General features: G+C 45.6%; 66 protein-coding genes and 1 tRNA gene (1 of these 67 only partly in view). 35 read left to right on the plus strand and 32 right to left on the minus strand.

Annotated features, from left to right (window positions below):
- Positions 1–262: 262 nt before the first annotated feature.
- Positions 263–454, minus strand: a complete 192-nt coding sequence (locus tag B7L70_RS00975) for a hypothetical protein (protein ID WP_081226040.1) — start codon at positions 452–454, stop codon at positions 263–265.
- A 116-nt stretch (positions 455–570) separates the two neighbouring features.
- Here B7L70_RS00975 and B7L70_RS00980 point away from each other — a divergent pair, with 116 nt between their 5' ends.
- Both B7L70_RS00980 and B7L70_RS00985 read left to right on the plus strand, forming a co-directional pair.
- Positions 571–1,194 carry an HAD family hydrolase gene (locus B7L70_RS00980; RefSeq protein ID WP_081226041.1) on the plus strand — a complete coding sequence of 208 codons (624 nt, stop codon included), beginning with the start codon at positions 571–573 and terminating at the stop codon, positions 1,192–1,194.
- A 60-nt stretch (positions 1,195–1,254) separates the two neighbouring features.
- Complete coding sequence (locus B7L70_RS00985; protein ID WP_081226042.1) at positions 1,255–2,067, plus strand: hypothetical protein; 813 nt, start codon at positions 1,255–1,257, stop codon at positions 2,065–2,067.
- Here B7L70_RS00985 and B7L70_RS00990 read toward each other — a convergent pair.
- From B7L70_RS00990 to B7L70_RS01005, 4 genes are read right to left on the minus strand one after another with little or no spacing between them, the layout of a single operon-like run.
- Positions 2,064–2,744: a PHP domain-containing protein gene (locus B7L70_RS00990; protein WP_081226043.1), complete on the minus strand. Its 681-nt coding sequence runs from the start codon at positions 2,742–2,744 to the stop codon at positions 2,064–2,066. The genes B7L70_RS00985 and B7L70_RS00990 overlap by 4 nt on opposite strands.
- Positions 2,722–3,393, minus strand: coding sequence for a TIGR00296 family protein (locus tag B7L70_RS00995; protein WP_081226044.1), 672 nt, complete (start codon positions 3,391–3,393; stop codon positions 2,722–2,724). The genes B7L70_RS00990 and B7L70_RS00995 overlap by 23 nt, the downstream gene beginning before the upstream one ends.
- Entirely contained in the window at positions 3,371–3,604 is a 234-nt protein-coding gene (locus B7L70_RS01000; RefSeq protein WP_081226045.1) for a hypothetical protein, read from the minus strand. Before B7L70_RS01000 ends, B7L70_RS00995 begins: the two co-directional genes overlap by 23 nt.
- A 49-nt stretch (positions 3,605–3,653) precedes the next feature.
- Positions 3,654–4,220: an ATP:cob(I)alamin adenosyltransferase gene (locus B7L70_RS01005; RefSeq protein ID WP_081226046.1), complete on the minus strand. Its 567-nt coding sequence runs from the start codon at positions 4,218–4,220 to the stop codon at positions 3,654–3,656.
- 98 nt (positions 4,221–4,318) lie between these two features.
- Here B7L70_RS01005 and B7L70_RS01010 point away from each other — a divergent pair, with 98 nt between their 5' ends.
- The 6 genes from B7L70_RS01010 (at position 4,319) to B7L70_RS01035 (ending at position 9,817) form a co-directional block, all read left to right on the plus strand.
- Entirely contained in the window at positions 4,319–4,546 is a 228-nt protein-coding gene (locus B7L70_RS01010) for a hypothetical protein (protein WP_238376024.1), read from the plus strand.
- A gap of 126 nt (positions 4,547–4,672) precedes the next feature.
- Complete coding sequence (locus B7L70_RS01015; protein WP_238376025.1) at positions 4,673–5,083, plus strand: PaREP1 family protein; 411 nt, start codon at positions 4,673–4,675, stop codon at positions 5,081–5,083.
- Between the two features lie 75 nt (positions 5,084–5,158).
- Positions 5,159–6,961: an FAD-dependent oxidoreductase gene (locus B7L70_RS01020; protein WP_081226049.1), complete on the plus strand. Its 1,803-nt coding sequence runs from the start codon at positions 5,159–5,161 to the stop codon at positions 6,959–6,961.
- Positions 6,961–8,130, plus strand: a complete 1,170-nt coding sequence (locus tag B7L70_RS01025) for an FAD-binding oxidoreductase (protein ID WP_081226050.1) — start codon at positions 6,961–6,963, stop codon at positions 8,128–8,130. The genes B7L70_RS01020 and B7L70_RS01025 overlap by 1 nt, the downstream gene beginning before the upstream one ends.
- 84 nt (positions 8,131–8,214) lie before the next feature.
- A complete protein-coding gene (locus B7L70_RS01030) occupies positions 8,215–8,646 on the plus strand; it encodes an Hsp20/alpha crystallin family protein (protein ID WP_081226051.1) in 432 nt (143 codons plus the stop codon).
- A 112-nt stretch (positions 8,647–8,758) separates the two neighbouring features.
- Positions 8,759–9,817 carry a phosphate uptake regulator PhoU gene (locus B7L70_RS01035; RefSeq protein WP_081226052.1) on the plus strand — a complete coding sequence of 353 codons (1,059 nt, stop codon included), beginning with the start codon at positions 8,759–8,761 and terminating at the stop codon, positions 9,815–9,817.
- Here the strand turns inward: B7L70_RS01035 and B7L70_RS01040 are convergent.
- Complete coding sequence (locus tag B7L70_RS01040) at positions 9,807–10,406, minus strand: methyltransferase (protein WP_081226053.1); 600 nt, start codon at positions 10,404–10,406, stop codon at positions 9,807–9,809. The two genes, B7L70_RS01035 and B7L70_RS01040, sit on opposite strands and share 11 nt — an antisense overlap.
- A gap of 4 nt (positions 10,407–10,410) precedes the next feature.
- Complete coding sequence (locus B7L70_RS01045) at positions 10,411–11,223, minus strand: helix-turn-helix domain-containing protein (RefSeq protein ID WP_081226054.1); 813 nt, start codon at positions 11,221–11,223, stop codon at positions 10,411–10,413.
- A gap of 54 nt (positions 11,224–11,277) precedes the next feature.
- Between B7L70_RS01045 and B7L70_RS01050 the strand changes: the two genes are divergently transcribed.
- Positions 11,278–12,147: a hypothetical protein gene (locus B7L70_RS01050; protein WP_081226055.1), complete on the plus strand. Its 870-nt coding sequence runs from the start codon at positions 11,278–11,280 to the stop codon at positions 12,145–12,147.
- On the opposite strand, the gene B7L70_RS01055 is transcribed toward B7L70_RS01050, so the two are convergent.
- Entirely contained in the window at positions 12,148–12,498 is a 351-nt protein-coding gene (locus B7L70_RS01055) for a 30S ribosomal protein S25e (RefSeq protein ID WP_081226056.1), read from the minus strand.
- A gap of 157 nt (positions 12,499–12,655) precedes the next feature.
- Here B7L70_RS01055 and B7L70_RS01060 point away from each other — a divergent pair, with 157 nt between their 5' ends.
- The 6 genes from B7L70_RS01060 (at position 12,656) to B7L70_RS01085 (ending at position 16,942) form a co-directional block, all read left to right on the plus strand.
- A complete protein-coding gene (locus B7L70_RS01060) occupies positions 12,656–13,234 on the plus strand; it encodes a TATA-box-binding protein (RefSeq protein ID WP_081226057.1) in 579 nt (192 codons plus the stop codon).
- Between the two features lie 2 nt (positions 13,235–13,236).
- Positions 13,237–13,935: a hypothetical protein gene (locus B7L70_RS01065; RefSeq protein WP_081226058.1), complete on the plus strand. Its 699-nt coding sequence runs from the start codon at positions 13,237–13,239 to the stop codon at positions 13,933–13,935.
- Positions 13,936–14,355 carry a Holliday junction resolvase Hjc gene (hjc, locus tag B7L70_RS01070; RefSeq protein WP_081226059.1) on the plus strand — a complete coding sequence of 140 codons (420 nt, stop codon included), beginning with the start codon at positions 13,936–13,938 and terminating at the stop codon, positions 14,353–14,355.
- Positions 14,356–14,482: 127 nt separating this feature from the next.
- Positions 14,483–14,764, plus strand: coding sequence for a hypothetical protein (locus tag B7L70_RS01075; protein WP_081226060.1), 282 nt, complete (start codon positions 14,483–14,485; stop codon positions 14,762–14,764).
- A gap of 56 nt (positions 14,765–14,820) precedes the next feature.
- Complete coding sequence (locus B7L70_RS01080) at positions 14,821–15,510, plus strand: metal-dependent hydrolase (protein WP_081226061.1); 690 nt, start codon at positions 14,821–14,823, stop codon at positions 15,508–15,510.
- Positions 15,511–15,565: 55 nt separating this feature from the next.
- On the plus strand, positions 15,566–16,942 hold the full coding sequence (locus B7L70_RS01085; RefSeq protein ID WP_081226062.1) for a digeranylgeranylglycerophospholipid reductase: 1,377 nt from the start codon (positions 15,566–15,568) through the stop codon (positions 16,940–16,942).
- Here the strand turns inward: B7L70_RS01085 and B7L70_RS01090 are convergent.
- From B7L70_RS01090 to rrp41, 5 genes are all read right to left on the minus strand, one after another.
- Entirely contained in the window at positions 16,928–18,028 is a 1,101-nt protein-coding gene (locus B7L70_RS01090) for an S-methyl-5-thioribose-1-phosphate isomerase (RefSeq protein ID WP_081226063.1), read from the minus strand. The genes B7L70_RS01085 and B7L70_RS01090 overlap by 15 nt on opposite strands.
- A gap of 163 nt (positions 18,029–18,191) precedes the next feature.
- Entirely contained in the window at positions 18,192–19,655 is a 1,464-nt protein-coding gene (locus B7L70_RS01095) for a carboxypeptidase M32 (RefSeq protein WP_081226064.1), read from the minus strand.
- A 43-nt stretch (positions 19,656–19,698) separates the two neighbouring features.
- Positions 19,699–20,361, minus strand: a complete 663-nt coding sequence (locus tag B7L70_RS01100) for a YraN family protein (protein WP_081226065.1) — start codon at positions 20,359–20,361, stop codon at positions 19,699–19,701.
- 106 nt (positions 20,362–20,467) lie between these two features.
- On the minus strand, positions 20,468–21,319 hold the full coding sequence (gene rrp42 / locus B7L70_RS01105; RefSeq protein ID WP_081226119.1) for an exosome complex protein Rrp42: 852 nt from the start codon (positions 21,317–21,319) through the stop codon (positions 20,468–20,470).
- Positions 21,320–21,412: 93 nt separating this feature from the next.
- Positions 21,413–22,144, minus strand: coding sequence for an exosome complex exonuclease Rrp41 (gene rrp41, locus B7L70_RS01110; RefSeq protein WP_081226066.1), 732 nt, complete (start codon positions 22,142–22,144; stop codon positions 21,413–21,415).
- 61 nt (positions 22,145–22,205) lie between these two features.
- Between rrp41 and B7L70_RS01115 the strand changes: the two genes are divergently transcribed.
- The gene (locus B7L70_RS01115) at positions 22,206–22,673 is read left to right on the plus strand and encodes a GNAT family N-acetyltransferase (protein WP_081226067.1); all 468 of its coding nucleotides are present in this window, start codon (positions 22,206–22,208) and stop codon (positions 22,671–22,673) included.
- Between the two features lie 102 nt (positions 22,674–22,775).
- Positions 22,776–23,321 (plus strand): hypothetical protein, encoded by a 546-nt coding sequence (locus B7L70_RS01120; protein ID WP_081226068.1) that lies wholly within the window; start codon positions 22,776–22,778, stop codon positions 23,319–23,321.
- A gap of 178 nt (positions 23,322–23,499) precedes the next feature.
- On the opposite strand, the gene B7L70_RS01125 is transcribed toward B7L70_RS01120, so the two are convergent.
- Positions 23,500–24,585: a hypothetical protein gene (locus tag B7L70_RS01125; RefSeq protein WP_081226069.1), complete on the minus strand. Its 1,086-nt coding sequence runs from the start codon at positions 24,583–24,585 to the stop codon at positions 23,500–23,502.
- Between the two features lie 140 nt (positions 24,586–24,725).
- On the opposite strand from B7L70_RS01125, the gene B7L70_RS01130 reads away from it, so the two are divergent.
- Positions 24,726–25,910, plus strand: a complete 1,185-nt coding sequence (locus B7L70_RS01130; RefSeq protein ID WP_081226070.1) for a glycosyltransferase — start codon at positions 24,726–24,728, stop codon at positions 25,908–25,910.
- A gap of 70 nt (positions 25,911–25,980) precedes the next feature.
- Here the strand turns inward: B7L70_RS01130 and B7L70_RS01135 are convergent, their stop codons facing one another.
- Both B7L70_RS01135 and B7L70_RS01140 read right to left on the minus strand, forming a co-directional pair.
- The gene (locus tag B7L70_RS01135; RefSeq protein WP_081226071.1) at positions 25,981–27,060 is read right to left on the minus strand and encodes an AAA family ATPase; all 1,080 of its coding nucleotides are present in this window, start codon (positions 27,058–27,060) and stop codon (positions 25,981–25,983) included.
- A complete protein-coding gene (locus tag B7L70_RS01140) occupies positions 27,026–27,298 on the minus strand; it encodes a hypothetical protein (protein ID WP_081226072.1) in 273 nt (90 codons plus the stop codon). Before B7L70_RS01140 ends, B7L70_RS01135 begins: the two co-directional genes overlap by 35 nt.
- Positions 27,299–27,388: 90 nt before the next feature.
- On the opposite strand from B7L70_RS01140, the gene B7L70_RS01145 reads away from it, so the two are divergent.
- The 3 genes from B7L70_RS01145 (at position 27,389) to B7L70_RS01155 (ending at position 29,926) form a co-directional block, all read left to right on the plus strand.
- Positions 27,389–27,889 (plus strand): HIT domain-containing protein, encoded by a 501-nt coding sequence (locus B7L70_RS01145; protein WP_081226073.1) that lies wholly within the window; start codon positions 27,389–27,391, stop codon positions 27,887–27,889.
- 14 nt (positions 27,890–27,903) lie between these two features.
- Positions 27,904–28,803, plus strand: coding sequence for a hypothetical protein (locus tag B7L70_RS01150; protein WP_081226074.1), 900 nt, complete (start codon positions 27,904–27,906; stop codon positions 28,801–28,803).
- A 64-nt stretch (positions 28,804–28,867) separates the two neighbouring features.
- On the plus strand, positions 28,868–29,926 hold the full coding sequence (locus tag B7L70_RS01155) for an acetoin utilization protein AcuC (protein ID WP_081226075.1): 1,059 nt from the start codon (positions 28,868–28,870) through the stop codon (positions 29,924–29,926).
- Positions 29,927–30,055: 129 nt separating this feature from the next.
- On the opposite strand, the gene B7L70_RS01160 is transcribed toward B7L70_RS01155, so the two are convergent.
- Together B7L70_RS01160 and B7L70_RS01165 are read right to left on the minus strand one after the other, a co-directional pair.
- Complete coding sequence (locus B7L70_RS01160; protein WP_081226120.1) at positions 30,056–30,196, minus strand: DNA-directed RNA polymerase subunit P; 141 nt, start codon at positions 30,194–30,196, stop codon at positions 30,056–30,058.
- 130 nt (positions 30,197–30,326) lie between these two features.
- Positions 30,327–30,848 carry a nicotinamide-nucleotide adenylyltransferase gene (locus B7L70_RS01165; RefSeq protein ID WP_081226076.1) on the minus strand — a complete coding sequence of 174 codons (522 nt, stop codon included), beginning with the start codon at positions 30,846–30,848 and terminating at the stop codon, positions 30,327–30,329.
- 81 nt (positions 30,849–30,929) lie between these two features.
- On the opposite strand from B7L70_RS01165, the gene B7L70_RS01170 reads away from it, so the two are divergent.
- Positions 30,930–31,904 (plus strand): acyl-CoA thioesterase, encoded by a 975-nt coding sequence (locus B7L70_RS01170; RefSeq protein WP_081226077.1) that lies wholly within the window; start codon positions 30,930–30,932, stop codon positions 31,902–31,904.
- On the opposite strand, the gene rrp4 is transcribed toward B7L70_RS01170, so the two are convergent.
- The 4 genes from rrp4 to B7L70_RS01190 are packed head-to-tail and all read right to left on the minus strand — an operon-like array spanning position 31,891 to position 35,031.
- A complete protein-coding gene (gene rrp4, locus B7L70_RS01175; RefSeq protein ID WP_081226121.1) occupies positions 31,891–32,622 on the minus strand; it encodes an exosome complex RNA-binding protein Rrp4 in 732 nt (243 codons plus the stop codon). The genes B7L70_RS01170 and rrp4 overlap by 14 nt on opposite strands.
- A gap of 47 nt (positions 32,623–32,669) precedes the next feature.
- Positions 32,670–33,368: a ribosome assembly factor SBDS gene (locus tag B7L70_RS01180; RefSeq protein ID WP_081226078.1), complete on the minus strand. Its 699-nt coding sequence runs from the start codon at positions 33,366–33,368 to the stop codon at positions 32,670–32,672.
- A gap of 48 nt (positions 33,369–33,416) precedes the next feature.
- Complete coding sequence (locus B7L70_RS01185; RefSeq protein ID WP_081226079.1) at positions 33,417–34,175, minus strand: ABC transporter; 759 nt, start codon at positions 34,173–34,175, stop codon at positions 33,417–33,419.
- The gene (locus B7L70_RS01190) at positions 34,162–35,031 is read right to left on the minus strand and encodes an ABC transporter ATP-binding protein (protein ID WP_081226080.1); all 870 of its coding nucleotides are present in this window, start codon (positions 35,029–35,031) and stop codon (positions 34,162–34,164) included. The genes B7L70_RS01185 and B7L70_RS01190 overlap by 14 nt, the downstream gene beginning before the upstream one ends.
- 59 nt (positions 35,032–35,090) lie before the next feature.
- Here B7L70_RS01190 and B7L70_RS01195 point away from each other — a divergent pair, with 59 nt between their 5' ends.
- Together B7L70_RS01195 and B7L70_RS01200 are read left to right on the plus strand one after the other, a co-directional pair.
- On the plus strand, positions 35,091–35,627 hold the full coding sequence (locus tag B7L70_RS01195; protein ID WP_081226081.1) for a 30S ribosomal protein S4: 537 nt from the start codon (positions 35,091–35,093) through the stop codon (positions 35,625–35,627).
- 166 nt (positions 35,628–35,793) lie between these two features.
- On the plus strand, positions 35,794–36,978 hold the full coding sequence (locus B7L70_RS01200) for a hypothetical protein (protein WP_081226082.1): 1,185 nt from the start codon (positions 35,794–35,796) through the stop codon (positions 36,976–36,978).
- A gap of 129 nt (positions 36,979–37,107) precedes the next feature.
- Here B7L70_RS01200 and B7L70_RS01205 read toward each other — a convergent pair whose 3' ends face one another.
- The 5 genes from B7L70_RS01205 to B7L70_RS13815 form a co-directional block, all read right to left on the minus strand.
- Entirely contained in the window at positions 37,108–37,839 is a 732-nt protein-coding gene (locus tag B7L70_RS01205) for a DUF1614 domain-containing protein (protein ID WP_081226083.1), read from the minus strand.
- A gap of 95 nt (positions 37,840–37,934) precedes the next feature.
- Entirely contained in the window at positions 37,935–39,206 is a 1,272-nt protein-coding gene (locus B7L70_RS01210; RefSeq protein WP_238376026.1) for a nodulation protein NfeD, read from the minus strand.
- Positions 39,207–39,277: 71 nt separating this feature from the next.
- Positions 39,278–40,108: a slipin family protein gene (locus B7L70_RS01215; protein ID WP_202908657.1), complete on the minus strand. Its 831-nt coding sequence runs from the start codon at positions 40,106–40,108 to the stop codon at positions 39,278–39,280.
- A 104-nt stretch (positions 40,109–40,212) separates the two neighbouring features.
- On the minus strand, positions 40,213–40,473 hold the full coding sequence (locus tag B7L70_RS13810; RefSeq protein WP_238376027.1) for a hypothetical protein: 261 nt from the start codon (positions 40,471–40,473) through the stop codon (positions 40,213–40,215).
- Positions 40,474–40,561: 88 nt separating this feature from the next.
- Positions 40,562–40,711 (minus strand): hypothetical protein, encoded by a 150-nt coding sequence (locus tag B7L70_RS13815; RefSeq protein ID WP_238376028.1) that lies wholly within the window; start codon positions 40,709–40,711, stop codon positions 40,562–40,564.
- A 130-nt stretch (positions 40,712–40,841) separates the two neighbouring features.
- On the opposite strand from B7L70_RS13815, the gene B7L70_RS01225 reads away from it, so the two are divergent.
- Complete coding sequence (locus B7L70_RS01225; protein ID WP_081226085.1) at positions 40,842–41,387, plus strand: phosphoribosyltransferase; 546 nt, start codon at positions 40,842–40,844, stop codon at positions 41,385–41,387.
- Between the two features lie 19 nt (positions 41,388–41,406).
- Here B7L70_RS01225 and B7L70_RS01230 read toward each other — a convergent pair whose 3' ends face one another.
- Positions 41,407–43,032: a radical SAM protein gene (locus tag B7L70_RS01230; RefSeq protein ID WP_081226086.1), complete on the minus strand. Its 1,626-nt coding sequence runs from the start codon at positions 43,030–43,032 to the stop codon at positions 41,407–41,409.
- Between the two features lie 142 nt (positions 43,033–43,174).
- Here B7L70_RS01230 and B7L70_RS01235 point away from each other — a divergent pair, with 142 nt between their 5' ends.
- Positions 43,175–43,897: a hypothetical protein gene (locus B7L70_RS01235; protein WP_081226087.1), complete on the plus strand. Its 723-nt coding sequence runs from the start codon at positions 43,175–43,177 to the stop codon at positions 43,895–43,897.
- Here B7L70_RS01235 and B7L70_RS01240 read toward each other — a convergent pair.
- From B7L70_RS01240 to B7L70_RS01250, 3 genes are all read right to left on the minus strand, one after another.
- Positions 43,865–44,590, minus strand: a complete 726-nt coding sequence (locus B7L70_RS01240) for a phosphoglycolate phosphatase (protein WP_081226088.1) — start codon at positions 44,588–44,590, stop codon at positions 43,865–43,867. The two genes, B7L70_RS01235 and B7L70_RS01240, sit on opposite strands and share 33 nt — an antisense overlap.
- A gap of 37 nt (positions 44,591–44,627) precedes the next feature.
- Positions 44,628–45,278: a hypothetical protein gene (locus B7L70_RS01245; RefSeq protein WP_081226089.1), complete on the minus strand. Its 651-nt coding sequence runs from the start codon at positions 45,276–45,278 to the stop codon at positions 44,628–44,630.
- Between the two features lie 66 nt (positions 45,279–45,344).
- Positions 45,345–46,223: a methyltransferase domain-containing protein gene (locus tag B7L70_RS01250; RefSeq protein WP_081226090.1), complete on the minus strand. Its 879-nt coding sequence runs from the start codon at positions 46,221–46,223 to the stop codon at positions 45,345–45,347.
- Between the two features lie 113 nt (positions 46,224–46,336).
- On the opposite strand from B7L70_RS01250, the gene psmA reads away from it, so the two are divergent.
- The 7 genes from psmA (at position 46,337) to B7L70_RS01285 (ending at position 53,277) form a co-directional block, all read left to right on the plus strand.
- A complete protein-coding gene (gene psmA / locus B7L70_RS01255; protein ID WP_081226091.1) occupies positions 46,337–47,092 on the plus strand; it encodes an archaeal proteasome endopeptidase complex subunit alpha in 756 nt (251 codons plus the stop codon).
- 38 nt (positions 47,093–47,130) lie between these two features.
- A complete protein-coding gene (locus B7L70_RS01260; RefSeq protein ID WP_081226092.1) occupies positions 47,131–47,733 on the plus strand; it encodes a YkgJ family cysteine cluster protein in 603 nt (200 codons plus the stop codon).
- A 24-nt stretch (positions 47,734–47,757) separates the two neighbouring features.
- Positions 47,758–48,546: a tRNA (adenine-N1)-methyltransferase gene (locus B7L70_RS01265; protein ID WP_081226093.1), complete on the plus strand. Its 789-nt coding sequence runs from the start codon at positions 47,758–47,760 to the stop codon at positions 48,544–48,546.
- Positions 48,547–48,646: 100 nt separating this feature from the next.
- Positions 48,647–49,510: an undecaprenyl-diphosphate phosphatase gene (locus B7L70_RS01270; RefSeq protein WP_081226123.1), complete on the plus strand. Its 864-nt coding sequence runs from the start codon at positions 48,647–48,649 to the stop codon at positions 49,508–49,510.
- 115 nt (positions 49,511–49,625) lie between these two features.
- Positions 49,626–51,446 carry a ribosome biogenesis/translation initiation ATPase RLI gene (locus B7L70_RS01275; RefSeq protein ID WP_081226094.1) on the plus strand — a complete coding sequence of 607 codons (1,821 nt, stop codon included), beginning with the start codon at positions 49,626–49,628 and terminating at the stop codon, positions 51,444–51,446.
- A gap of 180 nt (positions 51,447–51,626) precedes the next feature.
- Complete coding sequence (locus B7L70_RS01280; protein ID WP_081226095.1) at positions 51,627–52,739, plus strand: saccharopine dehydrogenase family protein; 1,113 nt, start codon at positions 51,627–51,629, stop codon at positions 52,737–52,739.
- Positions 52,740–52,782: 43 nt separating this feature from the next.
- Positions 52,783–53,277 carry a hypothetical protein gene (locus B7L70_RS01285; protein WP_081226096.1) on the plus strand — a complete coding sequence of 165 codons (495 nt, stop codon included), beginning with the start codon at positions 52,783–52,785 and terminating at the stop codon, positions 53,275–53,277.
- On the opposite strand, the gene B7L70_RS01290 is transcribed toward B7L70_RS01285, so the two are convergent.
- Positions 53,225–53,551, minus strand: a complete 327-nt coding sequence (locus B7L70_RS01290) for a hypothetical protein (protein WP_081226097.1) — start codon at positions 53,549–53,551, stop codon at positions 53,225–53,227. The genes B7L70_RS01285 and B7L70_RS01290 overlap by 53 nt on opposite strands.
- A gap of 349 nt (positions 53,552–53,900) precedes the next feature.
- Here B7L70_RS01290 and B7L70_RS01295 point away from each other — a divergent pair, with 349 nt between their 5' ends.
- Together B7L70_RS01295 and B7L70_RS13130 are read left to right on the plus strand one after the other, a co-directional pair.
- Positions 53,901–55,136 carry a zinc ribbon domain-containing protein gene (locus B7L70_RS01295; protein WP_143701483.1) on the plus strand — a complete coding sequence of 412 codons (1,236 nt, stop codon included), beginning with the start codon at positions 53,901–53,903 and terminating at the stop codon, positions 55,134–55,136.
- Between the two features lie 376 nt (positions 55,137–55,512).
- Positions 55,513–55,557, plus strand: a tRNA-Val gene (locus B7L70_RS13130); it runs 72 nt beyond the window's last position.

Genomic DNA, 55,557 nt, shown 5'->3' on the forward strand with positions numbered 1-55,557 from the left:
TACACGACGCCACCGAGCATGCCAATTATGGTTATGGAGAATCCAATGACATATATCGTGGTTTCATCAATAATCACATTATGTAGCTCATTAATGCAATTAATATACCTTTTCTGACCTCCTCCCCCGCCCTAAAGGACGAGTTGACTGTTATTGTCAGCCAGAGCTAGAACTTTGCGAACTGGTCTCATTTCTCTTGAGCGCCACCGCAATGCTCGCGTACCTCAATAGCTGCCATACCTCTCGGTACTCCATGTACCCCCTAACCACCTTCCTGGCCAGCTCCCTCAGTTCCACGATTGCCTTCAACCCCAGCTAACCTCTCTTCATGTGCCTTGACTAGCTTCGTTAACTCGTTGACAGTTTCGACAAGTCCATCAACGGAGGGCTTGGGGTCGGCATAACCAAGGAGCCCCATCACAGCCAACCTAAACTCCTCATCCTCACGAAGCAAACGAGGAAAACTGCCCCCTAACTCGTTGTGTATTCTAGATCATTGATCAGGAATTCGTGTTGTTGAGGGTTTGCGCCTCTATTGATTGGGGGTAATTGTTATTTGTTGTGTTTGTTATGGTTGGTGTGGTTAGGGGTGTGGTTTTTGATTTGGATGGTACGCTTGTGGATACCGTGCCATTACATGCGAAGTCCTGGGTTGAGACTTGTAGGAGGCTTGGTTTGCCTGTTCCTCCTGTTGAGTTTGTATATTCCTTGATGGGGCTTAGGGCTTTGGATATTGCCAGGTTATTGTGTGGTGGTGAGAATGCTGAGGTGGCGCTTAGGGTTAAGAATGAGGTTTACTTATCGCTCATTGGTGATGCTAGGCCTGTTAGTGGGGCGCCTGAGGTTTTGAGGGTTCTTAAGGGTAGGGGTTTGTTGGTTGGTGTGGTTACGTCGAGCTCTAGGCATGTTGCCCTTAGGGTTCTCGAGGTCACTGGGCTTCTTGGCTTCATTGATGCTCTTGTTGCTGGTGATGATGTTGGTAGGGGTAAGCCTGACCCTGAGCCGTTGCTTAAGTTATTGGGTTTGTTGGGGTTGGGTGTTGGTGATGTGTTTGTTGTTGGTGATTCTAGGTATGATGTTGATATGGCTAGGGGTGCGGGTGTTGGTACAATATTCTTCCTGGGTGAGGGTGTGTTTGGTGATCCCCGCGTAATTAGTATTAGGGAGTTGAGGGAGATCCTGCGTTTTGTATGATCACACTCAATTCCCAATTAAGCATTAATTTTATTAATAAATTCGTGAAAATCATTACTAATGCCGTTCATCCAGGTTGGGCTATCCCAAGGCATGTCCTTAGTCGTCATAGTGGCTGTTGTCGCTGTAGCCATAGTCATAGCCCTACTGTACAGGTTTGGATACCTTAGGGGAGGGGCTAGGGGCAAGCGTGGTGAGGGTAATGAGGGAGGCGAGGGCCTTGAGTATGTTCAGCCAGCACCCAGTGAGTTGCAGCGGAACCAGCAAGGTGTGCAGAGCGGGTCAGGTGTTGGTGAGGTGAGGGTTGGGCAGGGGGGTAGGGCTTTGCTTGTTGAGACTAGGCCCGTTGAGGTTAGGCCGTTGCAGAGCCCTGAGAGGTCGGTTGATGTTGATAGGATTGAGAGGCTGATTAGGGGTATTGAGGGTGAGTTGGTTAGGGTTATTAAGCAGTCATCGGCTGATACGGCTGACTTATTGCTCTCTAAGATTGGCGAGTTGAGAGAATACATCAACCAATTGATTAGGCAGTGCTCTACCCAATATCCGCCCTTTTCCCAGGTGGGTTATGTGCCGTCTAGTATTTCCGAGTTTAGGGAGTTGTTTAGGGCTTCGTTTGTTGGGTTGTTGAAGAATGGTGAGGTGGTGGAGTACACGGGCGAGCAGGTGGTTAGTGATGAGTTGGTGAGGTCCCTCCTTAGTTATAACACGGATTTCGTGGTCATGTACTACAATGATAAGTACCTCTACCTGACCAGGTATAATGATTACTCACTGATGCTAATCACGGAGGATTACCTGGACCCCGTGAGTGGTGGTCTCGTTAAGATACTGTTCAGGAGGTTTATTGACGAGACCGTTAAACAACAGAGTTAGAGGTGCAACCTGCGCCTTATGGACCAAGAGAACCTTTTCAGGAGTAAGCTTGGGCTTGGGTAGTTACCAATGGGTTTAATGCGCCCATTAATCACAGCCTTGAACACGCTTTCCACGGTTAAATCCTCAAGCTCAAATATTGTGTATGCCACGCCAACGAGTTCGGGTATGTGGGCGTCACTATTGGCTACACCGACCATTCCTAACCCACGTGCTGTTTTCATGGCTCTCCAATTGCTTATTGGTAATGCACCGGCATTAAACACCTCGATTGCGTGCCACTTGTATAGCTTCACCTTATCACCAATACCCTGCCTAAGAATATCGTATGGGTGGGCGGGTATTGCTAGGCAGTTGTTTGAGGAAGCCCAGTCAAGTAATTCGGGTATTGATTTGGGTGGATTGTCAGTGTTTGGGTAATCCATGCATAGTACTAGCACGTCCCCATCGTATGTCCTGACCTCATTACCAACAATAAGTAATAAATCATTGTTCGCTAGCCCGCGGCTCCTCAGGACCTCTAACGCCCTTAGTGAGCCCCTGAATGTGTTGTGGTCTGTGATCGAGAGTATGCCTAACCCTCTATTTAACGCGTTTATTATCACGTCCCTCGGGTCTCCCCTACCGTCGCTGTATGTGCTGTGGGTGTGTAGGTCAGCCTTCACTTGAATTGGCATTTTTGCACCCTCTCAATTCTTCAACCAAATCCCTCTCAACAACCTCACCCCTAGGTTCAACCTCCCTGAATATTTGGGCCTCGTAAATCAACACCGAGGTATCCTCATCAAGCCAGCAATCGGGTGGTAGGAACGCCTTCATACAACCCTCATTCAGGAACGTCATTGAGTCCCAGCAATACTCAACGGGAACCTGCGGCAGCAATAACCCTGAGTAATAACCCTTCTGTATCACAATACCGTGCCTACCAACCACAATCCTACCTGGGTAACTCCTCGGGTTGCCGGGTTCGAGGAGCTCCAGAGGACTTAGTATGGACACCTCGAAGGTCACCCTATCAAGTTCATCAATACCCATTGGCTCAAACCTCGGATCCTCAACGGCAGCCGCTATGGCACTCCTAATAACACCGCCTGCGGTGTTGTATACAGCCTCTGGAAAGCCTATGCAACCCCTTAGCTCACCCCTCCTGTCCCTACCCATGAACACCTCTATCGTGGTGAATACGCCATACTTATCCTTGAGGAGTCTCGGTGGTGTATCCTGCGGTGGTTGTATTACCTTACCACTACGTAGGTACTCCTCCACGGCTGTTCTGGCTAGTTTAACCAGGAACCTCCCCTCCTCAATACTGTACGGTTTGAACATGATCACCACCAATACCTGCTCTGGAGTTAAATAAATACACTATGCCCGTGATTACCCCCGCAATCACGACGAGAGATAGCATTAGGATATCTAACGCCTTATTTGTATTACCAATGAGGAATTGCCCATGATCTATGTAAACCGCGTAGTAAATCAACACTATGACTGTTACTACGAATAGCACTATCGATATTAACACGGTATACCTCATCAACCTCCCAATTTGGGTTAGATTATATAAAGGTTCTTACTGCAAAATACTACCTCATCGCCCCAAAGGACCTCATCTTCTCATTCACATTCTTAAACACCGACACGTGATTGAGAAATATTAGGTGGGCTATGTATTTGTTTAATTGGTTGAGCATACCTATGAGCTCTTGCACATTACTGCTTGGTAGATCTTCATCATCCAAAAGCCTAACAGCGGTTCTCTCGGCCTCCCTGGCCTTAACCCTGAGCAGGTTTAAGAACGCCGTCTTCCTATCCTTGGGTATGAACCAGCCCAACTCCCTACTATCGACCTCACACACCTTATTTATCAAATCCCTAATTGGGGTGAGCCATGACCCATCACCGGTGGCTAGGTATGTGTTCAGTGCCGTGGCCATTAGGGCGATGTTGCTGAATTCCTCACCACCAACCTCCGCAAGTCCCCACTCGGCCAGGGCTTCTAGCTCGTCTAGCCTACCCATCAAATCTATGGCTGGGTGATCCTTCCTAAGCTTAACATGTCTCCCAAACACCATTACATCGCTGAACCCACCATCTCCAGGGCACCTTATTGACCCATCAATCCTAAGGCAATCGACGAACACATTTGTCATAACCAAACATTACACAATCGCGGGGGAAATTAATATATGTAGTAGTTAATTTAATGACTCAGTAGCTACTTAGGGTGTAGGTAGAGGGGTGGGTGAAAGTGAGCTTCACATGCAGTGTTTGTGGTAGGAGGGTTTCGTTTTGGGAGGTGGCATACATAGGTAATTCACTGGTCATATGCAAAAACTGTTACCCGGAGTACTACGTCAAGCACTGCCCATTGGTTAGGCGTAGAACGAGTGGTGAATCACCACCGTCATGCAACTACTGCCTATACCGAAGTAAGTGCGATGAGTACGTAAAAGGTTTACAACCCAAGTCACGGTGAACCAAAAACTAAGCATTAAATAGTTCGGTTGTGTTGAATTCGAGGTGATGCATCATAGAGATCAAGAGACTCAATACCGCCGAGATAGCGAGGTCCCGCCTTCAGGAGGCCTTGAGGGAGCTTGACGTGGCTGAGGTTTTCTTGAAGGAGGGGTTGATTAGGAATGCTGCAGGTAAGGCGTTCCAAGCCTGGAAGTCCGCAATGTCCTACCTAGCTCTAAACAACCTTGAATTGCTCAGGGGTAAGTACACGGGGTATAAGAGGGTTGGTAGGTATTCCATACCACTCCATGAGTGGATCGCCGTGGTGATGCCCACAAATAGGATGACGGAGGTTTCCACCTTAATAGCCAATAAGGTGCCCGAGGTTGTCGAGTTAACAACACTGGCTTTACAATTACATGAGTATCAGTACAATGGGCCGGATCCCGAGGGGATAAGGAGTAAGGTTCCTAACGATGAAACCGCTGAAAGGCTTGTGAATACCTTGATAGCGAGGGTGAGGAGTATCCTGGGCTCCCTGGACACCCAGCGTTAATTAAGGATTAGGGATGCTAATTTGCACTTCGTGTATGGACAAAACTTATAATTTACCAAGACCCACAACCACATGATGAGTAAGCGGCCATGGGTCGCTGAGGAGCTTGGTCGCGGTAATTATGGCGTCATGAGGAGTTCCAGGTATGGAGAGCCGAGGGGCTTCCTCTGCTGTGAGTGGTGGTGTGAGGGTTATTGGGCATCCTCGGGCTATTACAACCTATGTGGTGATAAACCAACAATGCCAAGGAAGACCACAAGTGTTCCCTCAATCCTGAGAGGTTTGGCAAAACCATCTTCCTTCCCTAGGAATCGCCTATTGATACTGCTGTGGCCTATTATAAGGGAGCGAGTTCGTGAATCCCTTAATAGATCCTCCATAGATGAATTACCAGCCATTAGCGCAAAGACTGAGTATGTGAAAGTTGATAGTGACGTCTTAGTTGTTGGTGGAGGCTTGGCAGGTCTTTCAATCTCTAGGGAATTAGCGAAGCTTGGTTTTAAGGTTGTCCTCGTTGAGGGTGAGGACTACCTTGGTGGCCACCTCATAGTCGATGATGTGGAAATCAGGGAGTTAGGACGCGGTAATGAGTTTGTTAACAAATTGGGTAGGGAAGTTGAGAATCTAGTGACTGTGTATAGGGGTGTTGTGTTTGATGGATTCCTTGAGGATTCCGTTACAGGTCATTCCCGGGACTTCACTAAACTATACGTATTTAGTTATAAGTACTTAGTGCTCGCCCAGGGCTTTAGGGAGGTACCCCTTGTCTTTCCTGGCAATAACACGCCGCGCATGATTACGGGCTTATCAGCACTTAAGCTTGTTAAGTGGTGGGGTTATAGGCCGAGGAGGTTGTTGGTTTGGGGTAGTGATGATTGGGGTGTTAGGGTTGCAATGAACCTTGCTCAGCAGGGTATTGAGGTTTACCTTGGCGATAACTCTGCAATAATCAGGAGCGACTTGTATAGGGATAGGGTTGGTTCGAGTGGTGTGAAGGTGCTTATTGGTATGAATATCGTTGATTCTAAGGATACTGGGGATGGCTTAAGGATTGTGCTTGAGAACCTTAGGGGTAGGAAGGCCAAGGTTAGGAGGAGGGAGGAGGTTGTTGTCAATGCTGTGGTTAGTGCAGCTAGATTACCCGTGATAGACCTACCAGCCCAACTAGGCGCCCCCATAGTGTATGCCCCAGAGATGGGTGGCTTGGTTCCAAGGAGGGGCTTCACTGGCGATTTAGGTTTAGGTAATATCTACGTGGTTGGTGATGCCGGCGGATTACTACCGGAATTCCTGGTGATTAGGCAGGCGAGGGTTACCGCGTTGAGTATTGGGGCTAGGGAGGGGTTGGTTGGGAAGGATGACTTAGATAGGGAGGTTGCCGAGTTCAAGAGGGATCTCGTTAATACGAACTCATCATACTACAATGCGTTGCTTAGGTTTGAGCAGGGACTTCATGGTACAGGCTATTACGCAGAGCCTAACGTCACCCACGTACCGATGTGGGCTGCAGCAGGCACCACAGAGGATGTTGAGGGGGCCATAAAGGTCGCAGATAAGCAGTACCTTTGCTTCTGCGAAGACGTAACCCTTGGCGATGTTCTCGAGGGGATTAAGGTGCTTATGCATGGTAGGGAGGTGAGGGTTAAGGTGCTTCATGGTGAGGAGGAGGAGTACAAATCGCTTAAGCTACCCAGTATGGAGAGGATTAAGAGAGTTGTTGGTTTAGGCACCGGCCCGTGCCAGGGCAAGTTCTGCCTTATGAGTACAAACCTAATACTAAGCTTCATTTATCAGAAGAAGCCGGGTGAGTTTGGTATTCCAAGGATTAGGTTTCCAGAGGCGCCGATACCAATGGCAACGCTGGTGGGTGGTGAATGATGGGCGAGGGTCGTGGATTAATAACCCTATCTGCCGATGCCGTGGTTGTTGGTGCAGGCATTGTTGGTTTAGCCACGGCTTACTACCTAGCCCGTAGAGGCTTATCCGTTGTTGTCTTTGAGAGGAACTACGTGGGTGGTGGTAGCTCCACGAGGAACGCTGGTAGGTATAGAGTTCACTTTGGGAATAGGGAGAACACGGAGTTCGCGATCAAAGCTATCAAGAGGCTGGAGTCGCTCAGTGGTGAGCTTGGTTGGAATGGCATCTTTGAAAGACCTGGGTATTTATGGCTAGTTAGGCGTGAGGAGGTCCTTAAGCGGTATGAGGAACTTAATAATGAATTGTGGAAGCCACTGGGCATACCTGTGCAAATACTAACCGTGGATGAGGTTAAGGACAGATTCCCGTACATAAATACCAAGGGTATAGTTGGTGCAGTCTTTGGCCCGCAGGATGGCGCCTTTCACCACGACTATATAGTCATGGGTTACTACACAAAAGCCCTAGATCTCGGCGTTAATATACTTGAGTATTCAGAGGTTAGGGGCGTGGGCATTGAGTCAGGTAGGGTTGTTAATGCTTCATCAAGTAACGCATTCGTGAGAACTAGGAGCATTGTTTTCGCGGCAGGCGCATGGACTGGTGAGCTCATGAAGTCCCTGTTGAATATAGATGTCCCAATAAGGCCCGTGAGGAGGGAGATAGGGATCACAGAACCAATAAGACCCTTGATAAACACCTATGTAATAGATACGGAGACGAACTTCTACGTTGGACAGACCATGAGGGGCGAGGTGTTGGGTAGTGTGGAGCTTGAGGATGGCGAGGGCTTTCTGCCCTACGGAAACACGCTCAACTGGCTCACTTCCTGGGCTAGGGAGGTCGTTCGGTTAATACCGAGTCTCAGGAATATCAGGGTCATGAGGATCTGGTCCGGCTACTACGAAATGACACCAGACCATAGCCACATAATGGGTAGACTGGATAGTTGGCCTGAGGGTGTGTATGTGCTATCTGGCTTCTCTGGACATGGCTTCATGTTTGGGCCTTACGCCGCTGAGTTGCTTGTGAAGTACATGGTGGATGGAGTCATGGACCCATTGATGAGACCCTTCCTACCCCAGAGGTTCGTAACGGGTAATTTGATTAAGGAGGCACTCGTTATTTAGACCCGTATTTATTTGTGTTTTATTTATGGAGTACCACTTAATTAATGCGTTGGATAATTATTAAACATAGCATACCTCCTAATCATGACGTTTGAGCAAAACGCAACAGATGTGGCGGTTGGGTTAGGTAAGGTGGAGGCTGGTGTGAATGAGCTAATTAGTAAGTTAGCGGCCGTGATAGATCCGAGGTTAATGACCAGGGAGCCTCCCATCGATATTTTTGATAATGGCGACTCGGTGGTAATACTGGTTGATCTACCTGGTGTTAAGAAGGACAGTATCAAGGTTAGAGTTGGCAGCAACTATGTGGAGATTGCAGCCGAACCTCAACCAACACCTACGGTGGGTAAGGCGGCTAGGATTGAGAGGCTGAGCAATTTCAGGGTTTATAGGAGGGTGGAGCTTGGTGTTAGGTTTAAGGTTGATGGAGCCAAGGCAATGTATAGGGATGGGGTGCTTCAGGTAATTATTCCTAAGTTAGGTAGTATAGCCGAGACGGAGGTTTCAATAGAATAGTTATGCTCATGTGTATGAATATTTCACCTCTAAAAATCAATAAGTAATTATGATTAGTAATTATTAATTTATTAGGATAAGGTATTTATAGGGGTCTAATTATTATGCCCTGATGTCTATAGTGAAGTTTGAACCGGAGACCAGGAGGGTGCAATTAACCGGCGGCGCAACTTTAATAGTGTCGCTACCCAAGGAGTGGACTAGGCAGGTGGATCTAAAGCCTGGTGATGAGGTCTTGGTCATACCACAGCCAGACCTCTCATTGCTGGTCGTGCCTAAGAAGATGGTTAAGGCACCACTGCTTGAGTCATCAATAAGTGTTAACCAGGACCTCTCAAACATTGACCACGTAGAGAGGGTTTTGTTGGCCCATTACCTGTCGGGTTACGACATATTCAAGCTCAACTTCGACATAACAACACTAGACCTTAAGAGGCAGGTTAAGGATATAGTACGGAGGAAGTTAACCGGTGTCGAGATTATTGAGGAGGGTAGGAACTCCCTAGTAATACAGAACCTGGTCAACGTCCCAGACATAAACATTAGGGATATACTCGTGAAGCTCGTGAAGACCGTTGTCGGAATGATCGATGACTTAAGAACCCCGATAGAGAATGGGGATAAGGCAATCGCCACGGACATCGTGGAGAGAGACAACGAGGTTGATAAGTTCTATTGGTTGCTAAATAGGCAGTTAAAGAGGATACTGATTAGTAAGCATGCCCTTAGCCTCTCTGGCTTACAGGACCCAAGGAGTATAATTGAGTACGCCATAATTAATAAGTCTCTCGAGAGGGCTGCCGACCATGCCGTGAAGATAGCTAGGGAGGTTCTGAATCTTGGTGATAAGTATGTATTGTTAATGCCGCAGGAGATTAGGCAGAGGTTTAGTGAGTTGCTCAGTAAGGATTCCATGATAATGAATAACGTGGGTAAGGCAATGATAGAGAAGCCTGACGTTAAGGAGATTAACTACATAATCGATGCCGTGAAGTACGAGATACGGTCAGCAGTAGACTCATTAGACACAAACCTAACAAACTACAACATATCTACACAAGCCGCCGCCTCTGCGAGATTGATCCTCGATAGCATATATAGAATTGCCGAGTACGCCTCTGACGTAGGTGAGGCATTACTCAACCTCTCGATCGAGCAGATCAGCTTGTGATAAAAACCATAGTTATAATATCCTCAAAAAAGTAATGACTCGTTTTAACAACCACCAACTTATAATTACACATACCCATTAATTCAACAGTCTCCTCCCAATTAGACAATGACGATTGCGTTAAAACCACAATATCAACCCTGTTACCACATGCATAATTCACGATTTGCTTAATTACTTCGTTACCCTGAGAACCACCAAAAACCCTCCAATCCTCAAGCCAATCACCAGGTAGGTAGGGTGGGTTACTTACAATTACTTTAAGGCGGGCGTTATTTTTTATCGCATCTAATGTTCTCGTTGATAGGACATCGGCATAACTATACAGCCTATTATTGATCAGGTTTAGCCTCGTGTTTATTGATGCATTAACATCGTAATCGATAGAGATCACCCACGCATTAATGCCTTTACTCACCGCTTTCTCTATCGCGGTTAATGTCAGGATGCCCGTCCCAGACCCAACATCGATGATCCTCAGAGTGCCGCTACCCCCTACGTAATTCTCCAAAACCCACCCAAGCACCTCCGCTGTTTGCCAAGAGTCCTCAGCCGGTGGATATACATTATCTAGGATTATCAATCTCATGCCACTACCTAAAGATCGCTATGTATATGATTACCGAGGGTATTAGGAGGAGTAGTGTTTCGAATAATAGTGAGTACTCCATGGGCTTTCCTGAGAGCATGGATAATACGGTGGCTAGAATAATTAGGCTCGCCAGTGGTAGTAGGGCCTTTAGTAATGCATCGATTATTGAGAGCGGTAGGGGTGGTATCCAGGGCGTTATCAATGCCATTATTGTTGGGTAGATTGACGTGGGTATTAACGAGGCAAATACCCCACTTAGTAATCTTAAATCAATAATCTCATTACCTAACAGGTACTTATAAATAAATAATGCTATACCCACGTATGCCAACACGGAAATTACCGTTATGCTGACAGGCATGAAACTTATGCCTTCCACAAAGACGAGCAGCATTAATTCATAACCCTGCATGAAGGCCATGACTAACCCTAGAACTATTATTATCACTGAGTATAGAAAGACCATGGTGGGGCCGAGCCTATATATGCTTATCACTATCGGCCTCATAAGTAGAATATCTGCCAACTCCTCAGTTCTGCTCCTCCTACTCTCTTGCATAGAACCTAGGATACCGTCTAACCTCTCCACCAATTCCCTCCCTTTACTCGTTATCTTTACGTAAGATCCATCCTTAATAACGAGCCCATTAGCCCTTAGAATCTCAATGTCGTAATACACGGACGAGGCCGGCGCATTCAGTATCCTCCTTATGTCGGATATCTTCATTGTACCCTGCTCAATCAATAACCTAAGTATCCGAACCCTTCTCGGCCTCATTAATATGTTACTAAAATCATCAAACCCTTCACCCATTAATCCTAATACCTTGGGAGTAAGTATAAAAGAGTTCTTTCCGAAGAAGTACTTGTGGTTAGTTTTGAGGATTTAAAGGTGTCATTAGGGACATACATAATTAAGAGTAAGAGGGTTACCCACCAGGATTTATTGAAGTGGTCATCAACCAATAAGGTCGGAAACGCCCTACTTTACCTCCTAATTAGGGAGTTAATTCGAGAAAAGAGGTTTAAGACATCAGGTGAGTATGTGATTGGGGTTTTGAGGGTTGGTAATAATGATGTTAAATTAACAATACCAACCTACATAGAGGTAAGCGCGTCAACAAAAACCGCAGTAACAACCAAGCGCCAGGTTAGGCAGAGGCGTGGTAAAAGTACGAATATCCTCGAGGCCTTAAGCGAGGAGAGCAGTACTAAGGAGGAGCAGGGTGAGGCTAAGGTTGAGGAGAGGATAGAGATTACTGTAGAGAAGACAGAGCCTAAGCAAGACCAGGAATTGGAAGGCGGTAAGACCCATGAGGAGATCGAGGAGGCTAAGGGAACGGAGGAAGGCGGGACTAGGGAGGTAGAAAAACAAGATAGAATTGAGAGTGAAGGACTCATCGATTATTCCTCAGTCACCGCAGACAACTTCTTATCAATATTAAGAAATGCAATTTATGATGAGGTCTCACAAAATAGGGAGGAGGCCTTGAAGGTTGCTCTTGCGATGTTGATGTACCTATCGAGGTATTGGAGCGTTGGCGAGTTGCGACTTAAGTTGGATATTGCGAAGCAATTCGGTGGTGTTAATGAGAGTATTTTGAGGATTGAGGATAATGTCCTGCGTGCACTTAGGAGGGTTGGTTTAATAGAGATCGTCGAACCTGGGGTTGTTAATAGAGTTAAGGATTTACCTAAGGACCTCGTTAAAGTTAGGCTTGACACTCTATTCTCATGATTACATACCTAGTTGCTTGAGTCTGCTTGGTGGTGCATAGACCTCGGTCCTGTGGCCCTTCGAGATCAACACCAGCGATCCCTTACTGGCTAAGGTCCTCAGGACTTGGTATGCCACACTCATCTTAGTATTAAATCTGTTGGCTACGAGGTACGGTGTAACGTACTCCCACTTGGTGACCTCCTTCTCAACATCACTAAGTAGTTTAGGATCGACTAAGGACGCCTTAACTACCTGCCTCTCCTCCGCAGCTGCCTTCTTACCCTTACCCGTAGGCTTCGCTGGCGCCGCCTGCTGCTTCTCCTGCTTCTTAGCTAACTGGGATAAGGTTGGCTTCTTCTTACCACCCATATAGGTCAACACAGCCTCTCACATAATTCCTTATAAACTTAACGGAAGCCTCGCCCTTCCAGGGCTGGGTTAGTCTCTACCATCGCATATATTATTAGAAATAAGTAGTGTATTGTTATTGGAAAGGCTTTTTAAGTAGTTTTTTAAATCATGAGTAATGCCAAATCCCACATATCGCATTGAGAATATTGTCGCCACGGTTAACCTTGGTGTTGATTTAGACCTAGACAAACTCGCCGAGAGACTCCCGGCGGCTGAGTATAACCCCGAGCAATTCCCCGGTTTAATACTCAGGCTACAAAGGCCCAAGATCTCAGCCCTAATATTTAGGACGGGTAAGATGGTGTGCACAGGTGCTAAGAGTGAGAATGAACTTAAGAGGGCTGTTAAAGAGCTCGTTAGGTTACTCAATGAGCATGGCGCCGACGTACCATTAACCCCAGAGATCCAGGTACAAAACATAGTTGCCTCAGGCAATCTCCACGCCGAAGTTGATATCGAGAAGTCCGCACTCATGCTTGAGAATTCCATGTACGAACCCGAACAATTCCCCGGATTGATTTATAGGATGGACGATCCTAAGGTCGTGCTACTCATCTTTAGTTCAGGAAAGATAGTGTGCACGGGTGCCAAAAAGGAGGTTCAGGTTAGGGACGCGGTCTTTAAGATACACGATGTCCTTAAGGACATAGGGGCTTTGTACGAGGAGGTTAGTAAGGAAGAGGAGGAGGTCTAACAATGCTGCCCGAGGCGGTTCCGATAATAAACCAGGGTGCTGGGTATCTACCTAGGTTGGTTTTCACGAGTAAACTTGCAATTGAGTTAAACGGCGAGGTTGATCAAAGGTTTGCTAGAAAGATTAAGTCCTTGGGTAAGGAGGTAATTGGTATAGTGAGAACCCGGGATAGGACGAGCCCGGGAATTCCAAGGATTTCTGATAATTTCGATAGGGTCGTGATAATAATGAATTCACGATTCGGCACATTATGGCTTAAATACGTGATGGAGTTTTCAAACACTATTGTTGGCCTTACCCTAGATGCGTTGATGAAGTTCGTTGATGTAAAACCCCACCTGCTTGATTTACCCAGTGAGTTATTCATAGATCCTATTATTAATGATAAAGCACAGGTAGTCCCCAAGGAACTACCGAAACCTGTAATTAATTGGCTTTTGGACTATATAGAGTCTGGTGGGGATTTGTACGTATTAATTAGGGATCGCTCAATAAGCAGCATTGATTTATTAATGCGCTCTAGATTGGTATTTACGTACGATGCCAAGTTAGCGGAGATGTACAATAGTATGGTGAAGGGTGGCTTAAATGGTGAAGTTAGTATTTCATCCAATTGCGACCTTTGTACTTCTTCACAAAGTCCTCTATGCATGTTTCTTTGCCCAAATGTTGATATCATTAGGGAGTTGAGGGTTGATTAGATGAGCATACCCAAGAGAAAGGGCTCCGCACATGAGAGAAACCTGGCAAATAAGTTATGGGATATGGGTTTAGCCGTCCTTAGGGGCTGTTCATCCGGTGGCGGTGTTAGGAAGAGGTTTGTCCCGGACATTGTTGCCATGGGACCAGGTTTCGTGTTAGTCCTGGAGGTCAAGTATAGATCTGAGAGAAATCCAATAAGGATTGAGGAGGAGAAGGTGTCAAAGCTACTTGAGTTTGCGGAGAGGGCTAGGGGTCATGCCTACATTGCGGTTAAGTTTAAGGGTGATGATTGGCGATTCATACCAGTCACAAGCAAATCGAGCATTGTGATCAAGCCTGACGATTTAAACAATGCCTACACGCTCGAGCAATTAATCAGTAAGTACGTTAATAGATCATTGTTAGATTTCCTTAAGTAATAAGTAATATAACTAGTAAGCCTCAGCGTCTCCCTGGATTCCATATCCTACATTAACCTGAGGTTAGGATTGAGTGGTACGTCGGAGACCGATTAATTTTTAATATGTCCAGTTAATAATTGTGGTAATGAAATCATCATTAATACAGCGTGAATTAAAGGCTTTAGTTGATGGGGTACTTAAGAGCCTTGAGGTTAAATCGTTGAGGTACACCAGGGTTAGTGTTAGGGATTCTAAGCAGGGACTAGAGGTTTCCATAAAGATTTATCTCGAGTCGCCCATCAGGTTTAACAGTATTTCCGAAGTAATCAAGGTATTAACGAGTAAGTACGGTATAGCACCAAGCGACATCATGATATATGCACCACACACGAGGGCTATCAAGCTCCTCTTCACGTTAAAGAGGTGATTTCGAAGGTTACGATAATGTAATGCTTATTTATGCGTATACTTAGGTTTGGTTTGATGAGTGCGCAGTCTTACATTAAATGGCTCGGTCACGCTGCCTTTGAGATTTCGTTAAGTGGGAAGAGGTTACTGATAGATCCCTGGATATCCAACCCACTATCACCAATAACTCTGAATGACATAACGCATGTCGACTATATCCTGGTGACTCACGACCACTTCGATCACCTTGGGGAGACGGTAGATATAGCCAAGAAGACCAACGCCACCGTTATCGGCGTCTTCGAACTTGTGAATTACCTTGGGGAACAGGGTGTTAAGAACACGATAGGTATGAATGTTGGCGGCTCGGTCAAGCTTACAAGCGAAATTGAGGTTTACGTAACGCCGGCGCTTCACAGCTCGAGTAAGGGTGTTCCTGTTGGTTTCATAATAAAGGCTCCTGAGGCTACGATATACCACGCGGGAGATACTGGTTTATTCAGCGAAATGGATTTGTTGGGTAAATTGTTCAAGATAGACGTAGCCATGCTACCAATAGGCAGCCTATTCACAATGGATCCTAGACAAGCCGCCTATGCATTGACTCTCCTGAGGCCGAGGGCTGTAATACCGATGCATTACAACACATTCCCTGACATTAAGCAGGACCCGAGCCAGTTTAAGGAGTTGGCAGAATCCATGCTACCTGATGTGAGGGTTTACGTATTGAAGCCTGGTGAGGTTTTACAATTACCAATCAAGTAAGTAATTACTGCTAAGCCCTTAATCTTTAAAATACCTAGTACTGCTTCGTTACAGGATGGGTAATTTCGATGTTGTGGTTGTTGGCGCCGGCACCGGCGGTTCTTATGCGTCCTATTTACTTGCCAAGGCAGGTCTTAATGTCGCCCTCGTGGAAATGAAGAAGAGAGATAAGGTTTTCAAAACAACCGGTGACGCAATAGGCATACATCATATCGAGAGGATGGTTATTAAGCCACCGAGCCAGGTATTCACCATAAGGTATGAGGGCGCTGAGTTATACAGTCCCGATCTTTCCGTGAGATATGTAGTACTTGGTAAGGGTTTTGGACTTGACATGGCGAGGTGGGCCCAATGGCTAATAGGTGAGGCTGAATCCGCTGGCGCCCAGGTTTTCGATGGGTATAAGGTTCAGGGACCAATAATAGAGAATGGGAAGGTTTCAGGGGTTAGGGTTTTGAAGCCTGACGGCACTGTGGAGGAGTTCAGAGCAAAGGTTGTTATTGATGCAAGTGGGGTTGGTGCAGTTGTTAGGAGTAGGTTGCCCCGTGAATGGTGGGTTTCCGAGCCATTATTGCCTGAGGATGCCTCGAATGCATATAGAGAAATCATAGAGGTTGATTATGAGATAGAGAGACCTGAATACATAAGGATATACCTAGATACGAACATAGCACCTGGTGGTTATTGGTGGTTGTTCCCAAAGAGCCGCAACACCATGAACATAGGCCTAGGGCTTTGGGGTAAGCTTAGTGAGGAGCAGGGGTTAAATCCAAGGCATAATTACGATAAGTACCTAGCCACAAGCCAGTACGTGAAAGGTAGAAAGATAATACATGCAAGCGGTGGTATTGTACCGACACGCAGACCATTACCCTCACTTGTGGCTGATGGATTCCTGGCGGTGGGTGACGCTGCTGTAACCGTAAACCCTGTTCACGGTGGTGGCATAGGTCCTGCCCTACTTTCTGCCGAGCTTGCGTCAAAGTCCGTAATCGAGGCCTTCGAAAAGGGTGATTACTCAATGAGGGGTTTGTGGAGGTACAATATTGAGTATTTAAGGGCTTACGGTATAAAGCAGGCAATGCTGGATGTGTTTAGGTTGATGCTTCAGACACTAACTAATGATCAATTAAATAGGGGTTTAAGAGCACGCTTACTCACTGAGGATGAGGTTCTGGAGATCTCGGAGAAGGGTTCATTAGAGCTCTCCCTTGTTGATAAGTTAAAGATTGGTCTTCGCTTAATGAAGGTCCCCGACGTGGCAGCTAAGCTAAGGCTAGCATTGAGGTATATGAATGAGGCTAAATCACTATATGAGAGCTACCCAACAGATCCAAGTGGCTTATCAAGTTGGTATGGTAAGTTAGTGAGTATTTACCGTGAGTATGCAAGTAGGCTTGGAATTTCACTGAAGTGGTTATTGAACACCTAATACCTTAGGCACGTTCTTCTCAAAGGGTGGATAGATTATCCCCTTCTCGGTTATTAACGCGGTTACGTACTTAGGTGGTGTCACATCAAATACGGGGTTATAGACAGGAACGTTATCCAACGTTATTGGTACACCCCTGATCTTCCTAACCTCGTCAGGATCCCTCTCCTCAATCTTCACATCCTCAACCCTACTCTTGAGATCAAAGGTTGATGAAGGGGCGATTGCGTAGAATGGTATATTTAACTCATGGGCAATTACCGCCTCCTTGAATGTGCCAATCTTGTTATAGACGTGACCATCCCTCAATATCCTGTCTGCACCAACCATAACACTGTTTACCATGCCCTTATACATCACGTAACCAACAGCCGTGTCTGCAATTAGGGTGACCGGTATGTTATCCATCATTAATTCATAAACCGTCAACCTGGCACCTTGAAGCCACGGCCTTGTTTCAGGGGCTATTACAGATACCCTAATGCCCAATGCGTGTGCCACCCTAATGGGTGCTGTTGCGGTACCTATCCCCGTGCCTGTTGCTAAACCGCCCGCGTTGCATTGGGTGAGTATTGCATCTCCATCGCTTATCTTCTCAAGGCCGTAAATACCCATCTTAAGCTCAGCCTCAAACTCCTCATCAAACACGGCCTTGGCCTCTGCCTTCAACTCCTCAAGTAACTCCTTAATGGATTTTGCCCTACCATTATGTACAGCATCCTCAGCCCTGCGGTAAATCCTTTCAGTCGCCCAAAACAGATTTTGGGCCGTAGGTCTAGCTGCGTTTAATACATCCCTAGCTCTAGCCAGCTCCTTAAGGGCTTCATCTAATGATGAGATACTGCCGTGGGCTATGGTGAGTACCATGCCATAGGCGGCGGTTATACCTATTGCGGGTGCGCCCCTAACTATCATTTGCCTAATGGCATCCGCAGTGGATACAGGGTCTCTCAACTCCACGTAAGACTCCTCAAACGGCAACTTCCTCTGGTCAAGCAGTATTAGTGTGTTGTCCTCATCACGCCATATTATTGGCCTTAACCTTGGCTTTATCTTACTTTTCAACTCCTCAATATCAACCTTCATACTTTACCGAGTAGTAATCGTAACTTTTAAGTCTTTCGTGGACTCTCACGGACCTGAAACCTCCCCTTAACGCCCAATTAACCCGGCATTAACATTACCTTCACTCACGAACGCACTCCTTAAACTTAAAATGAAAATTGAAACTACCCTTTAATGCAGTTGCTTAACCCAGGTATTTCTCACGTAGATAATTAAGTAGGTAATCGGGGTTATAGGCATCATTAAACGAACGCATCAACAACTCCTTGGGTGAGTATATCGCACCGTACCTACAAACCTTGTCCCTCAGGAACTCCTTAATCTCGCTAAACCTCCTACCAGCCACCTTATCTCTAAGCTCGGGCAGCTTCGCGTAGATCATGCCGGCGATGACGTTGCCCAGGGTATACGTCGGGAAGTAACCGAATGATCCCTGGGACCAGTGGATGTCCTGTAGGACACCCTCAGCATCATTCTTAGGCCTAACGCCGAGGTACCTATCCATGAAGTCATCCCATAGGGATGGTAAGTCAGACACGTCGAGCTTACCCGCAATTAATCCCTTCTCAATTTCGTATCGAAGAGCAATATGGAAGTTGTACGTCACCTCATCAGCGTCAACCCTAATTAAACTTGGTCTAACTATGTTAAAGTATTTGTACACATCCTCCTCGCCGTAATCCTTAAGGAACGGAAGCCTCTCCCTGAGTAGTGGATATATTATGTGGACGAACTCCCTACTCCTACCAATCACATTCTCCCAAAACCTCGATTGCGATTCGTGGACACCCATTGAGACACCACGCCCAACCGGTGTCATTTCGAGGTTTGGATCGATCATTAGCTCATACATTGCATGGCCACTCTCGTGTATTACCGAGAACATTGTCGCCCTGAAGTCCTTACCCTCATACCTGGTAGTTATCCTTACGTCATTCACGGACATTCCTATGGTGAATGGATGCGCAGAAACATCCATCCTAAACCTGGTGCCCACGGGCATCTCCAGAATCTTCAATAACTCCTCGTTGACTGCTTTCATGACGTTCACATCGTAAGCCACATCCTCAAGTGGGTGCTTATCGGGGTACCTACCCTCACTCCTGATCTTATCTAAAATCGACTTTAGGTTGGGGAGCAATTTATTGAAGACCTCGTCGGCATCATTTACCGTGAAACCCTCCTCATAAAGGTCCAGGAGTGCGTTGTAAGGGTGTCCCTCGTAACCAAGCTTATCCGCAATAACCCTCTCCAGCTCAACAATCTTTGTTAGGTACGGCTTAAACTTCTCGAAATTCGACTCCCTCCTAGCCTCTCTCCAGACAACCGCGGCCTTTGTCGTAGTCCTATCCAACTCCTCAAGTATCTCCGGGGGTATCGACGTGTAGTACTTCAACTCCCTCTTTAGAACCCTTATGACTCCCTTCTCAACATCATTGAGATCCCCTGAACCTTCGAACTTCTCAACCAAATCTTTAAGCCTGAGTAGATACTCCCTGCGTATTAACGTTAAATGCGCCAACGCCTCACCACGTGCGGAGGCGCCCTCCGTAGGCATGTTAACCTCTAAATCCCACTCCGCTAGAGCTCGTGCGTGGTCGATGGCCCATACGGGTTTATAAGCCCTTAGTAAGTCATCGATCTTCATTAACCTAAATGATTATGGGGGACTTAATTAAGTATTTTATTTTCTAGTTTCTAATCTCCTCCCTATTGCAGGAGTTCATCAATAACGCCACCAGATTATAAAGCCTGATGGCTGTCTTTAACTTACTTAATGATAAGTTACCAAGGCCTAACTCCCTCTTAACGTCACCTATTAGGGCACCACAATCATCACCACCAACATTCAGCTTTGCACACACGCAATTCCAATCACCGCACTCGAGTATCGCACCCATGATCGACCTAACCCTTTGATCGCACGACTTTGTTGCCAGGGTAAACATTGTGTTTATCAAATCACCAATTGCTTCATAAATCACGTTCTCCACGACAGTCCTTAATTCATCCACAGTCAACACCACGGCCTCCTCAAGGTTTATCACAGAGACCCCCAGCTCGTCTGCCAATGCCTTACTAGAATCATTACTAAAGCCCCTAGATACGATTAGGGGTTTTGCGTTAAGGACCTTTGCATTAACGTAGGCCTGCCTCACAGCGCTAACGTCTACTTTTCCTGATTTAACCTCAACAGCGTACTTAACGCCAGAACCGTCCTCAGCAACGATGTCGACCTCACCGACTTCCACATCATTTACAACAACCTTAACGCGCCTACCAAGAACCTTATACCCAAGTCTACTTAACAACTCAGCGACATAATCCTCAAACCTAGCGCCGACATTGGCCATTGGATACAGTGCGCAAACCCTATTAATTAACCTTAATAATAATGATGCGTTGGTGAAGACGGTACTGCAGCGCTGAGTATTATGATGAGACCGCTGATTACAGATCCTAGAGCCTCAGTTCCGTTGATGGATTCTTCATGGCATTTATAATCAAATCCTTAAGCTTAAAGTACTGGTTAATGGAATCATTGATCATATAATTAATTTCATCCTTCGTGAACGCACCAATAACCTTTTGTATAGCTACCACATTACCACCGGCCACACCAATTACGTACATCCCGTCGGATAAATTCTCCTCCTCACGTGTAGGATCAATGATTATTATGTTCCCCATCTTTACGTGAGTTATAGTTAATGGCATCTTATCGATATTGAGGGAAAGTTGTGTTCTATTACTCCTATCAATCCTTAATATATTGCCTGCAGGGTCAAGCTCAACCTTAGGTAATGCAGTGCTCATTAAAGCCGCCACAGCTGCGATTGTGGCTGCATCCACGAGGTTCCCGTCATGGTTGAGTACGTAAATGTCAACCCATAGGAACCAGGCATGCTTGCCTGTAACTATTGACAATGACTTGAAATCCAAAAAGCCGCTATGCCTTATTGCCCTATCGACTATCCTGGCTATCTCTATGGAGTTTTCATCAGGAGGTCCTGGCTCCACGTCTGGAGATGCGGTTGGTGCTATTTCGAGGTTCACAATCAACGCACCCTCATCAGGCGTGTCCTCAAAGGGCTTGCCCACCTCGACCTTAACTCCAGCTATTACTTTTGTATTACCGAGAGATACTATGGAGCTTCCATCTGCCGTTTTAACAACATTCACATTAATGCTCAACTCCCTATAACTACCCAAACCCCTACCATCAATCCTAACACCTTGCTCCACCATCTTCTTCATAATCTCCTGCTTAAGCCTCGGAATAACGCCTCTTTCCTGTGTTACGCTCAGCATCAAATCCATGTAACCCAAGGGTCTTTATTTAATTATTTTGTTTCTTAAAAGACCCAACTTAGTCCCTTTACTTGGTAGTGTTCATTTAAGGGATTAAAGTGTCGAGGCCTCCACGTACTTGCCCTTAAGGGTCTCCTTTTGAAGCTTATATATCTGCTCAGCAGCCTTAAACGCCAAGTCAATGGCTTGAGTAACCTCGCTAGGTGACCATTCACCATCAGCTTGCATTAGGGTTATTAGGCCGCGGCCGTACATTATTGCGAAGGGCATGTCGCCCTCACCATATTGATCCTCGAGTTGGTTTAGGTCTACGACTATCGTGCCCTGAACCTTACCTATTGAAACACCAACCAATAGATCCCTCATGGGTATACCTGCGTCAGCCAGGGCAAGCGATGCGGCGGATATCCCAGTCACCCTGGTGCTACCGTCTGCCTGTAGAACCTCTATGTAAACATCGATAGTAGTCCTTGGAAATCTCTCGAGGAGTATTGCAGGCTCCAATGCCGTCCTAATAACCTTCGATATCTCTATCTCCCTCCTCGATGGTGTTGGGCTTTTCCTACCCTCAGATGTACTGAATGGGGCCATGTGATACCTAACCCTTAGTATCGCCTTATCAGGTAATTCAAGGTGTTTCTGTGGAACCTCCCTGGGTCCATAGACCGCGGCAAGTATCACAGTGTTTCCATAGGCAACCAATGCGCTACCCTCGGCATTCTTTATCACACCAACCTCCATCCTAACCGGCCTATGCTCATTGGGTAACCTACCATCACTCCTCCTACCATTAACCAACAATGGTACTGGTGGTTGCTTACCCATTGCCCTCTATAAAACCTGGGGGTAAAAGTATTTTAAGGATTAGCCAGAGGTGTTTGTTTGTATGGTTACGATTAGGGAAGCCCGAGAGAATGATGTGGAGGGCCTCGTTGATCTCGTGGTCAGGTTAAAACGACTAAACAGCGAGTTCGACCCCCTATTCAGCGCTAGGAATGATTGCGCAGAGCGTACAAGGGAATATTTAATATCAGCCATTCGTGACAATAAGAATCACCTAGTCCTTGTAGCCGAAGATGCTGGAAAAATCGTTGGTATCCTTAAGGCAGACATTAGGGAGCGATTGTTTTACTCGCCAACAATCGAGGGGGCCATAGTTGATTTCTACGTAATGCCGGAATATAGACGTAAGGGCTTGGGTAGGCAAATACTTGATAAGGCAATAGCGATACTTCGTGAGAGGGGCGCCCAGTTAATAACGGCCGAATTCCCAACCCAAAACCAAATAGCCATAAACTTCTATAATAAAATGGGATTTAGACCTCTTGTGAACATCTACGCAAAGGAGACATAACTCCCTAACCCCAACCTTAATAATCATATCCTCCCTTTTTAATAAGCTCGAGTTAAGCACGAATGCGATAATAATAAATTAAGTCTAGGGTTTGTTATTGTAGTGAGGGAGCCCTTACCTATTCACGCAGAGGGTTTCTTTGTTATGGGTATTGATGGTACCGTGAACCAAGTTACTATTTTTGAGTATCTTGATGAGGGTGGTTATTACAGGAGATTAATTAAGGATAGGGAGGCATTACTAAAGGAGTTGAGGGTGGTTATGGAGAATATGCAGACCTTCCTGGATGAGGAGGTTATTAAAATAAATGGCGAGAGGGTTGGGGCTAGAGTCCTTGATGTAACCCTTGGCTTCAGGGGATCCCTCGATAGACCTTACCTCGAGTTTTACATACGATTCAGAGGAACCCTTAAGCCAGGCATCAACAAGTATGAAGATTTCTATGAGGAAGAGGTTGCCGAGTATGATTATGAGATTAATTGGATATTCCCATCGAATTTTAAGGTACTCGATTATGATTTTGCAGGGGAGGGCTATGTATTAGGCTCAGGCAATATACTTAGGCTTATTGTTAAGAAGGGATTGAAGGTAGGTAATTACGAAAGCATAACTTTTGAAGTACCAGGTGAGGCAGTTAGACAGGACTAGGGATTAATATGATTATGATATTGTATAAAAACAATTCGCAGATAGGCAAAATTGTGGGATTGCGAAATTATCGAGAATCATTATTATTCACAATTAATTGCTAAGGCCGGGCCTGGTTTTGTCTAGTCTTCTCGATCACGTGATTGTTAAATTGTGGTTGATAATGTCGTTCATTGCATTAAGGTAGATCAAAAACTCTCGCGATCCAATCGCCCATTTTGTTACCAACCATTACATAGACTTTCAATCTCGAGCATTCACCCTTTATTACCATTGGTACCGCAATGATGCTGAATACGAGGTTATTACTTCTCATGAGCTTCGTGCTCACCGGCTCGAGCTTATCCACAGTCTCCCTGGCCTTAGGCGCATAATTATTACCTGTGATTATGAAATCACCGACTAAGGCGCCCACGGGTTTATTGCCCTGCATTATTAATGCATAATCGCCAACAATCTGCGTGCTCATTGAGCTTAGGTTTACGGTAACGTCAACATCGTTTAGAAGCCCGACCATATGGAAGCCTTTGCTATTTAATAAGTAATTGAATATAGTAACGACCAGGTCCATAGCACAACCCTTAACTGGCTCTATGTCATTAAGGCAATTGCCACTTCTTAGGTAATTTTTGATGCCCCTTACATAACGAAGGCACTTAAACTCATCACTACCCATTATGATCTCTAATAAGTTGCTTGTGTAGTTAATCTCATCCCTCCTAGTTAATCCGAGCACTCTAATGGCTTCATCTGTAGGAACACCGTCCGCCAGCCTCTCGATTGCCTCCCTCAGTGCGCAGTTCTTAATGGCTATTTTATATAATAAGCTGGGTAATTCGGGACCACCCTCGATTATTGCCTTACCTAACTCCCTAGCCTCTTCCGTCAAACTGCCCTGTCTCCAAAGACCCAGGGCTGACAGTGTTGGTACAATGACCCTATAATTTGATCTACTGAGTCCGTGGGAGTCTAGGTAATCCATCAACCCCTTCATTGGATCCTCATAATTATTTTTAACGAGGTATGCCAATATGTCAAGGAGCCTCGTAACCTGTAGTCTTATGTACCAACCCCTCAATGTGCAATTGCTCGGTTCCAGCGTTTCTGTGCTATTCCTGGTGGTTAATGCATCCTTTATCTCATTACTCAATATGTTAATTATTTCATCTATGTTTCGTGCTCTCGATATTCTTGTTGACCCCTCGCCCTCAATGATCACTTGGTACTCATCACCATCCTGAATAATCCTAATGCTCAAATCCATACTCATTAATTTATGTTCCAGGTTATTTAAAATGCTCATTTTGTACGGTTGCAAATATTACCTGTTACAATCAATGGTTTTCCGTGGGTGGTCTACCGTAATAAAAACACTTAATAAACTTAAATATAAACGCCCATAGTATGTTAGCTAGTACAATTACCTTGCTAGAGGCATTAGTTTTAATAGGTACGGTGTTATGGATAACGCAATACTCAATATCAAGGAGGGCCCATGCTTATGAAAGACCATCATCAGTAAATCAACAGATTAATCAGCTACCCAAGGTTTCAATAATAATCCCAGCCTATAGAGAAAAGAGGCAGAGTATCGAGAAAACCCTAGACAGCCTTTCATCGCAGAATTATCCACGGAATTTCATGGAAGTCTTAGTGGTCGTTGATAGGGATGACGTGCACACATTAAATGAAACATTAAAGGCTGTGGAAACGTTCCTAAATTCGTTAAATATCAAGGTGATAATCAACGAGAATGCAGGTCGTAGGCTCAAGGCCATTGCAATAAATAATGCCATGAAGCACGTTAGTGGCTCTATAGTGGGTATTTACGATGCCGACGACGTATTCCCAAGGGACCAGGTGCTCAATGCGGTGTTGCTGATGATGGAGAAGAACTACGCCGCGGTGGGTACTAGGGTCTATAGGTTTAGGAATACGGTGCTTGGAAGCCTGATGTACCTGGAATCCCTGGTTTGGTATAATGCGATTGTACCATTCCTCAGGACAACCGTAAAGATAACGCCACTGTCAGGTGAGGGTTTGTTCATAAGAAGGGATGTTGTTACCTCAATACCCGAGAGCTTGGCTGAGGATGCATTATTGTCGCTGGAGTTATCACGTAGGGGTTATGGGATTGGGCTCCTCGATTCTTACGTGTACGAGTTAGCCCCATTAAATATAGCTAGCTTCATAAGGCAGAGGATTAGGTGGAATAAGGGTTACGCGCAGAATTTCCTGTTAATACTTAGGCAGGGGGTTCGGGCTGGTTACGTACTTAGGATTTTCGTAATGTATGTCCTGATAGCACTACCCCCAGCCCTGTTGATAATTTCCGCGGTGGGTTTCGCTACCGTGGTTTACATGACTATTATTGTTAAGGCATTCACCATGGATGTTATCTACCAATTAATACTGGCGATACTACTATCGGAGCTCGTGGTTTTATACCTAATCAGGGATTACGTGCATGAAAGTATGAGTATGGGTAGAGCCTTTGTACTACTACCCATCTACTGGTTCCTACTGGGGACAGTAACAATAACATCGCCCTTCATACCCATTAACAACTGGTTAAAAACAACGCGATAATCCAGACTCTATGTGTATGATTATTTCGTATGCAACCGCTCACGCCTCATCTTGGTTAACCAAAATTATACTAAATCCTAACAACATCAACACCGGCATACTTTGGTGCAATCCTACTGGTCATTATCACTTGGTAACCAATCCTCCTTGCTACATTATCGATAATCCTAACCACGTCATCAAGATCATCGCTCGTTAATCCAATGTCAATCCCGTCAATCAACAATACGGAACCTGGCGGCGTGAGTATTAATTGAACGATTACAGGGAGTAAAGACTTTAGTTTAAGACCTGCATGGTACATCGGCACCCACACATCGCCAACCCTGACATAACCCGAAATCCTCTTAGGGGCTGTGAAACCAGCCTTAACACCCCCAATACCTAGCTCCCTAATTAGGTTCATGACCTCGTTATAGATGCCCTCATACTCAGGCCTTGTACTTATGATTGAGAGTTGATGAACCGTGTATTGCCCGTCAGAACCAACGGAGTTTGTTGGTAGATCAACCGTCGTTTCGTAATCCCTCTTCCACCAACAAACCCTACCCTCACTTAGGTAATAGAACTTATCCTTAAGCATGTTTCTAAGGATGAACATTAATGCGTAGGCTCTCTTCGACGCATCACCATCGCATGACATGAATGCATCCTCATGAATAACATGTGTCGGGGTAATGCACAACCTGGCATTCACCGGATACCTCATAAAACCCTCATTACCCACCTTCTCAATAACCGCCACAACCTCATCGTTCAGACGAACCTCCTGCCTAACCCAGTAATCACTAAGCCTATAACTATAGTAATAACCAATTACCGAACCCTTACCTAACTCAAAACCGATGCTACGCCCAAGCCTCTCGCCATCCTCATCAACCTCGTAATGAACACCTACCGTAATAACCCCACTTGGATCGAGTCCATACGAAATGTCAGTCGGCTCATGAATTATCAATAAATTACCCTCAAGGACAAGCCACTCCTCACCCCTACTCTGCATCAACAACGCCAAGGCCTCCATCAAGCTAGTCTTACCTGAACCACTGCGCCCAACAATCACGGTGTTGCCTTTGAATTCCACGGATAACCCATTACCTAACCCCTTGAATCCCTTAACCACCGCCTTCACGAGCCTCGTCATGCTCATCAACCAAGGCGTAGGCTATTATTAAAAGACCACCCACATTACCCAGGTTAACATTGCTTACGTTAATACCGATCTGCATAATTTTACGATCACCAGCAGCAATGCCTAGCTCATTCAACGCCTTGCTCAATGCATCATCAAGCCTATTCAAGGCAACCTCAAGTTCCACGCCCCTGGTTAATTGACCGACGTTTACCGTCAGTGGTATGAACTTCCTAACGTGTATTATCTTAACCATCAAATCTACCAACGCCTCTAAAATAAAATACATACCTCGTATTGAGGGACGGGTAAGGTTTTATTTTTGCAGAGCGCGTGTTAGTAAGCTATGGAGGTGGTATTCACACCGTGGAGGTGGTCTTACATAAAGTCCACAAATAATAAGGAAAGCGGATGTGTATTATGTGCCTATCTACATGTCGATGATGAATTAGTAGTTTACAGAGGTAAGCGTTGTTTCATAGTCATGAATAAGTACCCATACAACATTGGGCACGTAATGGTGGTGCCCAACAGGCATGTCCCCTCAATAACAGACTTAGATAGTGAAGAATTGAGGGAATGCACAGTATTGCTAACCATGATAACGAGGGCGATAACCGAGGTCCTGGGCATTGATTATGAGGATCTCGATATTGGGATAAACATAGGCAGGGTGGCTGGAGCAGGTATTGAGGAGCACATGCACATACACATCGTGCCGAAACCATCAACCATAACCTTTAAGGATATAGACCCAAATGCCGTTGCCGAGACCACCAAGGAAGTAGCTGCAAAACTTAGGGATGCTATTCATCGTTTCATGAAGGTACACAATATAAATGCCTAATTCTCTATATAGGTGTGCCATTTACAGCTGAGCCATTTAAGACATTACTCACGGACATAGTGACGCCAAAGTATGTATTTTCGCTAATGAACTCATTAAAGTGCGGTTTACTTAGTGATAAGGATTTACCCATACTAACAATGGGCACTGGCGCCAAAAGGGCTATTGTAATTACGGGCTTTTCAGTACTTGATTATAGGATAAGCAATGCCCTAATTTATATGGTATTGAGCAAATGCGTGAATAATGTCCATGCAATACCAACATTCAGTGCATCTCAATTATCCAAGTGGACCATCAAGGTAATACCCTTCGCGAACCCATGGCCCTTTTCCTCATGGGATGTGATCCGTGGCAAGGAATCATTCTACCTCCTCGATGATGATGGAATTCCCACCAGGTACGATGCGTTGACCCTCAGGAGCAAGTATTCATTAAAGCTCCATGGCTTAATAAATGAAGTAAAGCCTGAATTGATAATAATGCTAACGGCATCCTCTGAATGGTCCATAATGACACCAAGGCCTATAAGTATTAATGGTTATGAAACCGCTGAACTAAGTCCGACTGATTTCCTAGGTCATTTTGCTCATGAGGGCTACCCAACAATAGTGATGACGATACCCCGGGAGTCAGGGCTGTATGAAATTACCCAGAGGATTATTCAATTGATTAGGGATTATAACGTGAAGTATGAGGAGATTAAACCCCTTGAGTTGGTTATTAGGGTTGATGGCGACATTAATAGCATAGCCTATATACTTAGACTCCACGGTTTTCTCATTGGTGTTGATGGTAATAAATTGATAATTAGGGCTAACGAGAAAAACCAATTCCTCCTAAACTCCCTGATAGATAATAATTTGATTGAGCATTATTTCAACGTAGAGATTCTAGAAGTCCGTCTTCAATAATAACTCTGACCAACTCCTCAGAGAAACATTTAATTATTACTCTATATTGGTATATGATTTAATTATGGAGAGAATTGTGCTCTCATATTCGGATAAATACCTGAACTACAATTTCGGCGCATGGCATCCCTTTAAGCCGTATAGGGAACAGAGACTGATTGAACTTATTAAGGAACATGATTTACTGAACACTTACGTAGACATTGTAGAACCCGAACCTGCATCAGATGAGGAATTAATGCTCGTTCACACAAGGGATTATATAGAGTATGTAAAGAGAGCTAGCGAGACAGGTTTAGGGTACCTGGACTACGGCGATACACCAGCCTTTAAGGGTGTTCATGAGGCTGCAGCGATTAGGGTTGGTGGTACATTATTAGTTACTAAGCTTGTCAATGAGGGTAAGTACGTACATGGCTTTAATCCAGGTGGCGGTTTTCACCATGCAAAGCCCAACGAGGCTGCGGGCTTCTGTGTATACAACGATATAGCCATTGCAGTTAGATGGCTCAGGAGTCATGGGGTTAGGCGTGTGGCGATTCTCGACGTTGATGTTCACCACGCCGATGGCACCCAGGAGGTTTTCAACAATGAGGATGTCCTGCTCATATCTACCCATGGTTATGATGGACGCTTTTACCCAGGGACTGGTTGGATTGATGAGGATGGGGTTGGGCAGGGTAAGGGGCTTAAGGTGAACATACCATTACCTCCACGCACGGGAGATGATATATACTCAATAGTTATTGATGAGATCATAAAGCCCATGCTTGAGAGATACTCACCTGAATTCCTAGTTATTCAATTCGGTGTGGATGCCCATGTAGATGATGAGTTAGGGATACTTAACTTAACCACTGCATCATACATTAAGGTGCTTAATACGGCACATGAGGTGGCTCATAAATACTCAAATGGAAAGCTTGTACTGACAGGCGGTGGTGGCTACAATGTTTGGAATACCGTCAAAACCTGGTTCCTAGCTATTATTCAACTCACGAATCCAGAAATGCTGAATAAATATAGTGAGTACATGGATAAGGAATCATCAACAACACCTGGACGGTATTACGAGGAGGCATTGTACGTAATAGATGCTGTGAAGGAAAGATTTGGTTTATAGCGAATGCCACGCAGTTAAAATCAATACTGATAAAACGACTTAGTATTGAAATTATTAGGTACATCCTAACCAAAATTGCTTCACCGCTTACGGTTAATTAAATGATATCTCGATTTCCTTTAGAGGGCATCATTCAATATGCGCGATTCTCTTTGTTTGGAAGGACCTTATCTTAATTATTATCCTGTATCCGCAGTATGGGCAATGGACGCCTGGTGTTATCATGTCCTCAAGTGAAAATACCCTACCGCACTTGAGGCACATATACATCTTCCTGCCGGTAACTTCGCCGCCTGCCTCGCCTTCCTCAGTTTGTGCGGGAACATTGGCTGGTGCTTCCTCACCACCTTCCTCAAAGAATTCCTCGCCCACGTATGGCGATTAGTTAACCCCTATAAATTTATTTTCTGATTCCTAGTATTGACCTAATTCTCTCTTCAGCATTTATCCTGCTCAATACAGGTAATACGCCAGTGGCGACTAGGCTTTGCCACGATTTATCGCCACTGGCCATCAACTCCCTAATCCTGGTACCGCTATAAACCTCCTTGTTGAAAAGTGGTGTATTTAGTACCTTAACCCCACCAAACTCCAGGCAAAGCCTCGTAAATTCATCGTTCGTATAAGCCACATCGAATGAGGGACATTGTTCACGTACATAGGCATACCATAGGGCAGAGTCTCCCTTGGTGTCGGGTACGGCACAGTACACGACTTTATTCAGTAAATTTAGTTCCTTAAGCATTGAGTAAAGCATCTCAATCCTCTCACCAACGGTGAATGGGTTCCTCGGTGTGAATGATTCATTAGCTGAGCCAATGGCCACCACAACCTCCTCATGTCTACCCAACAACCACTTAATGACCTCCTCATGACCCCTATGCAGTGGCTGGAACCTACCGATAAAGAGTGCCCTTGCCACGCATCAATACTATAAGGTGATATTTTATTCATTACCCACCATAGCATTACCTTTAAAGCTAAGTCATTAAATCATCCGTATATGGTTAAGATTAAGGATACCGAGGTAATGTTAGTGGAGGCGGTAGAACCCTTCGATATTAACCCACTAGGTAACTTGTTCGGTGGTAGGATGCTTGAGTGGATGGCGAACATAGGCACGGTGGCGGCTACACGATTCTCAAGGGGGCCTGCAGTATTGGCATTCCTCGATAGGCACTTCTTCATAAGGCCGGTCAGACTTGGTGAGTTCGTAACACTTAAGGCTAGGGTTGAGTATGTAGGGACTTCATCGATGGAGGTTAGGATAGAGGCTTGGAAGGAATCTCCAGGTGGTAGACAGGCATTGGTTACCATAACGACGGCATCCTACGTGGCTGTTGACGAGTATGGCGTTCCAAGACCCATTAATAATAGGCTCGAACCCGACACCAATGAGAAGGAGATATTTGAGGAGGCTAAGGCTAGGTATGAGGATAGGAAAAGGAAGATCGAGGATAGGAAGACGAGGAGGTTTGACGTTACAGACCCCACAATCGGCCTTAGGTGGCGTGCTGAATCAAGCCGTTGGGCAACACCTTCAGATGCCTTCGTGGGAAACCTTGTATCCGCAGGTAGATTATTGGCATGGCTTGATGAAATAGCTGGATTGTTAGCCGCGAGATACTCAGGTGGCGTAACTGTGACCGGTTCAGTCGATGAAACCGCATTCTATGCACCAATAAGGGTTGGGGATATAGTCACGGTCAGGGCTGGAATATCATATGTTGGTAAATCCTCAATGGAGATCCTGCTGGACGTTATTGCCGAGGGCGCCTATGGGCAGGCTAGACATGTGTGTACGGCATACTACACGTACGTCCATGTCGACAATACGGGTAAACCAGCGCCTGTTCCTGAGTACGTGCCTAGTAATGATTATGAGAGGAAGTTATTCATGGAGGGTGAAGCAAGGAGGCGCATTAGGGATGAAGAACTTGCTAAAGTTAAGAAAAAATGGGTGATCAATGAGGACTGATAGAAGGCACTGAAATCTTCTTATTAGCCCTGTACTGAGACACTATTGACCTAACCCTATCCGTCAACCCACTGGTATGGCTCTCTGCCTCTATGAACTTTATCATCCTTGCCGTGAAGGACTCGTCAGCGGGATCCTTACACCTAACCCATATCCTCCCATTCTGCCCCACCGTCACATCGCAATTCAACTCCTCACTGAAAATGCCAACCATGGAACCCCTCCTACCAATAACCCTAGCTACCTTGCTGGCGTCTATCTCAACCAAGGTGCCGCCCTCAATCCTACCGAGCCTAGCCTCCTTGAGTGTTAGCGTGACTGGCGTATCCTTCGTGAGGTTGAAGTCTATTATCCTCGCCAAAACCACATCACCAATATTCAAAAGGCTCTTTAGGTCGACCGACGTTAGGTCTATGGGCTTAAGCGTAGCCTCTTGAACGGGTAGGTATGCTTGGTACGGGGAGTTTATATCCACGATCCAACCCGTCAGTCCTATATCAATGATGTACCCAATCACAACATCACCAATCCTGGGCTTGTAAATCCCGCTTAACGGTATGACCTCAACATCCCTTTCACCCTTGACGTTTATTAGCCCGACTACGGCTGAGTACGCAACATCACCATCCCAATAAATACTACCACCTACGTTGTAATCCCTAGTAGCTATTGCATCTCCCGGAAGTACTATCTGCCTATCACTCACGTAAAGGGGCATCACGAGTACAGTTTGACTCCTAGATTTAACTTTTAATCCCGGTGGTATTACGAAGTCGAGATTATCTTAACATCGCCAGAACCGTGCGTTAACTCATTCACCTTAGCAATAACGGTATCCTGAAGCCCAGCAGGAACCTCTAACTGCATCACCAGCGACCCATCACCCTCAAATCTCTCCTTAACTACCCTACCCATCCTGGCTAGGTTGCTCCTAACCTTATGGGCATGCTCAGCGGGCGCCCTAATCTCGAGCACGCTAACGGCAACCTTTAGGGGCAAAACCCTCTGTAAAGCCTTTATAATCGCATTAACCTGCTCCTCAACGGGTTTGAACGGGTCTATTGCCACATCCACCTGCTGCATTGCGGCCTCAACCCTCTGGGGTGGCACTGGAGTCTTTGTCCTGGTGTCAATGCAGTTCCTACTTATCCAATCAATTATCTGCTTCCTCTTCTGCTCAATGAGCCTTCTCCTCTGATCAGCTGTTAATGGTAACTCGCCATTCTTAACTATGAACTCCGCAACCTTCCTGGGATCAGTTGTCTTAAAAACCCTCATCAATGATTCCTCACTGGCCCTGAGACCCTTCCTCGCGTCCTTATATATCGTGTCTGTTATCAACACCTTATCAATACCAATGGGTTTACCAAGCCTCATCTCCAGTGCGGCATCTGGGTCAACCAGTATCTCGAAGACGTAGCCCTCCTTCTCATACCTAGCAATCACATAGTTCCTCTTACTCATAATGATAAAGTTATAGATTGGGAAGTTTATAATCCTTTCAAGCAACACTCATGAACTCCTCCACCTAGCGACTCTCATTACCAAAACTGTGCCTAACAAGCACCAGGTAACCTCAGACAAGTAGGCCAGGTTCACCTGCAGCGGTGAGTAATGCACCACACCAACCGCATCCTGTATTATTAAGGCACTTGACGAGGTTGGCACAAGATACGCCAACCACCACATGCGACCTAAATAAATGGCTGGATAGTAAACAGGCGGTAGGATTCCCAAAACCAGCGTTAACAGGCTTGCGATGGCCCAGATATACCTTATGTAGGTAAATAACGTTGATGAGTAAAAGGCAAGCGCAGACACGGAATACCATAGGAGCACCAGGGATAATGCAATTCTAAGGGCCTCCCATTGATCAACAGGTGTGACAACCGTAAATAATACAGCAAATAGAACAATACCTGGTAATGTAAATACAACCTCACTCAATGCCAGTCCTACCGTGTAAGCCAGCGGGTTTGTTGGGGTGGCCACTATCATTTGCTGAAACTTAAGCTCCAACCTATAGTAGGCTGCGTCACCAATTAATGCAGTACCACTCGAGAGCATGGACCACACTAAACCACCTACAATACCCATCACTAAGCCGATACCTCTATATAAGACGGTTAATAAAACGAGAAGGGAGATCGGCATTGCAAGTGTTGATATTGTCCAAAGCGGTGACCTCATGATCGGTAATAGACCATTTAACCAAGCCAGAACCAATATAGCCCTTAATTGATGCCTTAGACCACCCCTAACCCTCTTCACGCCCCTCACCCCAGGACCTTATCGTAATAAGTACATAATGCTCAAGGGACTTTGGCGAAACCCTAAGGGCTCCTTCACGAATCTCATTGAGTGATTCAACGAAGGCAAGGCATGAATCACCAACCCTAATGCATGAGTCACTATTGATTGTTGCTGGGTACTCAACAACGTATTTACCAGGTAAGCTCTCAACAAGCCCCCTAGGACTTCCCCTAGCCACTATCAGGCCATTATCGATTAGGAAGACCACGTCAGATATCAACTCAGCCTCATCTATGTAGTGCGTGGTTAGGAATATCGTGGCCCCACTACTACTATAGCGCCTAAGCGAATTCCACACAACCCGCCTGGAGACCGCGTCGAGACCGACTGTTGGCTCATCTAGAAATATGACCTCGGCATTTGAGGCTAGGACAGCCGCAACCAAGACCCTCCTCATCATGCCACCCGATAGTTGATAAATGGGCGTTTTCCTAACATCCCAAAGACCTAGCTCCTCCAGCGAGTCTCTAACAGCCCTCCTAGCATCAATCCTAGGCAAACCTCTCAGGAGTAGGTATGAGTATACGAACTCGTAAGGCGTCATGTAAGTTATAGGCCTCGCATCCTGAGGTATTACTGCTATTCTACGCCTAACCTCACCTGCCTGCCTAACTACGTCATAACCCACAACGTAGGCTTCACCACCATGTGGCATGAGCTCCGTGGTTAATATCCTAATCAGTGTCGTCTTTCCTGCACCATTTGGACCGAGTAGTGCGGCTATCTTGCCGTAATCAATCTCCAAATCGATGCCCCTTAGCACCTCCTTATCTCCAAAGCTCCTCCTTAATCCTCTCACAAGTATTGCCTGCATTACAACCCATTAACTGCAAGGTACAAATTTAAAAAGGGTTACATACCTCTACAACCTGGATGGGAGATCCGAAGAAATCTAGAAAGAAGTACCTTGGTGGTAAGCCCAGGAGGCTATGGAATAGGCAGTTGCTTGAGGAGGAGCTTAGGCTAATTGGTGAATATGGGTTGAGGAACAAGAGGGAGCTATGGATTGCCAAGGCAATGCTTAGGGAAATAAAGCATAGAGCCAGGTCGCTTCTCTCGATGCCTCCGGAACAAAGGGCCGTACTCGAGGCGGCATTTAAGGCAAGGCTCTTTAAGGCGGGGTTCCTGCCGGAGCAGGACATACCGCTGGATGCCGTGCTGTCACTAGACGTAAGGGCAATACTGGACAGGAGACTGCAGACCATAGTCTATAGGAGAGGCCTTGCTAAGACAATTTATGAGGCCAGGCAATTAATAGTTCACGGGCACATAGCTGTGGATGGAAGGGTCGTTAAGTCACCAGGTTATTTAGTGCCTAGGGAATTGGAGGATAAGGTGACCTACTCAATAACAAGCCCAATACTCAAGCGATTATTAACCCAGCAAACACAGAGAGGTACGGCTCAGTGAAAGCTTTAGCGAGGACATGAGCGGTCTATCTATTATGCATTAATGCTTCATTATTAATCCGTGCAATACCTCCTTACGAATAGGCAGCAACACCAATTTTTGGGCTGAATTAATCCATCCAGTGCCATGGTAGTGCCTTATTAATTATTTTGGGTTAGAATTACTGATGAAGACCAATGCAGGTTCACTATCGACTATAGTGGCTGGAGTCCTTGTGCTAATTACAATGGTTATTGGCATACTTATTGGCATAACCGCACTATCTATGGTAACGACACTAGGTAGTGTAACTGCGAATCACGTCAAAGAGGTTGGTGTGGAGTCAGCCATGTACAGTGGCTTGATAATTCAGGGTAATGAGTTGCTTAGTACGAAGGGTTCCATCACCATAATAGGCGCAATAACGCCTGAGGGTTTTACCTGGATTAATAAAACCACGCAGCTTTATATGACCAACTCCTCAGAACCAGAACTGCTATTGACAAACGTTGGCCCAGTTCTATTAGACCCAGTACAGATAGATGCCGGTGACCAAGCAACCCTAACAAATCCAGTGGCTAATTACCTCTGGCATTGGGTAGATGCTGTGGTAACGACAGCCCAGGGACAAAAACAATATAGCGGCGTCATTGTAAGTCTCGGTAATGGGTATTACCTACTGAGCGTGGATCCTAACTACGTTGTTGGCCCACTGACAGGCACCAATGCGTATATAACGAAAGACCTGGGCATTGGGGCTTGGGGTTGTGAAGCGATGTACGGTTTTATTTCTCCTGGTAATGGCTGGGAAACAATATGCCCATCACCACCGGGGGGTCCAATAACAACGTCTGTCTATGGCGGTTACTGGCCGCAAATAGAAATAACAAGTGTTAATAGTACGGCTATTGAATTAACAATAACGTTCCTACAAGGGACAAGCTTCATAAGAGTACCGCAGTACTTCTCGCTATATGTACTGAGCCAGGGTAATCCTGGATGGCTAAACGTGGTGTGCCAGGGACAGCACTTATTAACCCAGATACCGAATCCAAACCCACCCTACAACCCACTACCGGCACCTAATAATTGCACCTTCGACATGGCATGGATACACTACCAATATCAACAGGGATCAGCTTGCTACAATGGTGGCTGGATTTGGTGTACCCTAACAAATTCAGTGACTTACAATGTAATAATGAACTTAAATGCGCAATCAACAGGTAGCTATTACCTGGTAATGATAGTGACGTACCCACCTGGAAACCCAAGCCAATGGTTCGCTTGGAACATAACAGGGACAAAATTAGGTTATCCAACCTGGTTGGATACGCCTGGACAGCCCGCCAATGTTTTAACACCTCCTTAGCCCTGGGGTCCGCAATTCAATGGTTTTATCCGAAGAAATTAGAATCAGCTCGCAAGGTTTCTTCACCATGCTCCGGAGACCTGTAATTCATCACAATGCCAGGTTAATACCTTGGGTTAAAAACTATTCCTAAATGAAAACCCTATAGAGCGATGCAAGCACTAGTGATGCAAGACCTGTAATGTATATGCCATCGAATACACCTGCACCTCCAATTGCCACATAACCCCTCATTGATCGTACAACCCTCCCTATATTTAGTAAGTCGGCACCGATCAATGTAGATAATGACCCTAGGCTATACGAGAAACCTAATGGGTTTGCGTGAAATAGTATTGTGGCTATCAACGTGAATGTTAAGGTTAGCAGTACCGGTAGCGCTGTTGGCAGGGCAACTCCAATACCAGGTATTACCCTTGAATCAAGCCAATTGATGAATGATGAGATGATTAGTGATATGATGAAGAGCGCCATTACGGCGGTATTATTAATTAAGTAAGTCAGTATTAGGTATATCGACACGGCTACTGGTATTATTGCACCACCAACATTCAATTCTATGAATAACTTATCAACCCTCTGCATGACTATTGGTATCGGAAATAGCTTCATGAAATCGCCAAACGGCGCAAATGGTGTGTAATACGTTATTTCAACAATTGTGACATTAATATAACTAGTGAGTAAGGAGCCAAGGGTTAATGTTAATGCAAGTAATGGGTTTACACCTATACTAACCAGGACTAAGAATACGAATAATAACAATGGCGATATCAATAGAAAACCAATAAAGAGTATTAAATGAACCGGTAACGAAAATCTCACGCCAAGCCTAGGCCTTACCTGATACTCAACAGGCATTACTGGCAAAGGGTTACGCATTGAATTAATAAACGTAACTAACCCATTGAGTAAAGCCATTAGATAAGTTAAACACCCCTGAAAATATTCCAGGACTAGCTCAGGGGCTTCACAACAAGTACATCGCCTTCAACACCAACTATGAAGACCTTGGACCCCCTCTTGACATTATCAAGAGCCCTTGCCTTCCAGTACTCACCCCTGACCTTTACATAACCAATGTCATCCTTATTAATGTCGTCAACGGCAACCCCCACGTCGTTAATGGGCCAATAAAGCCTCTCGGATAAGGGCCTGGTTCTTATTATGCTTATAACCTTTGCCGCTATGAATCCACCAAAACCACCAGCAAAGGCAACCAGTGTATATAGCACTATCCTTGCCTCAACCTGATTAGCTGCTATTAACCATGATGGAGCCGTATAGGTTGGCTGAAGAAGGACTATGCCTAGCGCCGTTAGAATAATCCCTGCTATGAACAAAGCCGCATGCGTTGTGAAGCCCGCATGCACATCTATTGCAATGGCTGCCAAACCAATTATTAATAGGGCTAGGCCTAACCAATTAATTGGTAGCCCAATAAGTAATGGTATCAGGAGTAGTAATACGCCGACACCAGCTAGGTAGTAATGCCTCGTTGCGAAGCCTATTATAGCTAACAGAAGCCCAAGCCCGCTCAGTAGGTTCTGTATTACGGAGTTTGCCAAAGTCTCATATACCTGGAAACCAATGCCTGGTTGGTAATACGTAATCACAGGATCCACTACATAATACGTTACACCATTTATTGTGCTCCCATTTATCTCACTCAGTAATGACGGTATGTCGTTAGCTATGAAGTTTATGACACCATACCTAAGCGCCTCGTGCGGCCCCAAGTTCGTGTTGTAGAAAACACAGTCATGGGCAAACGTTGCATTTCTACCCCTAAATTCCGCAACCTCAACGAAGTACTGACTGATCGCGTTTAGGATCTTGCTTTCGTTTATGAAGATCTCCTGCCCGGTTATTGGGTTTATCTCCACGGGTTGGCAGGACCCTATCACGGTGCTCGGCGCCATGGCGGCTATCGTAGTCGATAAAAGCACGAGGGTACCCGCAGACCACGCGTAGGAACCCGTGGGGTATACAAAGCCTATGACTGGTATGCTCGAATTCTCGATTGCCGAAACAATGTTTAGCGCCGCCTCAAGCTCACCACCTGGCGTTTTAAGTAGTACTAGGAGGGCGGAGTTTGGTGTTGACTCGGCAAGTTGCAGTGCATTCTCAAGTTCCGTGTACGTCGTATCCGTAATCTCGCCATTTAGGCTGAAAACATATACCTCATGAATAACGTAATTACTGCCACTAACCGATGCACGAGTCATCAGGGATAGGGATAAGATAATTATTAATGCGATTATGATGGTTCGCACCAACTTCATAACCATATTAAACCCTACTGGGTACTTGTCCCTGAACCTTCCTGTGAGCGCTTAAATACGGAGGCTGCCAACGCTGATAGGGAAGTAACCTCCAGGGAGCTTGGTACTACGAGTATTAAATTATGCTCCTTGGCAACCTCCAACAACGTATCCAGTTGCCTGAGGGATAACGATATCGCATTCTTGGCATAGGTCTCAGCAGCCTTAAGGTACATTTGTGAAGCTTCATAATCCGCCTGGGCAAGGATGACCTTAGCCCTCCTCATCCTCTCAGCCTCCGCCTGAGCAGCCATTGCCCTGACCAGGGTGTCCGGCAACTTTATATCCTTAATAGCCACGGCTGTGACCTTGACACCCCATGGGCTAACATGCTCATCGATTATTGAGGCAATCTTCTTAGCCACCTCCTCCCTCTGCGTTAGGAGTGTATCTAGGTCAACCATGCCTATGACATCCCTTAAAACGGCCGCTCCTAGGGTTACAGTAGCACTTCTATAATCTGTCACGGAAAGTACCGCCTTTGACGCGTCTATCACTCTCATGTAAACAGCGGCATCAACTGTAACCTCAACATTATCCTTAGTCAAAGCTCTCTGGCTCGACAAATCTATGGATAGGACCCTAAGGTCTATCGTTATTGGCCTATCGATTACCGGAATAATGAAGACAATACCAGGGCCATAAATACCCTTAAACTTACCAAGTCTCAACTTAACAATCCTTTGGTATTCAGGCACAATCCTTATTGAGTATGCTAGGATTGCTATAATTATTATCAATAATATTATCGCTAACACGGTCGCCAATATTATCGCGCCAATCTGAAGGGGCAACTCCATTAACATTAATACAGAGTATGGAGGCATCTATATAAACCTAACCATTAGGTGCACTTACAATGGGAATCAATGATTATTAACATGTAGAATCATGAAATTAAAATTAAATCCTAAACTCCCAATCTATCCTTAAGGTAATCACTAAGTATTATCAGCACTAAACCCAGGATTAGCAGGGTTACTCCAACACCAAAGATGTAAAGTGGTTGGTAAGCTTGGCCAGTGAAAACATAGATAATGTAGTTCTGATCCGCATATGCACATGCTGATCTACCGAAAACCTCAATACTCCCGGATACCGCTGGTGTTATGAATACGCTTGTTGGACCTATTGGAATAAAACTCCCATAGGTCACGCTTGACCCATTCATGTAATATATACGTACCTCAATAGATACCAAAAGGACTCTCTCTAAATGATTAACTAAATCATTAACCTCATTACCACTTAATGACGCATTAATTACCCTGCAGTACTGTTAGGCATGTGGTGGCGTTTACGTTATTATAGGATACTGATGATACCTGGTGCGCATAGTACATTAGTATGGGTGATACTACGATTAATATAGCACCGAGGTACATAAGGACTACGTACTTATTAACCATAGTTAGAAATAACAACTAGGCATGTACTAAAAACCTTCTTGATTACTGAACGAGAACTTCAGCTATTGCCTATTCTTATTAAAGTTCATAAAACAATTGGTTTATAAAGCCACCCTTACTACGATTCATAATGGCGGATTACCATCGGTATAGATGGGAGGATATTGAAAACGGAATCCTCAAGCTTGCTCAAGATATCCTGGTGAGTGATTATCAGCCAAGCGTCGTAATAGGAATATCAAAGGGCGGTGTTATCCTGGCATCCCTAATCTCGGACATACTCAACGTACCGGTTGACCTAATGCAATTGACGCACTGGGGCTTTGGTAAAGCCGAGGGCCAGGTAGTAATTAAGCATAGACCATCCCTCAGTATTAATGGACACGATGTGCTCTTAATAGATGATGTGAGCGATACAGGTATGACCTTAATGACCGCTAGGGATGAGTTATACAGGCTTGGCGCCAGGAATGTTAGGACTGCGGTTCTTGATTACAAGGCCCTCTCCAGTAGGTATGTACCCGACTACTACGCCTATAAATGGACGAGGTGGGTTTACATAATATACCCGTGGGAGAACTTTGAGGCTTACAAGAACCTTAACTCAATTGATGCAAGGACCGTATTTACAAGGCATGAATTAGTGAAGATGCAGGAATTAATGAGAACAAAATAAGTTAGTGAACCTTTATCCCTTACTCCTCCGATGAATTGAAAAGCTCGATTAGTTTGGGCGCCTCAACCTTACTTACGAGCCTCTTGTTCGTGATTTCAGCGGCTATTTGATCCAACCTATCATAGAGCGCCCTGACCTTCTTCTCCACATAGTTTATGAAGTAGTTGACCGCAACCCTAACGGGCCAGTATTGCGGACCCTTTAGGTAGAAGTGGTTCACAATGTCCTTAGCCCAGTAAATGCTGTGTTCAAACATTTTCTTTAGGAGCTCTATGTGCTCGGGCATTAGGTTGTACTTTATTATCCAACCATCCTTCTCAGCCCTTATGTGGTTCATCGGTACGTAGAACATGGGAACCACCAAGCTCCTATACGGCCTTATCCTATCAAGGAGCTCTATAGTCTCCATAACGTCGTCGGGTGTCTCGCCAGGAAGGCCGACTATGGCTGTCAACGCCGGTATAAGCTTTATCTCATGCATAATGGCCAGGGATTCCTCAACCACGTCCCACCAATCCTCAATCTTAAACGGAGCAGCCTTGCCAGGCATTATAGCCTTGGCCAGCCTCCTCGAGCCGGTCTCTAGACCCACCTGGGCGCCCCACCAATCCTGGTGCTCATCCTCTATTATCTCCGCAATCTTTGTCGCAAGTCTATTGTACTTCTTCTCGGCAGCTAAAATGGAGCCTAGCGTTGTGTGGCTCCATGCCATTGTTAGGTAGTACTTCTTAACGAGTTGGTGAAGCTTTATGAGCTTGTCAGGGTTAAGCTCAACACCCACTGAACCATATAGTGGCACATCATCGGAGTGTATGAGGCCGTGTACGATGCCGTGCTTAACATGTAACTTCAACTCCTCCTCAATCTTATCCAACGGGTACCACCTGAGGGGCCTTAACGTCACTGGACAAAATGCGCAGCCTCTCGGGCAACCTCTACCAATCTCCACAAAACCGTTTACAGCAGGGTACTTGATAGTGGGTATTTCATCTATGCTTGGTGCATCATTGGGGCCAACATAAACATATCTGGGTACGGGTTCATTATCCAGGATTCTCTTAACTAGATTAACAACGAGTCTCTCACCCTCACCATCAAACACAACATCTATTCCAAAGAAACTCATGAGCTCCGGTAGATAGAGCCATTGCCAAGCCGAGGGGCCGCCGACAACGACTTTTAAACCATTCCTTTCCTTAGCCTCCATGATATAGGGCCTTATCCTCACCATGAACTTCCTAAATAAGTACGCGTTCAACGGCTCCTTACCAACTATGGCTGACCATGTTGAGGATGGTGGATTAAGTCCGAAGTAATCATGGTGGCTGAGCATGAGCACCCTTGCGTTTGGTATATACTTATGCACATGGTCGGGATCTATGATTGCGGCATTGATTCCAGCATCAATAAGCGCCGCCTCAATCTTCCTCATACCATAAGGCGCTTGGTAGGGTCTACCGTACTTATCAACCTTCATTTTAGGTGCGGCGATGTATTCGTGAATCCACTCACCCAACTTACTAAAGGGACCCACTGTAATGAAGATGGGGCCCGTTGTTACGAAGCCTAGGAATTCCTTACCGTGATAATTACTCATCATTGAACGATCTGTCGTTAGTACAACATCGTACCTTGGTAATACCATTAATGAATGCAGGGAGGCACTTCCTTTAAAAACTTTTACCACCAAGTGAGATTTTGATTAGGGTTAGTATCGATGAAGTACCGCCACATCAATCAACTAAATTATTTTTAATGGCAATATAACCTATAGTACTGGGGTTAATGTGGAGATAATACAATTGATAGGTGTCCCTAATGAGGAATTGAATAATATAGAGACCACCATTAAATGGGCAATGAAAGAGCTAGAAATACCCGATACTGATGTATTGATTTACATAACAGACGATCACAATAAGGTAAGGGAGTTGGTGGGCATGGATAAGGTAAGCCATGAGGAGTGGCCTGTAAAGTATATGAGGATTGATGATGTGAACGCAATATCAATAATACCAGGTAAATTATTGAAACTGGGCGGGGATGAAGCAGCGATAATGATACTACGGGAAGTGGCACTCATGAGGATAATGGATGATCCAGCACTCATAAGTAGGTGGAGTCCACCGCCAGATATAAGTGACCCGTTAGTGCATAGAGTTTCCCTAGCCCTACTTAGGAGGACGGTGGACTTAGTCATAGCCCAATCACAATCACTAATTCAATACCTCATTAACGCATTCAATAGGGATGAGATGAGGAACCTATTACTAACATGCGAACCAACGGTTGATTGCGCAATAGCAGCATTAGCCCTAGATGTGCCGCTGAGTATCGAGATGTCAGGTAACGTGGGTCTGGGTAGGTCATTATGGCATGATGCTTCAAAAAACGTAGATAATGGCTTTTTCAGGAAGTATGATGACTTTAGGGACTTTGTGAGAAATAATTTCAATGTCGAGAATACGTATAACTACCTATTGATGCTCTTTAGGGGAAATCTTGGGTAGATAATACTTAAGGAAATAGGCCACACCCCTACCACTAGGCCTTGGCAAAACTATCCTAGCCCTTCTCCTCAATTCATCAACTGCGTTAGAAACTGCAACGCCATAACCAACAACATCCATCACATCAACATCAGTATCACTATCACCAACATAGGCAACTTCACTGCAGGGTATACTCATTACCTCACAAAGCCTCTTAACAGCAATGGCTTTGCTGGATGACGGTGGTTGTAGATGAAGCGCATAACCGCTGTGAGAAACCCTCACCTTACCTGCTAAACCTATTTTTCTCAATTCCTCATTAACAATACTCACCAATTCCCGCGGATCCCTGGGCGCCCACAGGGTTATGTCAAACCTCCTATAATTAAATTGATAAGTGGGCTTTAGACCAGGTATTATCTTAATAAGCCTTAACGCAACCTCCCTCAAGCCCAAGTCCTCACATAATTCATACTGCTCACCCCCATACTCCAAGATGCACCCATTCTCTGCAATCAACGGAGAACCCCTGGGAAGACCTATATAGCGGGCAAGGGCTTGTGTGACGATTAAGGCATTCCCTGTAACAAGCCCAATCACGTACTTACCCACAGTCTCCTGAATAGCCTCTATGGCTTCTGGATCAAGGGCTTCCGTACTCCTATCCCTTGTTAATGTACCATCTACATCGAGAAGTATGGCCTTTATCATTCGATTAAGCAGGGTATACTAATCACCTTTTAACCCTTTACATTATAGTAATCTCCCTAGGCTTAACATTATCACTCCATCTGAGGTTCATTAACGCATTATCATCTTGATAGTACGTCCAATCCTTAACCCACCTCCCAGTCACTAGGTACACCACGAGGGCTGTGGCTATTAACTCGTGACTATTTAGCGCCCTAATTAGTAATGCGGTTATCACCACCATGGAAGCCGACGATGCCAGCACTGCGTATGGTAAGAAACTATTGGAAAATGCAATAAATACTGCCAGGATTATTAGGGGTAGGGTTATGAAGAACAGCAGTTCGTTTCTCTTTGGCGCCAGCCTAAAGAGGGGTGTTGGTGGCCTTTGATAGAGCACGTGGTGAAAAACCTCGTGCATAACAACCCTACCAAGTAACGTCCTGGGCTTCGCCATAAGTTCTGTGGATACGTATATACGCGAGGCAAATTTATAGGGCATATACACGGAGTATGCACCAAACAGTTCAGTCATCGTATCAGAAACAAGCACCTTAACGGGATCATACCCACAATTAACTAGGGCTTTGTTTATTTCATCAATGAATAAATCAAAATCAATATCACCAATCTCGAACTTATACAATACAAGCCTTAACCTATCCATGATATCCAGGTAATTGGTTATCCAAGGAGGTCTTCTCGCCATTGTTGATCAAAATATTTCTATAGATTCCTATATTTAAACCATAGCAAAATATGCTAAGAATGCACCCTAAGGTGCCTTTTTAAATACGAGCATATAATGGTATGGAGAAACCTCAAGAAACTGCTCCTTCACAAAGCCCTCCCTAGTGAAGTACTCCTCAACCTCCTCAGGGCTTAACTTGAAAGGCGGACCAAACAACACATCCTTCTTAAACTCTATGATTAATAATTTACCTCCGGGCTTCAAAATTCTGCCTACCTCCTTAACTACCAGCTCCTTATCATCAATATCATGGAAAACATTAGACATGAAGACTAGATCAACACTACTATTGGGTATTGTGGTTCTCGTAATATCCTCATTGAGAACAATCACATTACCATAACCACCCAACTCTCTCCGGACAATATCGAGTGCTTCACTATCAATATCCACGCAATATAGCTTCGATGCATATTCCCTAAAGAATTTACAGTAATAGCCAGATCCACAGCCTAGGTCTGCGATCACCATGCCCTGAAAGACGAAGGGTTTGAGGAAATCATAATTGCCCAAGCCCTCCTCATACTCGTGCCAATGCCCATGCATGTGGTGCCCATGGTGCTCACCGTGTGTTGGGCTTACAGCCTCGGCAAGCTTACCATCAACGAATGCCTTGATCGCATCTTCAGCCTTTCCATTGAAAATATATATTTTAATGCCGTTTCGAGTAGCCACCTGAAATCCTCGCGGTCCAATCTCTGACAATATAATAGTGTTTACATTACGCTCTAATATGCTTCTGAACATGTAGATCCCCCTAGCATGGGTTGCGTACTTTGCCGGGTTTTCAAAGCGCTCCACAATTTCGTAGGATCCATCATCGTGTACGTCCACGATCCACACCTCATCACCTTCCCCAGGGCCTGATACGTATCCACCACTAACCGATATTGCAATCTTCATACCATATCGATATCGGAATTGATTACTAACTTAAAAAGATTACTAACCAGTTCAGGTAATTACCAGGGCAAGGTTTGATTTATAAACCCAGCAGAAACCAAGGAATGAGAGGTATGTTTTCACCGCAAATTTATGGGTATGATCGGGCAATAACAATATTCTCACCCGAGGGCGAGTTATACCAGGTTAGGTATGCCGGAGAGGCTGTGAAGCGTGGTTGGGCTACTGTCGGTATTAAATGCGTGGATGGCGTTGTCCTGGCGGCTGAGAAGAGGAAGGTTAGCTCTCTCATCGACCTAGACAGCATTGAAAAGGTATACATGGTTGATGACCACGTGGGCATAGCAGCCTCAGGACTGCTTTCAGATGCTAGGGTACTCATTGAGTACGCAAGACAGGAGGCACAAACGCATAAGCTACTCTATGATGAGTCCATCGATATCGAATTACTAACGAAGAGAATAAGCGATCTGAAGCAGATGCACACGCAATACGGCGGCGTTAGGCCATTTGGTGCAGCCCTGATTGTCGGCGGTGTCGATAAGCATGGACCCAGGCTCTTCCAGACAGACCCAGGTGGTATCTACTTCGGCTTCTACGCCGTAGCCATGGGCGCCGAGTCGAGCAGAATCACGGAATTCCTAGAGAAGGAATACAAGTATGATCTAAGCCTTAACGATTGCATTAAACTGGCAATAAGGGCATTAAGTCTCGTTCTTGAAGCCCCAGAACCCGATAGATTAGAGATTGGTGTCGTCGATGTAAAGACTAGGCAATTTAGGAAGTTATCGAGCGACGAGATTAGCAAGTACCTACAGGAGGTTAGAGGAGGCTCGGGCGGTGGCTCGCAACAACCTTCCCAGTCATAGCTTGATAGGCTTTAGGTTTAAAGTCCCAATAGTGCGGTATGGCGCAGAATAGAATCCTCGCAATGTTCCCGAGGGTCAGGTTCACCTGCACATTGTGTGGTGAGTGCTGTAGACGTTATTGGATACCCGTGACGCACATTGACGTCGCTAGAATTGCCGAGTTCACAGGCATGAAACCCAGGGATTTCCTAGCCCTCTTTCCCAAGGACATGGCTGCGGATTGGGATGAACCAGTCATAAAGCTAAGGGATGGTGAGTATTACCTAGTTCTCAAGAAGAGACTTGATGGAACCTGCATATTTAATAAGTGGGTTGGCGATAAGCTCATTTGTTCAGTTCACCTAGTCAAACCCAACGTCTGTAGGTACTACCCATTCATTTATTGGCTCGATGGCGGTATCGTGAAGTTCGAGGTTTATGATAAGGCGATTGGGTATTGCCCAGGGATCAATAGGGGTGGGTTTGCAAGTTTTAGGGTTGAGATATCGTCAGTGGGTGAGTCAATGAGGGCAAAGAGTGAGTTTAGGAAGATAATTAATGACTGGAATGACAAGGTGAGTAGGGGTTTAATTGATGGTTCTATAGATAGTTTCTTCAATTACCTGGAAAGTATCGTGAACTCCTCTAAAAAAGGTTCATAAGGACGGTTTTTAAGCAACGAATAAATGCGTATCGAGGAGGGAAGCTTCGTATTAATTGTTGGCGATGGGGTTAGATCCGTGATTAGGGTTAGTAGGGGCTCTAAAATAAGTACTATCAGGGGTGTCGTAAACGCGGATGAAATAATAGGCCTTGAGTACGGCTCCGTAGTGAGGACAAACCTAGGCTATGAATTAACGGTGCTTAGGCCAATGATTACCGACATACTCCTAGAGAGAGGTGAGAGAATTACCCAGGTGATTTACCCAAAGGATGCAGCCCAAATAATCGTTACCGCAGGAATAGGACCGGGTAGTAGGGTTGGCGAGGCGGGTGTTGGCAGTGGGTTCATGACAGCACTCTTGGCGTACTACGTTAGACCTAACGGTAAGGTTTATGGTTATGACAAGAGGGAGGACGCCATAAGGATCGCCAGGAAAAACCTGGAATTACTTGGTCTACTCGAGTGGGTTGAGCTAAGGGTTGGTGATGTTGTTAATGAGGGCTTTATGGAGCGTGACCTGGACGCTGTAATCCTCGACATGGGTGATCCATGGAATGCAATACCAAACGCCACAGAAGCCCTAAGGCCTGATGGGACCTTGGTTATTTACGTGCCTACCGTGAATCAGGTGCTTAAGGTATTAGGTGCATTGAGGGATGGTGGGTATGTGGATGTGAGGATGGTGGATGTCATGGTCAGGGAATGGAAGACAGAACCTAACGAGGTTAGGCCGCAGACCTGGATTAATGCCCACACGGGTTATTTAATATTAAGTAGAAAGAGCGCCAGGTCCGTTAAATTAACTAAGTAGATTGTAGATTTATGATATATTCATTATTGATTTCATTAATAAGTACGACTCGCTCTTAGCAGCTATTTCATCGTTGGTGAGTAATATTTAATTAATGGACATGTTTGGAAGTACTTTCGTGAACCTTACGGACATAATCAATGGCTTAGCCCTTGGTATTGTGCAAGGCATTAGTGAGTGGTTACCTATAAGTAGTAAGACCCAGATAATGATAACATCAATATATATACTCCACCTAACCTTCAATCAAGCCTACGCCCTCGGGTTATTCCTTGAGATAGGCACGGTTTTGGCAGCGATAGTTTATTTCAGGAGAGAGGTTTTTGGCATTTTGAAGGCACTGGTGCTTAGAGGAAGTGCTTATGATTATATGATGCTTAAGTACGTAGTCATCATAACAGTCCTAACTGGGTTGGTTGGGGTACCGCTTTACCTTACTGTGGCAGACTCGATTAAGGGGATTGGAATTGGTCTACCTATGATAGTACTTGGCCTAATACTAATCGGTGATGCCGTGTTAATACACATCTCAAGGTTGCGGTACGCGCCAAGGAAGAAACTGAGTGAATTAAGGACGTGGGAGTTGGTGTTGATAGGGGTGGTGCAGGGTATAGCGGCGCTTCCTGGCATAAGTAGGTCTGGCGTGACCGTATCAGCAATGCTACTACTCGGTCTTAATCCCGAGGACTCCTTTAGGTTATCGTTCATATCCCTAATACCAGCCGCCATAGGGGCCTCGATAGTCCCGGTTCTATTTACAAAACATCTCTTTCACTCCCTAGTGACTAACGTCAGTGCGGGTACGATGTTCACATCCGTAGTGGTAGCTATGTTAATCAGCCTAGTGCTAATTGATGTTTTACTTAGGTTCGCAAGGAGTAAGCACATAGCCCTATTAACTACAACACTGGGTATACTAGCCGTAGTCAGCGGAATCCTGAGTTTAATAACAGGGTTTGGCTGATAACCCAACGAAACCTCTATTAAAGGTTGAAATCATACGTCCACTATCTTACCATCATAGTTCTGTTCCTCATCTCTACTAAGGTTTAATTTCAGCGGCTTTAACTCTCAATAAAATGCCCATTCGAATTGCCGTTGTTGATAAGGACTCATGCCAACCCAAGAAGTGCAGCCAGGAGTGTATTAGGTTTTGCCCAATCGTTAGGGGTGGGAAGAGGGCCATTTACATGGATGAGCAGTTAGGCCACCCTGTCATCACGGACTTATGCACAGCATGCGGCATATGCGTTAGGAAATGCCCCTTCGAGGCGATAACCATCGTTAATCTGCCCAGTGAGCTTGGTGAGGAGTGCGTACACCAATATGGGCCCAGTGGTTTCAAGCTATTTAGGCTACCAATGCCCAAGCCAGGCAGGGTTCTCGGTATAATTGGGCAGAATGCCATGGGTAAGACCACGATAGCCAAGATACTCTCGGGCGAGTTGAAGCCGAACCTATGTAGTAATGGACAGGTTGATGTTAATGATATCATTAGGTTCTTCAGGGGTACCGAGCTTCAGCCATACCTAACGAGGCTTTACGGAGGCGGCGTTAGGGTTGTTCACAAACCCCAGTATATTGAGTTAATACCAATGTACGTCAGAGGTACCGTCAGGGAGGTCCTAATGAAAATCGGCGGTAGTGAGGATTTAGTCAATAAGGTGGCGGAGGAATTAAACCTAAAGCACCTACTCGATAGGGAGGTTGATAAATTGAGCGGTGGTGAGTTGCAGAGACTAGCCATCGCCGCCGCATTACTCAGGAAGGCCGATTCGTACATATTCGACGAGCCAACAACCCACCTGGACATAGTTGAGCGATTAAGGGTTGCCGAGGCGATAAGGAATATCACGGGTGAGGGTAGGTACGTGATAGTCATAGACCACGACCTGGCAGTCCTTGATTATCTCGCGGACCAAGTAGTCATTCTTTACGGTAAGCCTGGCGCTTACGGCATAGTGTCTAACATGAGGGGTGCTAGGGAGGGAATTAACGAGTACCTAAATGGTTACCTAACAAGTGAGAACATGCTAATTAGAAGGGAGCCAATTAAGTTCAGGGTTAAACCAGCACCGAGGCCCGTACATAGGGAGAAGGTGCTCCTTGAATGGTCAGACATGACTAAGGCACTAGGCGATTTCAAGCTTGAGGTTAAAGCCGGTGTGGTACATAGGGGTGAGGTCATAGGTGTCCTGGGACCCAATGGTATTGGTAAGACAACCTTCGCGAGGCTCCTCATTAATGAGGTAGAACCCGACTCAGGCATTGTCATACCTCACGGCAAAGTTACGATAAGCTATAAACCGCAGTACGTTAGGGATTTGGCGGTTAAGTACGGTGATAAGACAGTGAGGGAGTACCTAGCCATGACCCTCGGGCCCGACTTCCCATCCAAAGTAATATGGCCGGAGTTAGCCAATGGATTATCATTAACACCGTTAATGGATAGGGAATTAGCAAGCCTCAGCGGTGGTGAACTGCAGAGGGTTGTTGTGGCGGGGTCATTATTGAAGGACGCAGAAATCTACCTGCTCGACGAGCCCATGGCGTACCTAGACATAGAGCAGAGGGTTAGGGTCGCCTCCATAATTAGGAGGATAATTGAGGAGAGGGATGTGGTGGCGTTGGTTATCGAACACGACATAACAATGATAGACTACCTAAGCACCTCAGTAATGGTCTTCCAAGGAGAACCAGGTAAACACGGCATCGCAGAATCACCAACAGACCTGAGAACAGGCATGAATGAATTCCTCAAGAACCAGGACATAACCTTCAGGAGGGAGCCACAGGTCGGTAGACCCAGAATAAACAAGAGGAATTCATACCTAGATAGATTACAGAGAGAGATTGGTGAGTACTACTATTACGTGAGTACGGAGGAGGGTAAGGAATAAAATAATAACAAAATCACTACGAGATCTGATGAATAATATTTTAGTATTTAATGCTGAAGTTGAATTATGGCAAAATTTTGCCATGGCATGATCATTAGAATAATAATCATAATTCGTAGGAACTAAGCCCTCATTATTTGGGCATTAAGCATTTTAAAAGTCGCTTGATTCACTGTTTTTGTGGCGTCCGTTGGCGTTATTGGTTTGGGTCCTATGGGTCAGGCGATAGTTCATTACCTAGTTAATAATACCAAGTATGTAATCAATTGTTACGACATAAGTGAGGATGCCGTGGAACGTGCCCGTAGAATGGGTATTAACGCTGTTAGGGTTGATGTTAGGGATTCAGATGCCCTTAGGCTCATTGCCAGGGATAATGATTTAGTGATCAGTGCCGTTCCGCAATCCATAGCTGACCAAGTAGTCCTTGGGGTTCATGACTATGGGAAGTCCATAATTGACTTAATATTCATGTGGAAATACGATGAGGCGATGGCCAGTAAGTTGGTGGGTGGTCCTATGGTGGTTCCAGCCTGCGGTTGGGCGCCTGGCTTAACCAACGTGCTGGCTATGGCGGCTGCCAGCGAGTTGGAGGAGGTTGAGGAGGTTGGTATTCACGTTGGTGGTAACCCCACGAACCCGAAACCGCCGCTTTATTACGAGCTATTATTCTCACTAGAGAGCACGATCGATGAGTACGTAAGACCGGCCACAATTATTATGGATGGCAGGGTGGTTAATGTCGACCCATTAAGCGAGATTTTTAGCTTCTCGACTTGGCTAGTAAACGGTGACTTCGCCGAGTTCTACACGGACGGCCTTAGCACCCTATTGGTCACATTGCCGAAGCACTTCAAGACCCTACGTAATGCCTACGAGAGAACCATTAGGTGGAGGAGACATTTGGAGGTAATGAAAACCCTGAGAGATCTCGGCCTACTTAACAGCATGGAGGATGCCAAGCACGTACTCTCAAGAGTCTTGGAGAAAGGCTCCAACGACTTCTCGATAACCGTTGTCGAGGCTAGGGGGAGGGTTGATGGTGAGGTGGCGGCGGTCAGGTTCGAGGGTGTGGATTATGCCCAGGGTGGCTTCACGTCAATGGCCAGGCTGACTGGTTTCACAGCAGCCATAATAGCCGATCTCGTGCTAAGGGGCAGGATTGAGGGCAAGGGGTTGTTACCCATTGAGGAGGCGTACTTAGCAAACAAGGACATACTCAAGGAAATACTCAGAGGGCTTAGGAGCCAGGGCATTAGGTTTTGGTTCACGAAAACAGTGATTGGTGGGTAGGTAGTAAGGTTAATTAAATCGTTGTTTTCGCTCTTCAATTTAGATGGTTAATTGGGTAAAGTTAACCGTGCCACCCATCGTGACCGGGATTGGCTATGCCATAATAGAGTCTATGATACTGCCCGAGTTGGTTTACGCAATCCATCACGATCCAACGGATTCCTGGTATTTAGCCCTAGTTCATTACCACCCATGGTTGGGCATGTGGATGTATAGGTTGGGTGTGGCCATAATACTGGCAATACCCTGGATAATACTCGGCGACCTCTGGCAGTGGTTATTCGCCGCTGACCTGGCTGTATGGAGCGAGGATGCGGCATTCTGGCTCTTCATAGGACACATACCGCACTCCTGGGGCTACATAAGAAGTCTGCACATGTTCACATACCCCACAATACCAATACACGGAGGATTACCGCTATACTACATACCAGCGGCAATAGTGCTTTACATAAGCATCGTAAAAATAAGAGAGAAGGAAAGGACTAACTCGGTGCCTCACCATGCTCGTAAATATTTACGAAACTCACGGGCTTAACACTAACTATCTCAATCTCATCAAGAGGTCTTATACCGTACCTATCCCTAACCTCCCTGGGTATCGTAAACTGCCTCGACATAGCCCGTCTATTCCTCAACAACCTAACACCCTTAATCTCTATAACCTTACCCCCATGCTTAATAATTATATCTGCATACAGTGCATCCTCAATACCAAGCAACCTAATTAATCCCGAGGGAAGAAGCACTTGGTTGTTTATGTAAACACGTGTTCTATATGGAAGACCCTCAACATTTATTTCCCTACCCATTGTCAAGTTCATGATAGCCACAGACCATTATTAAAAAGTACCATCAATTTACCTAAAATAACAAAGAAAATCTCGTAGCATAACTAAAAATTCACTTAGCCAATTGGCTACATGATAAGAAGTGCGCGAAAAGGGATATCACGAACAGCACTGGGATACTGCATGAAGAAGTATGGAAACATGGTTAAGTGAACGGTAGAACCGACCTCCTCCCGCTTTTGGGGTTAGGTTTTCCTGGGATCTTGGGTGTTGCTGCCTTACCTGGCTATGAAGCGTTTCACCCAAGGTTTGTACATGACAGAAATGGAACAAGCCTCGCCTCTTTTTGTCGTGGGTGTTTTTCCTGCCTTTGTTGTTGTGTAGGGCTGTTGCTGTTGAGCTTGAGGTCACTAAGGAGCTCAATAGTTTGCTTTACTCCGTTGAGTCTGCGTATCTCAACATCGTTCGTGAGGTTGCCATGTACGCCGTTGCGAACAATGTTACGAGTGCAACCCAGCTTCAAAGTCTGCTTTATCGCAAGTATAGGCTGGAGTACCAAGACTTGAACTCACAATTGGTTATTCAGGCGATTAGGCAAGCGGCGCAAATCGCCAAGTCATTCGTTGAGAGGAGGAGGAAGGGCTTAGTGCATAAGTCCTACCCCGAGATTAAGACCGTATCCATTAGGTTCACCGAGTTCACATGGAATTATGAGGAGTTCGTTAAATCAGTAGCCCCAGTCAGGCTTGAGCTATCCTTACCCAGTGGTCGAACTGAGGTTTGGCTTAGACCACACAAGCACTTCTGGCAATACTGGTGGAGGGTGCTAACTGGGGAAGCCGAGCTCGCATCTACGCTAATGATTAAGCGTAGGTTGAATAGGTGGTACGCAGTCTTCATCTTCAAGCTGAAACCGAGGCAAGAGGTACCACAACGCGTGGTGGCATTCGACATCAACGAGAACACCGTTGCTGTGAGTAGGATTGATATAATTGCAACAATTGATAAGATCGCAGATTGGAATAGGCGGTACCTAATGCCTGAGCTCTACTCGATTAGGACAGACTTCGGTAGGCTAGCCAGGAGGTATGAGGCAATTAGGAACGCAATCATCGAGAAACTCAAGCCTGGATTCGCATTACCAAACGGTAAGTACATGAACATAACGAACACGAGGGAATACAGGAAGCGTGTTAAGCACCTAAGGGAGAGTGGTAGGAAGGTTGGTAGGGTTAGGCATGTGGCAAGTGAGTTAACCAAGAACCCATCAATCATAATCACCGAGGAGCTTGGTGAGAAGCCTCAGGATGAGATGATTAGTGATCTTGAGAGTGGAGGACTAAGGCATAGGATCAAGCAAATCCCATTCAAGGCTTTGGAGAAAACCGTTGAGGATAAGGCTTTGGAACGCGGCTCCAAACTATTCCACGTATCATCCTACAGGAACAGTAGGGTTTGTCCAATACACTTCACAAGGCTTGAGAGCACAGATGATTGGCACACATTGCAATGCCCACTCGGACACTATGTAGATAGGGACCATGCCTCGGTCATGAACATGGCTTGGAAAACAACACCAGAAGCATGGACAAAAGGCGTGTGGTGAAATTTAAGGAGGGAAATAAATTGGAGAGAGTACGAAGAAAAATCAAACCCACTAATACCATACTTTATGGCAAAAATCCTACACACCACACTCAAGGAATTCAAGGCCAGCGAACAAAGCCCCGCAGTGCCGGCCCGGGGCAAACCCATGAACCACCACCGGATACAAAATGAAGGTGGCGGCGAGGAAACCTCCCACACCCTCTTAAGGCAGGGAGGAGGTCAGCTGCGCCTGCTCACCTAGATTTTGCCCAAGCCCAGCCCTAAAGGGCGAGATTTGTTGTTTATTATCGTGTGCCGAAATCCTTGCCAAGGCAATTTAGCGAGGCCGCACCCATAAAGAAAAACCTAAAAACCGAAAAGCTCAAAGCAAAAATGGGCCCGTAGTCTAGCGGTAGGATGCCCAGGGACAGTAGTCCCGC

The organism is Vulcanisaeta sp. EB80 (assembly GCF_002078205.2).

What these genes read in the sequence shown, in the direction of transcription:
- B7L70_RS00980 (WP_081226041.1), top strand. Translation starts at nt 571, where the DNA reads ATGGTTGGTGTGGTTAGGGGTGTGGTTTTTGATTTGGATGGTACGCTT.
- B7L70_RS00985 (WP_081226042.1), top strand. Translation starts at nt 1,255, where the DNA reads ATGCCGTTCATCCAGGTTGGGCTATCCCAAGGCATGTCCTTAGTCGTC.
- B7L70_RS00990 (WP_081226043.1), bottom strand. Translation starts at nt 2,744, where the DNA reads ATGCCAATTCAAGTGAAGGCTGACCTACACACCCACAGCACATACAGC.
- B7L70_RS00995 (WP_081226044.1), bottom strand. Translation starts at nt 3,393, where the DNA reads ATGTTCAAACCGTACAGTATTGAGGAGGGGAGGTTCCTGGTTAAACTA.
- B7L70_RS01000 (WP_081226045.1), bottom strand. Translation starts at nt 3,604, where the DNA reads ATGAGGTATACCGTGTTAATATCGATAGTGCTATTCGTAGTAACAGTC.
- B7L70_RS01005 (WP_081226046.1), bottom strand. Translation starts at nt 4,220, where the DNA reads ATGACAAATGTGTTCGTCGATTGCCTTAGGATTGATGGGTCAATAAGG.
- B7L70_RS01020 (WP_081226049.1), top strand. Translation starts at nt 5,159, where the DNA reads ATGAGTAAGCGGCCATGGGTCGCTGAGGAGCTTGGTCGCGGTAATTAT.
- B7L70_RS01025 (WP_081226050.1), top strand. Translation starts at nt 6,961, where the DNA reads ATGGGCGAGGGTCGTGGATTAATAACCCTATCTGCCGATGCCGTGGTT.
- B7L70_RS01030 (WP_081226051.1), top strand. Translation starts at nt 8,215, where the DNA reads ATGACGTTTGAGCAAAACGCAACAGATGTGGCGGTTGGGTTAGGTAAG.
- B7L70_RS01035 (WP_081226052.1), top strand. Translation starts at nt 8,759, where the DNA reads ATGTCTATAGTGAAGTTTGAACCGGAGACCAGGAGGGTGCAATTAACC.
- B7L70_RS01040 (WP_081226053.1), bottom strand. Translation starts at nt 10,406, where the DNA reads ATGAGATTGATAATCCTAGATAATGTATATCCACCGGCTGAGGACTCT.
- B7L70_RS01045 (WP_081226054.1), bottom strand. Translation starts at nt 11,223, where the DNA reads ATGGGTGAAGGGTTTGATGATTTTAGTAACATATTAATGAGGCCGAGA.
- B7L70_RS01055 (WP_081226056.1), bottom strand. Translation starts at nt 12,498, where the DNA reads ATGGGTGGTAAGAAGAAGCCAACCTTATCCCAGTTAGCTAAGAAGCAG.
- B7L70_RS01060 (WP_081226057.1), top strand. Translation starts at nt 12,656, where the DNA reads ATGCCAAATCCCACATATCGCATTGAGAATATTGTCGCCACGGTTAAC.
- B7L70_RS01065 (WP_081226058.1), top strand. Translation starts at nt 13,237, where the DNA reads ATGCTGCCCGAGGCGGTTCCGATAATAAACCAGGGTGCTGGGTATCTA.
- hjc (WP_081226059.1), top strand. Translation starts at nt 13,936, where the DNA reads ATGAGCATACCCAAGAGAAAGGGCTCCGCACATGAGAGAAACCTGGCA.
- B7L70_RS01075 (WP_081226060.1), top strand. Translation starts at nt 14,483, where the DNA reads ATGAAATCATCATTAATACAGCGTGAATTAAAGGCTTTAGTTGATGGG.
- B7L70_RS01080 (WP_081226061.1), top strand. Translation starts at nt 14,821, where the DNA reads ATGAGTGCGCAGTCTTACATTAAATGGCTCGGTCACGCTGCCTTTGAG.
- B7L70_RS01085 (WP_081226062.1), top strand. Translation starts at nt 15,566, where the DNA reads ATGGGTAATTTCGATGTTGTGGTTGTTGGCGCCGGCACCGGCGGTTCT.
- B7L70_RS01090 (WP_081226063.1), bottom strand. Translation starts at nt 18,028, where the DNA reads ATGAAGGTTGATATTGAGGAGTTGAAAAGTAAGATAAAGCCAAGGTTA.
- B7L70_RS01095 (WP_081226064.1), bottom strand. Translation starts at nt 19,655, where the DNA reads ATGAAGATCGATGACTTACTAAGGGCTTATAAACCCGTATGGGCCATC.
- B7L70_RS01100 (WP_081226065.1), bottom strand. Translation starts at nt 20,361, where the DNA reads ATGGCCAATGTCGGCGCTAGGTTTGAGGATTATGTCGCTGAGTTGTTA.
- rrp42 (WP_081226119.1), bottom strand. Translation starts at nt 21,319, where the DNA reads ATGCTGAGCGTAACACAGGAAAGAGGCGTTATTCCGAGGCTTAAGCAG.
- rrp41 (WP_081226066.1), bottom strand. Translation starts at nt 22,144, where the DNA reads ATGGGTAAGCAACCACCAGTACCATTGTTGGTTAATGGTAGGAGGAGT.
- B7L70_RS01115 (WP_081226067.1), top strand. Translation starts at nt 22,206, where the DNA reads ATGGTTACGATTAGGGAAGCCCGAGAGAATGATGTGGAGGGCCTCGTT.
- B7L70_RS01125 (WP_081226069.1), bottom strand. Translation starts at nt 24,585, where the DNA reads ATGGATTTGAGCATTAGGATTATTCAGGATGGTGATGAGTACCAAGTG.
- B7L70_RS01130 (WP_081226070.1), top strand. Translation starts at nt 24,726, where the DNA reads ATGTTAGCTAGTACAATTACCTTGCTAGAGGCATTAGTTTTAATAGGT.
- B7L70_RS01135 (WP_081226071.1), bottom strand. Translation starts at nt 27,060, where the DNA reads ATGAGCATGACGAGGCTCGTGAAGGCGGTGGTTAAGGGATTCAAGGGG.
- B7L70_RS01140 (WP_081226072.1), bottom strand. Translation starts at nt 27,298, where the DNA reads ATGGTTAAGATAATACACGTTAGGAAGTTCATACCACTGACGGTAAAC.
- B7L70_RS01145 (WP_081226073.1), top strand. Translation starts at nt 27,389, where the DNA reads ATGGAGGTGGTATTCACACCGTGGAGGTGGTCTTACATAAAGTCCACA.
- B7L70_RS01155 (WP_081226075.1), top strand. Translation starts at nt 28,868, where the DNA reads ATGGAGAGAATTGTGCTCTCATATTCGGATAAATACCTGAACTACAAT.
- B7L70_RS01160 (WP_081226120.1), bottom strand. Translation starts at nt 30,196, where the DNA reads ATGTATATGTGCCTCAAGTGCGGTAGGGTATTTTCACTTGAGGACATG.
- B7L70_RS01170 (WP_081226077.1), top strand. Translation starts at nt 30,930, where the DNA reads ATGGTTAAGATTAAGGATACCGAGGTAATGTTAGTGGAGGCGGTAGAA.
- rrp4 (WP_081226121.1), bottom strand. Translation starts at nt 32,622, where the DNA reads ATGCCCCTTTACGTGAGTGATAGGCAGATAGTACTTCCGGGAGATGCA.
- B7L70_RS01180 (WP_081226078.1), bottom strand. Translation starts at nt 33,368, where the DNA reads ATGAGTAAGAGGAACTATGTGATTGCTAGGTATGAGAAGGAGGGCTAC.
- B7L70_RS01190 (WP_081226080.1), bottom strand. Translation starts at nt 35,031, where the DNA reads ATGCAGGCAATACTTGTGAGAGGATTAAGGAGGAGCTTTGGAGATAAG.
- B7L70_RS01195 (WP_081226081.1), top strand. Translation starts at nt 35,091, where the DNA reads ATGGGAGATCCGAAGAAATCTAGAAAGAAGTACCTTGGTGGTAAGCCC.
- B7L70_RS01200 (WP_081226082.1), top strand. Translation starts at nt 35,794, where the DNA reads ATGAAGACCAATGCAGGTTCACTATCGACTATAGTGGCTGGAGTCCTT.
- B7L70_RS01205 (WP_081226083.1), bottom strand. Translation starts at nt 37,839, where the DNA reads ATGCCTGTTGAGTATCAGGTAAGGCCTAGGCTTGGCGTGAGATTTTCG.
- B7L70_RS01210 (WP_238376026.1), bottom strand. Translation starts at nt 39,206, where the DNA reads ATGACTCGTGCATCGGTTAGTGGCAGTAATTACGTTATTCATGAGGTA.
- B7L70_RS01215 (WP_202908657.1), bottom strand. Translation starts at nt 40,108, where the DNA reads ATGTTAATGGAGTTGCCCCTTCAGATTGGCGCGATAATATTGGCGACC.
- B7L70_RS13810 (WP_238376027.1), bottom strand. Translation starts at nt 40,473, where the DNA reads ATGAATGGGTCAAGCGTGACCTATGGGAGTTTTATTCCAATAGGTCCA.
- B7L70_RS13815 (WP_238376028.1), bottom strand. Translation starts at nt 40,711, where the DNA reads ATGGTTAATAAGTACGTAGTCCTTATGTACCTCGGTGCTATATTAATC.
- B7L70_RS01225 (WP_081226085.1), top strand. Translation starts at nt 40,842, where the DNA reads ATGGCGGATTACCATCGGTATAGATGGGAGGATATTGAAAACGGAATC.
- B7L70_RS01230 (WP_081226086.1), bottom strand. Translation starts at nt 43,032, where the DNA reads ATGGTATTACCAAGGTACGATGTTGTACTAACGACAGATCGTTCAATG.
- B7L70_RS01240 (WP_081226088.1), bottom strand. Translation starts at nt 44,590, where the DNA reads ATGATAAAGGCCATACTTCTCGATGTAGATGGTACATTAACAAGGGAT.
- B7L70_RS01245 (WP_081226089.1), bottom strand. Translation starts at nt 45,278, where the DNA reads ATGGCGAGAAGACCTCCTTGGATAACCAATTACCTGGATATCATGGAT.
- B7L70_RS01250 (WP_081226090.1), bottom strand. Translation starts at nt 46,223, where the DNA reads ATGAAGATTGCAATATCGGTTAGTGGTGGATACGTATCAGGCCCTGGG.
- psmA (WP_081226091.1), top strand. Translation starts at nt 46,337, where the DNA reads ATGTTTTCACCGCAAATTTATGGGTATGATCGGGCAATAACAATATTC.
- B7L70_RS01260 (WP_081226092.1), top strand. Translation starts at nt 47,131, where the DNA reads ATGGCGCAGAATAGAATCCTCGCAATGTTCCCGAGGGTCAGGTTCACC.
- B7L70_RS01265 (WP_081226093.1), top strand. Translation starts at nt 47,758, where the DNA reads ATGCGTATCGAGGAGGGAAGCTTCGTATTAATTGTTGGCGATGGGGTT.
- B7L70_RS01270 (WP_081226123.1), top strand. Translation starts at nt 48,647, where the DNA reads ATGTTTGGAAGTACTTTCGTGAACCTTACGGACATAATCAATGGCTTA.
- B7L70_RS01275 (WP_081226094.1), top strand. Translation starts at nt 49,626, where the DNA reads ATGCCCATTCGAATTGCCGTTGTTGATAAGGACTCATGCCAACCCAAG.
- B7L70_RS01285 (WP_081226096.1), top strand. Translation starts at nt 52,783, where the DNA reads ATGGTTAATTGGGTAAAGTTAACCGTGCCACCCATCGTGACCGGGATT.
- B7L70_RS01290 (WP_081226097.1), bottom strand. Translation starts at nt 53,551, where the DNA reads ATGGGTAGGGAAATAAATGTTGAGGGTCTTCCATATAGAACACGTGTT.